Consider the following 57,671-nt stretch of genomic DNA (forward strand, 5'->3'; position numbering starts at 1 on the left):
GGCGCCCGCCGCCGCGCCGAGTAACACAGTCCGCCGTCCGATCAGTTGCTGGGGGGTTTCCACGTCAGCTCCTTCACGCTAAGTCGTGGTGAGGATCACACGTTCATCCCACGATGAATACCGCGTCAAGGTGCTAATGCGAATTACTTCAGGAAACATCGGGTCTTGACAGCAATGGGGGGCCTTGCCCAGGATGGGACCCCACCAAGCAGCTAATGCGCATTACCTGATCATGAAGGACACGGACGGTGACTACTCAAGGTCGGCGTCTCACGCAGCAGGACATCGCCAGGATGGCCGGCGTGAGCCAGACGACGGTCTCGCTGGTGCTCAACAAGCGCGGCGACGCCGACGTGCGGATCGCTCCCGAGACCCGCGAACGGGTCCTGCAGGTGATCAGGGAGACCGGCTACGTGGCCGATCCCGCCGCGCGGCGGCTCGCCTACGGGCGCAACCGCATCCTCGGCGTGTTCACCTACGAGGCGGTCTTCCCCGCCGAGAGCGCCGACTTCTACCACCCCTTCCTCGTCGGCATCGAGGAGTGCGCCCAGGAGATCGGCTGCGACCTGCTGCTGTTCACCAGCGCCAAGGCGGCCTCCGGCGCGCGGCGGCGGATATTCAACGAGGAGAGCCGGGTACGGCTGGCCGATGGCTGCGTGCTGTTAGGCCGAACGGTCGACCGTGAGGACCTGGCCCGGCTGCTGGCGGAAGGCATCCCGTTCGTCTCCGTCGGCCGCCGCGACGACGCGGGCGGGCCCGTGCCGTACGTGGGGGCCGACTACCCTCCGGCCGTCCTGGGGCTGGTCGAGCGGGCGGTGGCCCTCGGTCACCGGCGGCTGGGCTACGTCGGGGCGGGGACGGGCGGCGAGTCCATGGCCGACCGCCTGCGCGGATTCCATGAGGGTGTGGCCGCCACGGGCGCCGACGGCCGTCACTTCACTCCGGACGTGCCGCTGGGGGACGTGATCGCGTCCGGGGTGACGGCGGTCTTCGTCGAGGAGTACGCCGACTGCGTCGCGATCGCCGCGGCCGCAGCGGAGCGCGGCGTCGAGGTGCCCCACGACCTGTCCATCCTCACTTTGGGCGCATTCACCCGGCCCGTCCAGATCGACAGAGACTTCACCGGGTTCCGCATCCCCAGGCGAGAGATGGGCCGCAGAGCGGTCCAGCTGCTGGCCGAAGTTCTGGAGACCGGCGGAACCCCGCAAGAACTGCTGCCCTGCGAACTGGTCGACGGCACCACGCTGGCCCCGAACCGCAATCTGACAGGAGATTTCCCACGTGGTTGAGATATCGGCAGACGCGGCCGTCGTCGGCGGCGGACTGGGTGGCGTCGCCGCCGCGCTCGCCCTGTTGCGCGCCGGCCGTACGGTGGTGCTCACCGAGGAATTCGACTGGCTCGGCGGGCAGCTCACCAGCCAGGCCGTGCCACCCGACGAACACTCCTGGGTGGAGAGGTTCGGCGTCACGGCGAGTTATCGGGCCCTGCGCGAGGGCATCCGGCGCTACTACCGCGACCACTACCCGCTCACCGAGGGGGCGCGGGCGCAGCGGGAGCTGAACCCCGGCGCCGGGCACGTGAGCCGCCTGTGCCACGAGCCCAGGGTCGCGGTCGCGGTGATCGAGGCCATGCTCGCCCCCTACCGGGGCTCGGGGCGGTTGCGGGTGCTCCAGCCGTACCGGCCGGTGGGCGCGGAGGTGGACGGCGACCGCGTCACGTCCGTACGGCTGGCCCATCGCGACACCGATGAGCAGGTCGTGCTCCGCGCGCCGTACGTGCTGGACGCCACCGAGACCGGCGAGCTGCTGCCGCTGACGGGAACCGAGTACGTGACCGGGTTCGAGGCGCAGTCCGAGACGGGCGAGCCGAGCGCTCCGGCCGAGGCGCAGCCGCTGAACATGCAGGCCGTGTCCGTCTGCTTCGCGATCGATCACGTCGACGGCGACCACACGATCGACCGGCCCGCCTCCTACGACTTCTGGCGCGCCTACGAGCCGCCGTTCTGGGGGGACAAACTGCTGTCGTGGCGGTGCCCGAACCCGCGCACGCTCAAGATCATGGAGCGTTCCTTCACCCCCAACCCCGACGACCACCCCCAGCTCGTCGAGGCCGACCAGCGGGTCAACCCGGGCGATGCCAACCTGTGGACCTTCCGCAGGATCGCCGCCCGCCGCAACTTCACCGACGGCGCGTACGCCAGCGACATCACGCTCGTCAACTGGCCGATGATCGACTATCTGGAGGGACCGATCATCGACGTGCCGGACGCCGACCGGCACCTGGCGGCGGCTCGCGAGCTGTCGCGCTCGGTCTTCTACTGGCTGCAGACCGAGGCGCCGCGTGCCGACGGCGGCACCGGCTATCCTGGCCTGCGGCTGCGCGGCGACGTGACGGGCGGCGCCGACGGCCTGGCGCAGGCGGCCTACATCCGCGAGTCCCGCCGCATCCGGGCGTTGTGCACCGTCACCGAGCAGGACCTGTCGCTGGCCGTGCGCGGTGACAAGGGCGCGGTCTCCTACACCGACTCGGTCGGCATCGGCATGTACCGCATCGACCTGCACCCCTCGACCGGTGGCGACAACTACATCGACGTGGGCTGCTCACCGTTCGAGATCCCGCTGGGCGCGCTCATCCCGCGCCGCATGACCAACCTGCTGGCCGCGGGCAAGAACATCGGCACCACCCACATCACCAACGGCGCCTACCGGCTGCACCCGGTGGAGTGGAACGCGGGCGAAGCCGCGGGCGCGCTGGCCGCGTTCTGCCTGGACCGGGCCACCACCCCACACGCCGTCCGGGAGAAGGAAACCCTCCTGGCGGACTTCCAGCAGCGCCTGACCCGCGACGGCGTCGAGCTGCGCTGGCCCGACGTCACCGGCTACTGACACATGACCACTCGGGGGAAGCCATCCAAGGAGATCACCCCATGAAAACAACCGGGACACTTGCCGCCCTCGCCATGGCCGCCCTGCTCACCGTCACCGCGTGCGGCGGCGGCGGGCAGACACCTGCCGCGCAAGGCCCGCAGCCGCTGCGCATGACGATCTGGACGTCCAACGAGGCCCACCTGAAGCTCTTCAACGAGATCGCGGCCGAGTACAAGAAGACACATCCGGACGTCGGCACCATCACCTTCGACTCGATCCCCTTCGAGAGCTACACCACCACCCTCACCACGCAGATCGCCGGCGGCAAAGCCCCCGACCTGGCCTGGGTGCTGGAGAATTCCGCCCCGGACTTCGTCTCCTCGGGCGCGCTGGCGCCGTTGAAGGGGGCGCTCGGCAAGGAGCAGGGGTACGAACTGTCCGACCTGACGCCGGCCGCGACCAAGTTGTGGGAGCAGGACGGCGAGCTGTACGCCTACCCGTTCTCCACGTCCCCGTTCGGCATCTTCGTCAACGACGACCTGGTCAAGAAGGCCGGGCAGAAGACACCGCGCGAGCTTATCGAAGCCGGTGAGTGGACCTGGGACAACGCCGTCAAGATGGGCGCGGCCGTGGCGAAGGACGGCAAGGCGGGCCTGGTCGTCCGCGACTTCGACTACAAGAACTGGGACAACCTCGCCTCCGTCTGGGGAGGCTGGGGCGCCAGGGCATGGAGCGAGGACGGCAAGACGTGCGGCTTCAACAGCCCCGAGATGCTCCAGGCCATGACGTTCCTGCACAAGGCGATCTTCGTGGACAAGGCGCTGCCGGGCCCCGGCACCACCGTCGACTTCTTCGCCGGTGACGCGGCGATGACCATCACCCAGATCTCCCGCGCCTCCTTGCTGGCCGAGGCGAAGTTCGGGTGGGACCTGGTGCCGCTGCCCGCCGGGCCGACGGGCGACTACGCGGTCATCGGCCAGGCCGGTCTGGGCGCACTGAAGAAGTCCCCCAACGCCGCCCAGGCCATCGACTTCCTGGCCTTCTTCACCAACCCCGCCAACTCCGCCAAGCTCGCCGCCTACTTCCCGCCGCCGCGGGCCTCCCAGCTCACCACCGAGACGCTGGCCAAGTCCAACCCGCTGCTCAAGCCGGAACAGCTCAAGGAGGTCGTGATCGACGGCATCGCGAAGGCCGTCGTCAAGCCGAGCCACATCGGGCAGGCCGAACTGTCGCAGACCGTACGGGCGGAGCTCGACCCGCTGTGGAAGGCCGACGCGGACGTCAAGGCGGTGCTGGACGGAGTCTGCGCGAAGATCCAGCCGATGATCGGCGCGTGACGTGACCCTCACCCGGACCAGGGGGACGACGGCCGGACGCCGGGCCGTCGTCTCCCCGTACTGGACGATCCGCCGCCGGGACAACCTCGTCGGCTACCTGTTCATCGGCCCACAGCTCGTCGGCAGTGCGCTTTTCGTGCTGCTGCCGCTGGGGCTGGTGGTCTGGTACAGCCTGCACGAGTGGAACGTGCTGGCCGGGACCTTCGAGTTCACCGGCGGCGACAACTACGCCAAGCTGCTGGACGACCCGAGGCTGGGCGAGGTCCTCGGCGGCACCGCGATGTTCTCCGTCGGACTGGTCGTCCTCAACCTGAGCCTTGCCCTGGTGCTGGCCATCCTGCTCAACCAGCGCCTGCGCGGCACCACGTTCTTCAGAACCGTGTTCTTCTCCCCGGTCGTGGTCTCGCTGGTGGCGTGGACGATCGTGTGGCGGTTCCTGCTCCAGGCGGACGGCGGCGTCAACGGCCTGCTCGGCTCCGTCGGCATCGACGGACCCAACTGGCTGCGTGGCGAAACCGCGGCGATGGCGTCGGTGATCGTGGTCCAGGTGCTCAAGAACGTCGGCCTCAACATGGTGCTGTTCCTGGCGGCCCTGCAGGGCGTGCCGAGCCAGCTGCACGAGGCCGCCCGCGTCGACGGCGCGAAGGCGTGGACCCGGTTCACCCGCATCACCGTGCCGCTGATCAGCCCCACCATCCTGCTCACCTCGATCATCACGGTCGTCGGCTCGCTCCAGGTGTTCGCTCAGATCGCCGTCCTCACCCAGGGCGGGCCGGGCTTGTCCACGACCGTGCTCGTCTACTACCTGTACCAGCAGGCCTTCCAGTTCCACCACTTCGGTTACGGTGCGACCCTGTCGGTCCTGCTGTTCGCGATCGTGGCGGCGCTCACCCTCGTGCAGTGGCGCATGCGCAGGAAGTGGGTCTTCCATGAGTCATAGACTCAAGCTCACCCTGTACGGCCTGCTCTGCGTGCTGTGCGTGCCCTTCGTCTTCCCGACCTGGTGGATGGTCACCTCCTCGTTCAAGCCGATCGGTGAGATCTTCGCCTTCCCGCCCGCCCTGCTGCCCTCCTCCTGGGACACGTCGACCTACCGGCAGGTCTTCGAGCTGCAGCCCTTCACCACCCAGTACTTCAACAGCCTCTACATCGCCCTGCTGGTCACCGCCGGGACCATGGCGATCTCGGCGATGGCCGGATACGCCTTCGCGCGCATCCGTTTCCCCGGCCAGAACGTGCTCTTCGGCGTCGTGCTGATCGGGTTGCTGATCCCCAGCGAGGTGACGATCGTGCCGCTGTTCCAGATGTTCCACGGACTCGGCCTCACCGACACCCACTGGCCGCTGATCCTGGTGCCGACCCTCGGGGCGCCGAGCGTGATGGCGACCTTCATCATGCGCCAGTTCTTCATCAGCCTGCCGAAAGAGCTGGAGGAGGCCGCCCGCGTCGACGGGCTGGGCCGCTTCGGGACCTTCGCCAAGGTGGCGCTCCCCCTGGCCCGCCCCGCTCTCGGCGCGGTCGCCATCTTCACGTTCCTGCACTCGTGGAACCTCTACCTGGAACCGATCGTGTTCCTTTCCACGCCGGAGAAGTTCACCCTGCCCCAGGCCCTCACCCAGTTCGTCGACGCCTACGGCGGACCCATGTGGAACATCCAGCTCGCCGCGGCCTCGCTGACGGCCCTGCCGATCCTGGTCGTGTTCGTCCTGGCCCAGCGCCAGTTCATCGAAGGGCTGGCGCACACAGGCTTGAAGGGATGACGGTCCGCCCCCGCCGCTGACGGGGCAAGGGGGCATTCTCGAAGGTGCGAGGCCTACTCAGGCCCGCACCTTCTTGCTTTGTACAAGTGCTCCGACCTGCGCGGTTACCTGTCAGATGGCGCGTACGCCCGTACGGAGAAGCCTGTCGAACAGGCTGACAACACCGATCTTCTTGTGGACACGCGAGCGATCCGAAACGTTGGATTCGGCCGCACAGGAATCGGCCCTCAGCGCCTGAAACCAGGAGTAACGATGAAGCTGCCCTCATGCGCCGCTGCCCTCATAGCGGCCGTCCTGCTCGCTTCGCTGGCCGGAGCGTCCAGGACGTCGGCGGCACAGGCGGCCGACGTCAGGGCCCTTCCGAGCGTGAACATGGAAGCCACGGTCAAGGCGGCCCAGATCGACCCGAGGCGGCCTGACGACACGCTGACCCCGGGCGCCAAGGCCAGCGTGCTTCTCGTTGAGCGGGCGCTGCGCGACCGGCGCCTCCTCGACGCGAAGTGGGTGGACGGTTACTTCGGCACCACAACGGTCGCCGCCTACGCGAAGTACCAGAAGTCGCTCGGCCTCACCGGTCTGGACGCCAACGGCCTGCCGGGCAAGACGTCGCTCACCAGGCTCGGCGCCGACCGCTTCAAGGTCACCAACATCATCGACCCGGGCACCCGGGTGTCCACCGGCGGTTTCGTCATCAACACCCGCACGCGAAGCATGCTGGCCGAGGCGCAGCGGCTGCTCGGCCGCGACCTCGAGCTGGATCAGGGTTCGTACAACCCCGGCGGCGACCCCACGTCCGCGGGCACCCACGACGGCGGCGGCGTCGTCGACATCTCGGTGACGGGGATGAATTCCGCCACCCGCACCGCGGTCGTCCGCGCGTTGCGCCGGGCCGGCTTCGCGGCATGGGTGCGTAGCCCCAGGCAAGGCGACTGGCCCTGGCACATCCACGCCGCCGCCATCAGCGACACCAGCCTCTCCAGCCAGGCCCAGCACCAGATCGGTGACTACTACCTCGGTCTGAACGGGCTCACCGGCCGTGGCCCGGACGACGGCCCGAAGGTGACCATCCGCACCTGGGAGGAGTACCAGCGCCGCTGACTCATCCGATCCGCAGACCATCCGAAACGCAGGCTCCGCAGACAGAAGGAGAACAGCATGAGAACGCTCACCAGGATCCTCACCGCGACGACCGCCGCGATGACGCTCGGCGGGACGGTACTCGCCACCGCATCCCCCGCCTCGGCCGCCAACCGCGACGGCGTCTGCCAGGCCGGCGAATTCTGCTACTACTTCAACAGCAACAACCAAGGATCGGTCTCGGACTTCACCGGATCGGTCGCCGACTACGCCACCAAACAGCCCTCCTGTTACGACTTCAAGGGACCCGGCAACGGCAAGGGCAAATGCATCAAGAACGCCGCCGCCTCCGTCTGGAACCGCAGCAGCAAGACCGTACGCGTCTACTACAACAGCGGCCACACCGGCACATACCAGGACTTCGGCCCAGGCACCAAAGGCAACCTGAACTCCACCCTCAAGAACCAGAACGCCTCGCACAAGTTCAGCCCGTCATCATCATCGCGCAGCGCCATGTCGTTCTCGCTGTACACGGCCAGCGGCACGATCACCTGCGGCTTCGACGGTTACAGGTCCACCTCCGGCCGGCACGAAGGCATCGACATCGCCCGCGGCGTGGGCGCGAATGTTCACGCCCTGGTGGGAGGCCAGGTCATCAACCTTGTGCGCGGGACCACCGGCAGGGCGGGACTTTCCACGATCGCCATCTACAACGCCGCATTGAACAAGACGGTGATCTACCTGCACTCCGCTCCGCTGTCCTCCTTGCGCCTGGGCCAGCAGGTCAGCCGCGGCCAGATCATCGCCAAGGAGTCGTGGAACGGGGTGTCGCGCAAGTCAACCGCACACACCCACGTCGAGATGCGCCCCGGACGGCAGACGCGTGCGGCCAAGAGCGTCGGCGACCCGCACCTGCAGAACCCGAACCCGACCTCGTTCTGGATCTCCCAGGGCTACAGCATCCGATAACGCACCGCGGCCTCCAACGGAGAAGACAACAGTGCATCCACGAACTGTACGGCTGATCTCGCGGCTCACCGCGATAGCGCTCGGCGGGACGGTACTCGCCACCGCATCGCCCGCCTCGGCCGCCAACCGCGACGGCATCTGCCAGGCCGGCGAATTCTGCTACTACTTCAACAGCAACAACCAAGGATCGGTCTCGGACTTCACCGGATCGGTCGCCGACTACGCCACCAAACAGCCCTCCTGTTACGACTTCAAGGGACCCGGCAACGGCAAGGGCAAATGCATCAAGAACGCCGCCGCCTCCGTCTGGAACCGCAGCAGCAAGACCGTACGCGTCTACTACAACAGCGGCCACACCGGCACATACCAGGACTTCGGCCCAGGCACCAAAGGCAACCTGAACTCCACCCTCAAGAACCAGAACGCCTCGCACAAGCTCCTGAGTTCGGCACCGCCGACCGGGTGCAAGACCGACGGCACGGACACCAAGCTGCCCACGACGATCCTCGTGTACCGCAAGTCCCTCAATCGCGTGGAGCGGGTGGCGTTCAAGACGTACGTCAAGAACGTCCTGCCCAACGAGTGGGTGTCGAGCTGGCCGAGGGATTCCCTCAGGGCCGGGGCGATGGCCGTCAAGAACTTCGGCTGGTACTGGGCGCTGCACTCGAACCGCAAGACGGCGAGCGGCCAGTGCTTCGACGTCTACGACCACACGTCGAGCCAGGTGTACAAGCCCGGCTCCGCGAAGGCGGTGACGAGCGCCGCGGTGGACGCGACGTGGGGCACCCGGCTGACTCGCAACGGGAAGATCTTCCGGGCCCAGTACTGCGCGACGACGACGGCGTGCGGCAATTGGGTCAACGGGGACTGGATGTCGCAGAACGGCTCTCGCGATAAGGCCAGAGCGGGCTGGAGCTACTCCAGGATCCTCCAGCACTACTACACGGGGATCGCTCTCAGCTCGTGAACCCCTGAGACTCTGGTTCCCCGCCGTGTCATGGACGGCGGGGAACTAGAGTCCGTCGACGATGATCTGGAAGTTGACCGGCCGGCTTCCGGGGAACACGACCGTTCCCGAAGCGTCCACCATTTTGAATCGCACGTAGCACAAGCCCGGCTTCCTCGGCGTGGTGATCACGGTCCGGATGTCGACCATCTCGCCGGGTTGCGTGTCATTGATCGGCACGTCGGGAATGGTCTGGCATTGATCAGCTTGCTGCGTGAGGTCGAGGCGACGCAGCGAATATCCCTTCCACGGCACGGTCCCGGCGTTCTTGAGCCGCCATACCTTGGTCATGGTCTTGCCGGCGCCGACGCGCGTGCAATCGGGGAGCGTGACGTCATCGATGAACACGGCCGCATCGCCCTTGTGCACCGGCGGGGCCGGAGGCGGGTTGGTCGAACGCACCGGGCAATCGGCTGGCGACAGCGCGGCAATCGATGGGCTGCCGGACGGGTTCAGGCTGTGTCCGTCGGGCTCGGAGCCGCGATTGACGACGGCCACGATGAGGACCACTGCCCCCGTAGTGACGGCCGCTGTTACGAACGTGGCCGGGCGCCGGAATCGCCCGCTGTTCCCCGGCGCAGGGAGCAGAGGCCGGCCGTCGCCCGCAATCTCGTCGGGCGGCGGCGTAGGCACGGATGCCGAGGTCTCGCCAGCCGACCGGGGCGCTTGCGACCCGATGGCGAGGTGCACGGCAGGGGGTTCTGCGGCGCCTGTGTCAGAGTCTGCGAGATTGTCCGCGCGGATTGAAGGATCCCCGGCGCTCACAGTTCTGACCGCCAGATTCGCTCTCTCCCAGCGTTCGCGGTACGCGGCTGGGTCCGCGCCACACGCCTTGACGAACTCGACGGTGGTCTCCCAACTCGCGAGCCGGTTACCCTTCGTGGCTTCGTGCAACGTCGTGTGGGAAATCGCCCCCGACCGACCGGACATCTCCCGAAAAGGCGGGTTGCCGACCGAGTTGCGCAGTTCCCGCAGGATCGCCGCGAAGTCCTCGATCGCCTCCGTCCGTGCACGCCTGTCGTCCACCGTGCGAAGCTAACAGCACCCACGGTCTTCACTCAACTCGAACCGGTATCGACGCGAAGCCGGTCAAGATGAGCGTGCAGAAATTGCACGAGGTTCTGCCGGGGGCTAGTCGGCGACCCGCACGCTGGTGAAGTCGTAGTCACCGACCACCGGCACCTGCCAGCCGGTCACGCCCTTGCGGAACGCGGCCACGTAGGTCAGGTTGCAGATCGGGATCACCGGCGGGCCGTCCTTGATCACCGTGTTGAAGGCCTCCTGCATCGCGGCCCCGCGCTCCGTCTCGTCCGCGCTGGCCCGCGCCTTCGCCAGCAGCTCCTTGCCGCCGGGCAGCTCGTAGCCGCCGGAGTTGTACGGCCCGCCCGGCAGGTAGAAGTCGGCGATGAACTGACTCGGGTCGGGGCGCCCGGCCTGAATCCCGGAAACGACGGAGGTGAACTTGCCGGTCCGGCGCGCGTTGATCATCTGCTGGAACTCGAAGACCTGGACCGACGCGTTGATCCCGACCTGCTTCAACTGGGCCTGCAACACCTGCGCCATCGCCTGGAAGGAGGTGGTGGTGCCGGACGCGATCTCCATGTCGAAGCCGTTGGGATAGCCGGCCTCGGCCAGGAGCTGCTTGGCCTTGGCCACGTCGTAGTAGGGCTTGGCGTCCTTCAGGTCGGGCGTGGCCGCCCAGTGGCTCTGCGGGAACGGCTGCACCGTGGGGACGCAGGTGCCCGCCTCCAGGCCGTTGTTGATCGCCTCACGGTCGATCGCGTACAGCAGCGCTTCCCGGACCTTGGGGTTGGACAGGGCCTTGACCTTGGTGTTCAGCAGGAGGCCCATGAACCGGGTGTTCGGCCCGCTGACGATCGAGAGACCGGCCGCCTCGGCCTCCTTGATCTGCTTGCCGGAGATGCTGCTGCCGTCGACCTGCCCCGACTTCACCGCACGCAGCCGGGTCGGCTCGTCGTTGAAGACGATCATCTCCATACCGCCGATACCGACCGCCTGGACGTTCCAGTAGCCGTCGAACTTCTTGAAGCCGGCCTTGCCCTCCTGCAGGGCGGTGAGCGTGAACGGCCCGGTGCCGACCGGCTTGGTGCCGAGGTCGGGGGCGTCCAGCGCCTTCGGCGAGACGGCGATGCCCGCCTCGCCGGCCAGCACGTTGAGCATGTACCCGGCGGGCTCCTTGAAGGTCAGCTTCAGCTCCAGCGGCCCGGTCACCTCGACCTTGTCCAGGATCGCGAACTGCCCGACCAGGGTGCCGCCCTTCTTGAACGCCTCGATGGACGCCTTGGCCGCCTCGGCGTCGTACTTCTCACCGTCGTGGAACCTCACCCCATCGCGCAGGGTGAAGGTGAGCACCTTGTTGTCGTCGCTGAACTCCCACTCGGTGGCGAGGCCCGGGCCGAGCTCGCCGGCCGGGGTCCGGTTGATCAGGCTCTCGTAGACCGCGTCCAGGAAGATCGGGTCCAACGGCGCCGACATGCGGGGGTCGAAGGAGGTGGGCATGCCCGGCACCGCCCAGGTGAAGACGGCGTCGCTCTTGGGGGCGGCCGAGCTCTGCGTGGACGTGCCTCCGCCGCTGTTCCCGCCACCACCACAGCCGGCGAGGACGAGACCTGTGGCGAGAGCGAGGACCCGACGGATTTAACCAATGCTCGTTTCACGGCGTTCTCTCCATACTTCAGAAGCGAACTTGACTCGATTGGTCGATATGTCGCGGTGTTGTCCGACTCGGTCCCCGATGAATGTGCTCGAGCGGATGCGGAGCTCGGTCGGGATCGGCTCGCCCGCCTCGGCCGCGGCGACGGCCTCGACCGGCGACGGTATGGTCGCGGCCACGTCGGGCGGACCGAAAAGACGTCCTGAACTGGGCGGCGTGCTTCCCGTTGTCCGCCTGTTGTGCGCTGAGATCAAATCACCCGTTGTCCAATTATCGGACAAGACGTTTGATAGTTGTTACGCCATGGTGTACCGGGGATAACTTGGCGTCAAGGGGGCCACCCTTGCGTAAATCCCTGAAGTCGGGATTGTTACCAACCACGCCTGATACGTCATGGTGTTACCAATGCAGAGCTGCCGATCACCGGCTCCCCGCCGCAGGCGGCCGAGCGGTTCCGCGAGTACGCCGCAGCCGGCGCCGACCACCTCATCCTCGGCATCATCGATGTGCCTTCGCCGCTCAGCGGTGCTCAATAGACTCGATGATCTAGGTTTCTCGTGAAGAGGGGTGTTTCGTGCCTGGGACCGCTCGCGAAAGACTCGCCGAGTTACTCGGTGAACTGGCGGAACTTCCCGCGTCGAGTGTCTACCGCAAACTCTTCATGACCGACCTGTCGGTGGCGGTCGACGGACTCGGACCACTTCAGTTTCCTGTCTCCGAGGAGCAGGCCATCCGATTGCGTGGGCTCGGCCACCGTGCGCGGTTCGGGCGCGGTGAGCAGACCCTGACCGACCCGGAGGTCCGCGATACCTGGGAGATCCCCAAGGACCTGGTGCGCATCGAGTGGACGCACGCGTTCGAGGCCGTCCTCGAGGTGATGCGCGACGAGCTGGGACTGCCACCTCACTGCGAGCTCACGCCGGACTTCCATTCCATGCTCCTGTACGAGACCGGGCAGTTCTTCGTCACACATCAAGACTCCGAGAAGGACGACTCCATGGTCGGGACCTTGGTGGTGACGCTGCCGTCCGCGCACACCGGCGGTGAGCTCCTCATCGAACACCTCGGCCAGACCGCGGAGTACCGGGGGTCGAAGGTCGCGGTCTCCCTGGTCGCCTTCTACGCTGACTGCCACCACCAGGTCCTTCCGGTGAAGACGGGAAACCGGATCACCCTCACCTACAACCTGCTCTTGGCGGGAGACAATGGCGCCGCAGTCGAGGACACGCTGGCCGGCGAGCTCGCGGCCTGTCTCGACGAGCACTTCGCGACTCCGGTCACGCTCCCGTACGGCGGCGGCCGGGCCGATCCGCCAATGCGGTTGGCATACCTGCTCGATCATGAATACACCGCCCGAGGGCTGAGCTGGAACCGGCTGAAGGGTGCCGACGGTGACCGTGCCGCCCTGCTGAGGGCGGCAGCGGACAGGGCGGGTTGTGACGTGGTGCTGGCCCTCGCGGAAATCCAGGAAACCTGGGATGCCATCGATTCCGATGAGGAGGATCCGTACGACGACTACGAGGAATCCGACGATGCCGACGACGGGCAGTACGTTCTTCAGGACTTGATCGATTCCTCCATCACGCTCGCCCACTGGGTCGGTCCGGGGGGAGGCCGATCCGAGGAGATCTCGCTGACCCTCCGCGACGCGGAGGTGGCCGCGACGACCCCATCGGCTGGTCTTACGCCCTACGCCTCGGAGTACGAGGGCTATATGGGCAACTATGGCAACACCCTGGACCGCTGGTACCGGCGAGCGGCGCTGGTCATCTGGCCCCGGAACCAGGGCTTCGCCAACCGAGCCCAGGCGTCCGCAGTCTGGGCGCTGGACGAACTCGGCGAGATGATTCGCGCTGGAGACGTCAAGAACGCCCACGACGCGGCACAATCACTGCTGCCGTTCTGGGACGCCACTGTCCGTTCCGGTCCGCAGGGCGAACTTCTCGGAAGGGCACTCCGCACCGTCGAGGGACTGGATGACGCGGAGACGGCCGCGATGCTCCTCCACCCGTTCCAGCTTGAGCGACTGGTTCCTGACCACGCGTCAGCGCTCGCGGACCTGGCCGCGCGCTACGGCGAAACCTGGATGGCCGCTCTCCTGCGCGCCTGGTCCAAAAAGGCGCGAACATACAGCTATTCCCCGGAGTCGCTGGAATGGCTCTCGGGTCTCCCACGGCTGTGCACAGCGTTGCTGGCCACCGGGAGCGAGGGGACCACGACCGCCCGCCATGTCCTGGACCTGTCGTGGGAGTGGTTCGAGGGTGAGGTCCGTCCCTTGCTCACAGGGCCATCCACCAGCAGCCGAGACAAATGGCTGGCCGACCGTGGCCAACCGTTCGCCGGCATCCTCACGGCTGCGGCTCAGACCGGGTCGGCCGTCGTGCTGGAGGACGCCGCCAAGCTCGGACATGCGGACGGCGATCAGGCGATCGTGCTGGTGATGGCCGCGCTGCGGGCTGCCGGGGCCGTACCAGCAGGCAGCGGTTATGGCCACGGTTTCGACGAGCTGGCCGTCGGCTGCGCCGAACGAATCCGGACGTCGCTCGCCCAGCCGCGGCGCGCACCCGACGACTGGTCGATCGAGCCGCCCACCGGATGCACGTGTGATCTGTGCGCGACGCTTGGCGCGTTCCTCCAGGACCCGGAACGGCGTACCTTCGAGTGGCCGCTCGCACAGGCGAAGCGAGCGCATGTCCACGCTCGGATAGAGGGGGCCGAGTTGCCGGTCCGCCACGAGACCAGGCGGCAGGGCCGGCCGTTCACTCTCGTGCTGACCAAGACCGAGGCTCTCTTCGAACGAGAGCGTCTCGCCCGTGAGCGTAACGAGGCAGACCTCGCCTGGCTCACCAAGACCTGGAAGATTCCCGTCTGATCCGGCTCACGGTTTCTCGTGACGCGCGTCAAGCAGACCGAGATAGCCCTGGACCGCCTCCCACAGGTGATGTTCGGGGTAACGGCCCGAGCCGCGATGCTCCAGTCGCCACTCGCGATCCCAGTAGGCCCCATGTACGGCGCGCAACCGCTCCAGAGCAACCCGCAGCTCCTCGGCCAACTGTTCCCGTTCGTCGGCGGGCGATGGGACAACCCGGCGCAGCTCCTCGAATCGGCGTTCGGCCAGAGCCGCCAGCACGGCCTCGTCCGGCCCCTCCAGCGACCAGAACCGTACCGGCCCGCGGATCACGTGATTCCACACCGGGTCCAAATGCGAACGCCACCAGTAGGCGATCCCGCCCTTGTCCAGCCGCAGGACATCGACCAGCCACCCGGTGCCGTGTGGATGCGACTCCCAGGGCACGTCCGCAGGCGGCAGGTTCAGCACGAAGGCGACCTCGACGCAGTCGAGAGGATCAGCACCCGCAAGCACGTCGCCGAACACGTACGCCTCACGCAGAAACGGCTCCTCCGACGGCAGCCGCTTCGTGTGCTCACACGCCTCGGCCAGGATCTGCAACTTCTCCACCGCCCTGCGATAACGCATCGGTAGCCACCTCCGGCATGGCATCGTGGCGGGACTCTACTCGCTGCCCAACCCGACAGAGCTGGACAGCACCTTCTGCAGCGAGCACTTCGCCTTCCAGATCGTGGAAGACCTGATACGGCGCCTCCGCAACACGGACGTTCCTCTCACCCAGGGCCGAAGTCGCGGGCGTCGCGCCCGACTGGTTCGAGCCGGAATAGCGCAATGGCATCAGTCGCGGAGTGCCGCGGCTGATTCCACCAGTCCGGCGCGTTCGAGGGCGTCGAGGATGGCCGCGAAGGTCTTGGGCGGTCGAGTCCTGCTGTTGGCGATCTCGTGGACACAGTTGCGCACAGTACCTTCGTCGAGATCAAGCTGGTCGAGGACGAAGTCGTCAGGGCTCTTGGCTTCGATGCCGTAGACCGCGAGCACGTCGGCGGGGAAGTCCCTCAGGTTCGAGGTGACGATGACCTCCGCACCGCTCTTGATGGCGGCGGCGAGAACATGACGGTCGTCGGCGTCGGGAAGCTTGAGGCTCTCGATCAGCGCCTCGTAGTTTTCCACCAGCGCGCCGGGGAGCGCGGCATTCATCCGCTCACGCAGGATCGACACCTTGTCCGGCGAGATGTCCGGCCGGTTCTCGGCGAGGTTGCGAACCACTTCGTCGAGAATCTCGTGGGTCCAATGCGCCCGGACCGCACCGGAAAGGGCGATCCGGATGAGCAGGTCGCGGACCTCATTGCCGTACAGCACATTCGCGTCGTACACCACGGCGAACGCCATCAGTACAGGTCCAGTTCCTCGCTGAGGGCGATGAGGTCATCAGCGGCCTGGCGCCTGTCGGCATCGTTGTGGCGCTTGTAGGCCATGAGATCCTCGAACCGGACACGCCGGTGCCGCCCGACGAGCCGATGCGGAATCTCTCCCGTGTCGAGCAGCCCGATGAGGTAGGGCCTGGACACGTTCAGCAGGTCCGCCGCCTGCCGTGTGGTCAGCTCGGCATGGTTGGGCATCGCCGTCACGCCCCGCCCCTCGGCGAGCTGCGTGAGCATGTAGGCGAGCATCGTGACGACATCACGGGGCAGGACGAGGGCCTCATCACCGGCCAGCTCCCCGGTCACACGGATGTCTTCAGTGCCGGGGTGGGTGGTCAGGTAGTCCTTGATCCGCCGCATGGCGCGGGCCGCGTCCTGCGCGTCCACCCGGCCGGGCTCCAGGGACTTCGGGGTTCGCACGGTCATTGCCACCCTCCTCTCCATTACATTATGTGCAGCAAACGCAATAAGTGCAAGCACCCGAGAGTGTGATCCGGCATCCGACGGTCTCCGCGTCCCCGACGCCAGCGACCCCAACAAGCAGATCGGGAGAACGCAATGGCGATCGCTGCCCCAAGGCAGGGCCCCATCGGGAAAGCCGGATAGCTTGAGCCAGCGTCAGGCTGGGCAACAGCTCACCCCTGCCCCAGCAGGAACTTCCTGGTCTGATCGGTGAGCTCGCACCCGAGTGCGCCCCGCGTCGTCGTCGGCGGGGGTCAGCCGCAGCCTTCGAATTGGGGGACGGTGAAAGTGAGTGCTAGGCCGGACTTCGCGAACCACTTCTGCAGGAGCTTCTTGGCGGTTCCGTCCTGGTACATCTCGGTGATGGCCTTGTTGACCGCCTCGCAGCCGTCCAGGTCGCCGGCCTGGATGCCGACGCCGTAGCGCTCGTCGGTGAACGGGGCGTTGACGATCTTCAGGTCTTCGGTGGCGAAGCCGGCCAGGATGAGGTCGTCGGTGGAGACCGCGTCTACCTTGCCCGCCTTCAGGTCGGAGATGCACGCGCTGTAGGAGGGGACCTCGACCAGCTTCACGGCGATCTTGCGTTCCTCCTTCACCCGGCGCCAGGAGTTCGAACCGGTCACCTGGCACAGGTTGCGCCCCTTCAGGTCCCGCACGTTGGCGATCGCGCTCTCCCCGGCCCGTACGAGAGTGTCCTGGTGGGCGACGTAGTACGGCCCGCCGAAAGCCACCTTCGTCTTGCGTTCCGCAGTGATCGAATAAGTGGCGACGACCAGATCCACCGAGCCGTCCATGAGCACCTTCTCCCGCTCGGACGAAGGGGTCGCGACGAACCTGAAGCTCTTGCCCAGCTTGCCGGCGATGTAGGTGGCCACATCGACGTCGAAACCGGCGAATTCGCCGTCCGCGTTCTTCATCCCCAATCCGGGCTGGTCCGGCTTCACCCCGATGACCAGGACATCCTTGTCCAGGATCGTCGAGCCGGCGCCGCAGGCCGACAGCAGTGCCAAAAGCAGCACCAAGGCGATTGAACGGCCCCTCCCGGTCAGCGCGACCATGAGCATCTTCCCTTCACCGGTATTCGGCGAGCCGGGGCCGGACTCCGACCAGGATCAACAGGGCGGCGGCGAGCGCCGCCCCCGGCAGCAGCAGGTTCCAGCCGTCGAGGGCACGGTCGCCCGCCGCCACGGCGGCGTCGAACGCCTGGCGGTGCAGCGCGGTCAGCTCGACCAGAGCACCGTCGTAGGCCCCGAACGACGTGCCCGTGGCCGCCCGTACGGCGTCCCTGTCCTTGCCGGTTGTGGCGAACTGCCGCATCTGCCGGTCACCCTGCTGGAACTGCTGGTAATGCGTGAGCACCTTGGCCAGTGCCTCGCGCTGGCCGGGCAGGGTGACGCGGTCGGCCTCCGAGCCGTAGAAACCGAGGAAGTCCGCCTTGCCGGGGAAGGCGGCGACGCTGAGGTCCACCGCGGCGTAGTACTTGTCCAGGTTCCCGCCGGGGACGTAGAGCACCGACTGTGACTTGTCCAGGTATACCTGCTCGTAGGTGTCCGCCCGCTGCGGGTCGAGCAGATACCTGCTCTCGTCACCGTGCAGGCTGTTTCCGATCGCGCGTGCCCGGGACAGCACGAGAACCGAGTCGAAACCGTCCTCCTTGGCCGTACGCAGCTCGTCGGAGGCCCGCTGCAGGACGAGCACTCCCGCGACGGTCAGCACGCCGACGACGACGGTGGCCGCCAGCAGCGCCGGGTTGATCACCCGGCGGAACCTGCGGGCCAGGAAGACCTGCAACACGACCAGGACGGCCACCACGAGCGCCCCGCCGAGCGCCACCCAGAACCGGCCTGCCAGCACGGCGGACGACTCGTCCGCGTACGCGTGCCTGACGATGGTTCCGCTGTCGAGCGTGAGGTTGTACGCCTTGGGCAGCAGGTCCAACCGCATCAAGTCAGTGGCCTGGCGGTAGACGTCGAGAGCCGGCCGCGAGGGTGGTCCTGGGGCATGCCGGGCCTGCTCGTCCAGGAGCAGGGCGCGCGCCGCGAGCCGCTCGTAGCGGCCGAGCCCGTCGAGCACTGCCCGCACGGTCATCTGCCCCGTCGCGTCGCCGCGAGCCAGGTCGGCGGCCTGCAGCACGGCGCTGCCGGCCTGCGCGCGGCGCTGGTCGTAGCGATCCAGCGCGGCCTGGCGGCCGGTCCCGCTCTCGTCGCCGGCCAGCAGCACGGTGGCCACCTGGGTGTCCATGTCGCTCAACGCGAAGTACAGGTCGGCGGTGGCCACCACCTGCGGGCCGGCTGTGTGCCCGATCGACCGCAGCCCGTCCTCAGCGTGTCCCAGGCCCACGGCCATCAGCGCGGACAGCAGGCCGACGGCGAGGACGGCGACGCCGGCCCCGGCGCGGATCCGCCCGGGAACCGTTCGCAGCCGCGGCGTAGGAACGAGCGCGGAGCCGTCGGCGGTTGGGGTGACTACGGCCATCTCAGCCCTTCCGCACCGTGATGCTGGTCCACGCGCCGACGTGAATGCGGTCCCCGTCGCCGAGCGGGAGCAGCGCGTTGTGCTCCACCAGCTTGCCGTTGAGCAGGGTTCCGTTGGCGGATCCGGGGTCGACGAGCTCCCACGTCCCGTCGGGCTGGGCGAGCAGCACCGCGTGCAGGTGGGAGACGCCGGGATCCTCGGGCGGGCCGGCCAGGTCGATCTCGGGGGCCAGCGCCCGCGACTTGCTGCGCCGCCCGATCCTGACCTCGGGCCCGGCCAGGGGCACCCGCCGCTCCGGGCAGTACGGCGGGAACGCGACCCGCGCCGCGTCGGGGCCGCCCTGCGCGATCATCATCTCGTAGTGGCCACGGTCCGCCGCGATCACCGCGACCCACGCGGAGGCCGCCGTGGACGGGGTGGACGGGGTGGACGGGGCGGAGGTCCGGCTCCCGCCGCCGAGGACGAAGTCGTAACCGCAGCTCTCGCAGAATCGCCCGCCACGTGGCGCCCCGCAGTCGGGACAGTCGTCCAGCTGGTCGGCGTCGGGGCGGACGGCCGGAGCCGAAGGGGCGCCCGCGAGCAGCGCGCCGCAGACGTCGCAGTACTCCTCGTCCGCGGAGTCATGCCCTTCCGGACAGATCGCCATGCTCAGGCCTCCGGGTCCTTGCGCATCCGGACGGTGCGGACCGATCGGGTGTCGAGCGCGATCTCGTCCGCCTTGTCAACGTCCCGCCGGAGGCGCGCGGTTCCCGTCTCAGGGTCGACCTCGATCACCTTGTCGAGCAGCTTGGCGGTCTCCTCGTTGCCGGCCTTCTCGGCGATGCCGCGGGCCTTGCCGAGCCGGGCGGTCGCGGTGTCCAGGTCGCCGTCGTTGCGGGCCTGCAGGCCCTCCTGGATGAGCGAGGCGAGTTCCTGCTGGCCGGTGTAGTGGGCCACCCGGGGGTTGATGCGGGTCGACTGGACGGGGTCGTCGCTCCACTGCGCCAGGATGTTCCCCTTGGCCAGCACCTCCCCGGAGTCGGGCAGGACCAGCCGCACCAGGCCGGCGCGCATCTCCTGGCCGACGTTCCCGACGGGCACCCGCAGACTGATGTGGTACTCGCGGGATTCACCGCCCCAGGCTCCGGTGGGGTAGTCGCCGGTCAGCTCGTCCACCTCGGTGCGGCGGCCGGTCAGGTCCTCCAGCGCGGGCGAGACCTGCTTGACGAAGTTCAGCGTCGCCGCCCTCGGCCGCCACAGGCGCAGCGCCACGTCCGCGACCGTCTTGCCCATCGCCGCCTGGGTCATCGCCCGGAAGTCGGCCTCCAGGTCCTCGGGCCGCCGGATGTCCATCACGCTGCCGAGCAGGGTGGAGGCGATCTGGCGAAGCTCGGCGACCACCCAGTCGACGCCCACGCCACGGCAGTCGCAGACGAACTTCCCCGTGCAGTACGACAGGTTCGCGGCGAACTCAGGAGCGCGCTCGTATTCGTTCTTGCCGTCCGTCAGCAGGATGGCGTGCTTGATCGCGCCGGGGTAGGCCCGCTGGTACTCGCTGAACAGGTCGGCGGCGCACCGCAGCCACCGGCCCATCGCGGTCCCCCCGCCGGCCACCAGCCGGCCGACGGCCTCCTTGGCGGCGCGCCTGCTCTGCGGGGTCGCCGGCGCCAGCATCGCGCGGTCGGGAAAGACGATGTCGGCTTCGTGGGTGCCCGCGATGACCGCGAAGTGCACGCCGTCGCGGAGGGTGTCGATGGCGGCCTGCGCGGCCTTCCTCGCCTCGACGATCTTGTCGTACGACATCGAGCCGGAGGCGTCCACGATGATGATCTCGGCGGCCGCGACCGCGGGGGCACGCTCGATCGGGCCGCTCGCCTCGACCGTGACGATCGCGTGCACATCCTCGCTTCCCGCCGGAAGGTACTTGTTCTGATCCACGCGCAAGGTGAAGTCGGTCACTGCTGCTCCTTCGGGAAGACCACGGTGGTCTCGGCCTGCTCGCCCTGTCCGAAAGGGATCACCAGGACGGTTATGTTGTCGTGTCCCCCGGCCTCCAGCGCGAGCCGTACGAGCCGCTGGGCCGCCGCGCGGGGGGTGGCGTTCAGGGCGACGGCGGCGAGCGCCGCCGGCTCGGGGTAGTAGTTCCACAGGCCGTCGCTGCACAGCAGGACCACGCCAGGCCCGTCCGGGGTGAACGTGCGGATGTGCGGCACGACCTGGCCCGCGTCCGCGCCCAGCCAGGCGGTCAGCATGTGCGTCCCCGGGGTCGCGTCGTCACCGGTCAGCAGGTCGGACCCGGTTCCGAGCCAGTAGGCCCGGCTGTCGCCCACCCAGCCGATCGTGACCTGCCGCCTGCCGGCCGCCGCCGACACGTAGGTGCAGGCGGGCGCGTCCTCGCCCGGTTCGGCCAGGGCGGCGACGGCTTCGGCGGCGAGCCGGACCGCCTCCCGGGTCGCGGTCTCGGGGTCGGCTCCCTCCCCCAGCTGCTTGGCGAGGGCGGCCGCGGCGGTGTCGGCGGCGGTCTGGGACGCCTCCTCCGGGCGCGGCGAGGTGGACACCCCGTCACAGACCACTCCCACGGCCACCGTGTCCGCCGCCGTCAGGGCCATGGCGTCCTCGTTGCGGCTGTGGCGCAGGCCGCGGTCGCTCACCCCGGCCGCGACCGCCAGCTCGATCTCGACGTGGTCGCGGCCGGAGGGCTGGAGCATGCCGCAGTTCTCGCAGTAGCCGTCGGCCCCGACCGCCGCAGAACCGCACGCGGTACAGGCGGCGGCTCCCAGGGCGTGGCCGCACTGCTCGCAGAATGCCTCGCCCGCCAGGACGAGCGTCTCGCAGGCGGGGCAGGCGCCGCTCACCACAACGTCCTCGGGCGTACGGAGTTGGCCAGATCGACGAAGTCGCGCCGTTCCGCGGTGGATCGCGCCGATCTGGCCAGCGCCCGGTAGACGCGCTCCAGCTCGGCGCGCACGCCCTTCTCGTGCAGCGGGGTGCCCAGCAGCGTCGCCTGCCCGGATAAGGCGGCCTGGCCGAGGGCGCTCCGCAGCACCTCCGAGAGGAGTCCGTCGCGGTCCCTGCCGTCGAGCTTCAGGTTCCGCAGCCGCTCGCCCGCGGCGACGAGCTCGCCTTCGGCGGGGTCCTGTCCTCGTACGGCCGCCGCCACCGCGGCCGCCTGTGCCGCGGTGCGGTGGATGGAGGTCGCGGGCACCTCGTCCAGGCCGGTGGTCGCCCCGGCGCGGTCGCCCGCCGCCAGCCGGAGCCTGGCCAGGCCGAAGCCGGCGCTCACATAGGACCGGTCGGTCTGCCAGATGGCCGCGTAGTGGCGTTCAGCCTCCTGGCTCGCTCCGCCGGCTTCGAGGGCGAACGCGAGGGCCAGCCTGGGCGCGGCCTCGCCGGGGAGCCACGAGTAGAGCCCGTCGAAGATGCGCGCCGCCTCGTCCGGGTCCCCCGAGGCCAGCTGCCCGATCCCCCGATACCACCAGATCCGCCAGTCTCCCGGCAACTGCCCGGTGGCGTTCGCGAGCAGCTGGTCCGGGACCGGACGGCCGAGTTCGCTGAGCACCCTGATCAGCGCGAGCGTGGCCTCCGGGGTGGCAGGGGCGGATTCGAGCACCGCGACCAGCTCGTCGGGATTTCCCGACGTGAGGCCCCCGAGCAGGCCGGCGGCGGGGTCGAGCGGATCCACCAGGGGCACGGGCAGCGCGGACACGGCGTCGAGGCGGTCGAGCGGGCCAAAGACCTGCCCCGTGGCAGCCGGGGCGAGCTCGGTGCCGACGACCTGCCGCTCCGGGCCGAACATTCTGGACTGCGCGGGGTGCGGGGCGCCCTCCTCCGCGGCGCGCACTTCCCTGAGCACGCCGACGAGCTGGTCGGACATCTCCGCCGTGTTCTGGAACCGGCGGGCGGGCTCGGCGTCGGTTGCCCGTTCCAGGAACCGGCGGTAGGACTCGTACTTCTGGTCGATCGCCGGCAGCGGAGCGGCGGAACCGCCGCTGACGGGACTGAACGGGAAGCTCAGCACGGCGAGCGTGCGCCCCACCGTGTAAAGGTCGGAAGAGTCCGAAGGACCGTCGGCGGCGATCTCCGGCGCCTGGTATCCGACCGTCCCGTAGATCGAGCTGTCCGCGTCGTCGATCCGCCGCACGGCGCCGAGGTCGATGAGCTTGAGCTGCTCCTCCACCTGGATGACGTTGGCCGGCTTCAGATCGCAGTACAGCAGGCCTTGATCGTGCAGGTAGCCGAAGGCCTTGAGGATCTCCAGCCCGTAGGCGATGACCTGGGCGATCGGGAGAGCCTCGCGGTTGTCGCTCTCCCGCAGCCGCGCGCGCAGCATCTCCTGGAGCGACGCGCCGCCGATGTACTCCATCACGATGTAGCCCACCATCGTCCCGGTGCCGGGATCGGGGTGGGTGACGAAGTTGAAGATCTTCACGATGTTCGGATGGTCCATCGCGGTGAGGAAACGCCGCTCGGCCTCCGCCGCGGCCAGCGCCTCCACGTCCCCGGTGTCGAGCAGCCCCTTCAGGACCACCCACCGGCCCTCCAGGTTCCGGTCGGCCGCCAGGTAGATCCAGCCGAGACCACCGTGCGCCAGGCAGCCCTTGACCTCGTACTGCCCGCCGACGAGGTCGCCCTCGGCGAGCTTGGGCGTGAACGAGAACCGCCAGCCGCAGTGCGGGCAGAACCCCTCCGTCCGCCCCGGCTGGTCACCTCTGCGGCGGCCCACCGGCTGGCCGCAGTCGGGATTGCCGCAGAAACGCCGGTCCTCCGGCACCTGGGCGTCGGCCAGCACCACCCCGGCCGGGTCCCGGTACGGCACGGCCGGCACCTCGACCAGGCCCATCCCGAGATGGCCTCGGCTCGACCTGCGGCTCGACCGGCTGCTTCCGGTGCTGGCCGTACCCGACATGTCGAGCCGGACGGATGGCCTGGTCAGCGGTGCCGAGGGCGGCGCCGGGTCTGCCTGTGGGGCCAGGCCGCAGAGGTCGCAGTACCCGTCCTCCACCGTGCCGCCGCAGCCCGGCTGGGCGCATTTGATCACCCTGCCACTCCGATCCGGCTGATCGCCCGCTGGTAGGCGGCGATGGCGACGGTCGCCTGCCGCAGGTCGCACGGTGCCGTCCAGAGCAGGGCTCGGGCCTCGCCGTACAGCGCGCCGAGCGCGGCGTCCTCGGCGTGCCCGAGCCGGACCACCTTGGCGTGGTAGGCCTGCAGCCGGCCGCGCAGCTCGTCGCGACGGCCGATGAGGCCCGCCATCGATTCGGTCGCGGTCCGCGCCAGCTCCAGCGCGTCGTCCACGGCCCGCTCCAGCTCGGTCAGCCGTTCGGCCAGCTCCAGCCAGCGGTCGCGGGTCGTATCCAGCGCGCCCAGCCGATCCAGCAACACGGCGGCCTGGGCCGGCAGCGCCGGCAGCGCGGGTGAGGCGATCTTGGCGAGCACCGTGTCCCGGATCGAGCGAGCCTCGTGCTCGGCCTCGGCGACCTGCGCGACGCGGTCGCCGAGGTGGCGGACCCGGTCGCCGTACTCCGTTCGGATCCGGGCGGCCTGCTCCAGCAGCCCGCGACGGGCGGTGAGGTCGGCAAGCAATCCATCGAGCTCGCCGACGGAGGCAGCCGAGCCGAGCGGGTCGGCGTTGACCGCCGCGCGAATCCGGTCGATCCCGGCGCCGATGCGGTCCAGATCCGGGTCGCCGCCGTCCAGGTCGCGCAGCAGGTCCTGAGCGGAGCTGCGGGCGGCATCAGCCTCGTCGAGCCTCGGGAGCAGCGCGCTCCAGGCGTCGTCCGCGGCCGCGACCGTCTCGGCGACGTCGCGGTAGGCGGCGTCCATCCGCGCCACCACCGTGTCCAGCGTGATCCACTCGCCCGCGGCCCGCAGCAGCGACCGCTTCTCGACGGGCACGTTCTCCGGCTTCAGCTCCACCGACGGGCCGGTGAGCAGGCCGGTCAGCGCGGCCAGGTCAGGCTTACCGGCGGCCCTGAGCTCCTGCGCGCGATCGAGCGCTCCCCGGTAGGCGTCGAACAACCACCACAGGGTCACCGCTCTGGCCTGTGCCTCGTCCCAGCGGCGCCGGGTCTCCCCGGTCAGCCGCGCCCCGTTGAGCAGCTGGTAACCCGGGTGCGAGTCGAGGTCGAGCAGGTCGCCCGAGATCCTGTCCCGTTCCTCGGCACGGCGACGCAGCGCGAAGTCGACTTCTTCGATGCGCATCGGCGGGCCCCCGGCCCTCGGCATGGCCAACGTTGCTGCGCCCCCAGCGTGGAATGGACAAGATTGTTATCACCCATTCTTTACACAATTTCGGGATTCGCGCGCTACACCCCCCGCCGGTCGGTGGTCTAGATGAACAGCTGGGTCTCTGGTGTGTACTCGCCGCGCAGGACCAGGCCGAGGTAGCGGCCGCAGTTGCGCAGGAACTGGTCGGAGCCGGCGACGGCGCGGTCCAGGGCGGGCAGCGCGGGCAGCGCCGCGGCGCCCAGGTAGGTCAGGGCGTTGACCGCCTGCAGCCGGACACGGATGTTCTGGTGGTTGTCCAGGGTGTCGGTGAGCCAGGTGACGGCCGGGCGGTCGGAGCCGAGCTTGCTGAGCAGCTCGCTGAGCACCACCTTGACGTGCGGGGACTGCTCGGTGTCCCAGCACTGCTCGATCTGCTGGCGGTACGTGCCGCATCCCGCGCCGAGCATCAGGAGACCCTGGGCCGCCCAGAATCGCATGATCTCGTTGTCGCCGGCGAGCTCGCGGACGAAGTGGCGGGCGTTCCCCGGGTCCCGGGTGATCGCCCTGTCGGCGAGGTTCTTGACGCGGCGCAGCGGATAGGCGCCGGGGACCCTGGAGTTCTCGTACCCTTCCGCGGGCGAGCCCTCCGGGATGAACCCGTTGTCGTTGACCTCGATCATGTGGTCGTCGAGGGCCCGCCTGAGCCGGTTCAGGTGACCCCGGTGACGTGGGTCGTCGACGAGATTGCGCAGCCCGTCCCGGTCGGTGTGGGTGTCGTAGAGCTCTTCGGCGGGCCGTTCCCGCCAGAACCGTTCCTGGACCTCGTCGAGCGTGCCGGCCAGGTGGGCCCGGTGCCAGTCCTGATAGCTCTTGAGCTGCCAGGCGTAGGCGTTCACCTGGCCGTACGGCCGTTGGGGCACGTAATTACGGATGTAGCGGAACCGGCCGTCGGAGACCGTACGCACCAGGTCATACCGCTCGTCCATCCTGGCCCGCCCGCCGAACGCGTACGTCCGCGGACGGCCGCGCCGGGAACCGGCGAGCACCTGCCCGTCGACGTGGTCCGGGACGGAGAGCCCGGTCAGGGCGAGGACCGTCGGGCCGAGGTCCATCAGCGTGACCGGTGCGTCGAGGACCGAACCCGGCCTGGCCGGTGCCAGATGGGCCCATTTGCGAGGGAACCTGATGATAAGCGGGACCCGGAGGCCGTCGTCGCGGGCGTGGCGTTTGCTCCACGGCAGCACGCCGCCGTTGTCGCCGTAGTAGAAGACGATCGTGTCCTCGGTGAGGCCGTCGGCGTCGAGTTCGGCGAGCCTGGCGGCGAGTTGCGCGTCCATGGCGGCCATGCGGTCGTACTGGTGGGCGCGGTCGCGGCGGATGCCAGGGGTGTCCGGTAGGTATGCCGGCACCCGGACGGCGTCCGGGTCGGTCGGGCCGTCGGTGGCGGCGAAGAGTTGCGACTCGTGCGTGGTCATGTAGTTGAAGACGGCGAAGAACGGCGCGCCGGAGGGCCGGTTGCGCCAGTGCGCGGAGCCGCTGCTCTGGTCCCAGGTGGCCGCCATGTCGATGGTCGTGTTGTAGTCGGTCTTGCTGTTGTTGGCGCAGTAGTAGCCCGCCTGGCGCAGGTACTCGGGGAAGCCGCGCATGAAGCCGGGCAGCGTGCTGCTCGCCCGCATGTTCTCCGCGGGGCTGATCCGCTCCGGGCAGACTCCGGTGATGATGGCGAACCGGGACGGCGCGCAGACCGGCGTGGTGGAGAACGCGTTGCGGTAGCGCACCCCGTCGCGGGCGAGGGCGTCGATCGTCGGCGTCTGGGCGAGGCTGTCGCCGTACGCCCCGATGTAGGGGTTGTTGTCCTCGCTGACCAGCCAGAGGATGTTGGGGCGGCCGGGAGAGCTCCCCTCGGCCCGGGCCAGTCCCGGCATCGCGGCCGCCGTGACGGCCGCACCGGTGGTCGCCAGCAGGCTTCGGCGGGAGAGGCGTTGTGGTTCCAAGGGACGTCTCCGATCGCGGAACGAGAGCAACCTAGGGGTTGTAGAAGAGGCGATCGAGGGCGACGGCCGCGCTGCCGATCACGCCGGCGTTGATGCCGAGCGTCGAGCGGTCGACCCTGACCACCTCGCGCAGAATGGGGAAGGCCTTGTCGTGCAGAGCGGCTCTGACCTTGTCCAGCACGCTCGCGGGCGCGTCGTCGAAGATTCCGCCGAGCAGGATCAGCTCGGGGTTGAGCAGGTTGACGGCACTCGCGAGCGCGGTGGTGAGATGGTCGACCAGGTCCTCCAGGATGGCCAGCGCGCGTTCGTCGCCGCCGTCGGCGAGGGCGGCGAGATCCCGCATCGGCCGCGACGACGCCTGCCCGGCGATCGTCGACAGCTGCTCGACCAGGTACGGCTCCGACACCACGGTCTCCAGGCAGCCGATCGCGCCGCACGCGCACCGGCGGCCCTTCTCGACCACCCGGAGATGGCCGAGCTCGGTGACCCCGTAGGTGCCCGACCGGAACGGCTTGCCGCCGATGACGACACCCGCGCCGACACCGGTGCGCACATAGACGTACAGCAGGGGGTCCACGCCGCGGGCGTTCCCGTAGCGGGCCTCGGCCAGTGACATCGACCGCACGTTGTGGTCGACGACCGTGGGGGCGTCGAGCTCCCGCTCCAGGATGTCGCTGAACGGCACGTCCCGCCAGCCGAGGTTGACCGACAGCACGTTCCGGCGGTGGGCCGGATCGACCGGGCCCGGCGCGGCCACCCCGATGCCGAGCAGCTGGTCGCGCGGCACTCCCGCGCGGGCCAGCAGGTCGGTCGCGGCGTCCGCGATCCGGGCCACCACCCGTTCCGGCTGGTCCGACATGCCGAACGTGAACGCGGCGGTATGCCCCACCTGTGCCGTCAACCCGCAGAGTCCCAGCTGGACGAACCCCGCGCCGACCTGGACTCCGATCACGCGCCGGGCGTCCGGCTGGATCCGGATGTGCACGGACGGCCGCCCGACCCGCAGCCCGGCTCCCTCGTGGTCGCCCTCCGCGACCACGCCTTCGTCGAGGAGCTGCCCGACGACCTTGGTCATCGTGGTCGCGGAAAGACCGAGCCGCCGCGCCAGCTCGGCGCGCGGCTGCGGTCCCTCGTCACGCAGGCTCTGGAGGACCAGACCGCGGTGCAACCGCCGGACGTCCTGAACGGGGGTACGTCGCCCAGCCATCGCCGTCCTCCAATTACTAACTAGTGATTACGAAGTAATAGCCAGCAACGCCGCCGCGTCAACCCGTCGTAACATAATCGTGATTTAGTCGTGAAAATCGCCTACTCCCGTGCCCCAGACCCAAGGACTCGCCTAAGTTTGTCACGGTTGTGTTACGGCCATTGACCACCATCTCGCCGAAATTTAAATATCTAACCCTGAGTTATCAACAGACCCAGGCACCATTCCGTCCGTCGGTCCAGGCGGTTCTGCGCCGCCGGAGAGGCTTCACCGAGCAGTGGATGCGCCGGACCGGGGACCCGCAGCTCGCGACCTACCGGCAACTGATCGACGCCGCCTGAACTTCGGAGATGCCCATGGCACACCAGACGCCCACATGCTGCGGACCGGCGGCGCGTCGGGCCGCGCCGGCCGCCACCCGGGGCGCGGTCGACGCCGACCCGGAGGCCGGCCTGCGACTCCGCCGCCGGTTCGTCCGGCTGCCTGGTGGCTCGTACGCCATGGGCAGCGAAGACCCGGACGCCCACCAGGAGGACCGGGAAGGACCGGTGCGCGACGTCACCGTGGCGCCCTTCGCGATATCCCCGACCGCGGTGAGCACCGCCCAGTTCGCGACGTTCGCCAAACGGACCGGCTACCGCACGACAGCGGAGGTGATCGGCTGGAGCTACGTCTTCCACGCCTTCCTCACCCCGGGGCGGGCGCAGCGGGGCGTCGCAGACGGCACACCGTGGTGGATCGCGATCGACGGGGCCTCGTGGCGGCATCCGGAGGGCCCCGGGTCGCATGTGACCGACCGGCAGAACCATCCGGTCGTGCACGTCTCCCACCACGACGCCCTGGCGTTCTGCGCGTGGTCGGGAACCCGCCTGCCGACCGAGGCGGAGTGGGAGTACGCCGCCAGAGGCGGCCTCGACCGGGCGCGCTACCCGTGGGGCGACGTCCTGTCGCCGGGCGGACGGCACCTGTGCAACATCTGGCAGGGCACCTTCCCGTCCCACGACACCGCGGCAGACGGGTACGCCGGCACCTGCCCGGTGACGGCGTACCCGCCGAACCGCTACGGCCTGTTCAACATGGTCGGCAACGTCTGGGAATGGTCGGCCGATCCTTGGGAGCCGTCGACGGAGGCGGGCGAATGGGCGATGCGCGGCGGTTCCTACCTGTGCCACGACTCCTACTGCAACCGCTACCGGGTCGCCGCCCGCACCCGCAACACGGCCGACGCCAGCACCGGCAACCTCGGCTTCCGATGTGCGGCATCGATCTGACTACGGCCACGGCGAGACCATCAGGAACAGAGCCGACAGCCCCAGCAGGATGGTGGCCGCCGCCGTGACGGTCACGGTCGTCCCGCCGAGCCCCAGCGCGGGCTCCGCGCCGGTGAGGGACCGGTGCGCCCGGCGGTACCTGTACGTCGCGGTCAGCCAGGCGACGGCCGACAGCGCCAGCGCGACCAGGCCGGCCATCGCGGCGGGCAGATCGAGGCCGCCGACCGTCACCCGCACCGCGACCGCGCTGCCCACGGCGAGCGACAGCGAGGTGCGCCGCCAGGCCAGCAGCGTTCGCTCGGTCTGCAGCCCGGCGTCGAACGGCTCGTGCCCGCTCACAACAGCAAGCCCAGGCCGACGAGCCCGGCGGCGATGACGACCCCCACGGTGACCACGGCACCGAGTGAAGGACCCGGCAACGCCCGGTTCTCCCGGAGCGCCCGCTCGGCGCGCACCCAGCCAAGCCACCCCTGACCGGCAGCCAGCAGGCCCAGCGCCACCAGCAACACCGTGGACACCACCTGAAAGCCGGATGCCAGCGGCACCCGCACCGCCTTCAGCGCGACACCGGCGGCGACCAGGGCCAGCGACGTGCGGATCCAAGCCAGGAAGGTGCGCTCGTTGGCCAGGCTGAACCGCGGATCCGGTTCGGCGCCCCGCCCGTACACCCAGCGCGGAAACCTCACCTCACACCTCTCATGTGTAGAAATAACGGTCGAGCGCGATCGTCGCGCCGCCGACGATGCCGCTGTCGCCGCCCAGGACCGACCGGCCGACCCGGACGGCCTCCCGCAACACCGGAAACGCCTTGCGGTGCACGGCGGCCTCGATCCGGTCGATGATCGGATCGGGGGCGTCGTCGAACATCCCGCCCAGCACGATGAGCCGCGGGTTGAGCAGGTTCACCGCGAACGCGAGCCCGATCGCGAGGTGCTCCACGATGTCGTCGACAGCCGCGATCGCGCGGGGGTCGCCGTGCGCGACCAGGCGCGCGAGCGGCGCGTCCGCAGGGCTGCCGAGGCAGGCGAGCCGCTCAGCGATCCGGGGTTCCGACACGATGGTCTCCAGGCACCCGTCGGCCCCGCACGCGCAGGCGCGGCCGTTGTCGCTGACGCGCATGTGGCCCAGCTCGGAAACGCCGTGGGCACCCGAGCGGAACGGCGCGCCGTCGATGACGATGCCCGCGCCGACGCCGGTGCGCGCGTAGACGTACAGGAGCGGGTCGGCGTCCCCGTGGCCGCCGTGGCGTGCCTCGCCCAAAGCCATCGCGCGGACGTTGTGGTCGACAATGGTCGGGATGCCCAGCGTGGCCTCCAGATGGTCGCTGAACCCAACGTCGCGCCAGCCGAGGTTGAGCGCCAACAGGTTCCGCCGCTGATGGCGATCCACCGCTCCGGGCACGGCCACGCCCACCCCGAGCACGCCATCGGCCGTGACGCCCACCTCGCGCATGAGCGCGTCGAGGTGGGCGACCAGCCGTCCCAGGACCACGGTCGCCTCGGTGCCCGCCGCGTCGAAGTCGAACCGGGCCCGATGGCGGGGCCGCCCGAGCAGATCGCACAACCCGATGTGCACGGTGCCGACGCCCACCTGGACGCCGACGACGTGGGCCGCCGTCGGCACCAGGGCGACGTGCATCGACGGACGGCCGACCCGCAGACCGGGCCCCTCGACACCGGATTCGGTCACCACACCCTCGTCGAGGAGCCGCGAGACCACCTTGGTCACCGTGGTCGGCGAGACATTGAGGCGGCGGGCCAGCTCGATGCGCGGCTGCGGTCCGCGGTCACGCAACGCTCGCAGGACTGAGCGTCGTGGCATCGATCCCCCGTCCTGACTCATGACCGGCGCATCATGCGGGCAGGGTGACCGCTTCCCACCCGCGGCTGGCCATCGAGCGGTAACCGGCGTCGATGACGGCGTTGTCGATGACGCCGTCGCGCAACGTCTGCCGGGGCTCGACCCCGCGCCGGAAACAGTCGACGAAGTGCGCGAGTTCGGCGTGGTACCCGTAGGTCCACGGTTCATCGGGCACCGGGATGATCCAGCCCTGGTCGGAGCCGGCCTTCTCGACGACGTATCCGGCCGGTCGGCCGGTGAAGCCGACCACCCCGGTGCTGCCCGTCTCGTCGGTGCCGATCCACCCGTGCGATCCGTGGATCTCGTTGCGTACGTCGAGCCCGGCCACGTGGGTCCAGCCGACCTCGACCTGCAGCATCCTGCCGTCGTCGAAGCGCACCAGCATGACCGCGCTGTCCTCGGCGGTCACGTCGTCCCGGACGAGGCGATCGCCCCACGCCATGACCTCGGCCGGCTGGGCGCCGTCGAGGAACCAGCGGCCGATGGCGACGCAGTGGCAGCCCAGCCCCCGCAGCGGCCCGCCTCCCATGCGCCGCTCATCGCGCGCGTGCGGGTGCGGGTTGCCGTGGGCCTCCCGGGCGCGAACCCAGGTGACCCGCCCGATCGCGCCGGCGTCGACGAGCTGTCTGGCCTTGACGATTCCGGGGGCGAACACCTCGGTCTCGGCGTAGCCGTGCCAGACGCCCGCGCGCTGGACCGCCGCCAGGCAGGCCTGCGCCTCGCGGGCGTCGCGGCCCAGCGGCTTCGTGCAGACCACCGCCTTACCGGCCTCGGCCGCCGCGGTAACGGCCTCGACGTGCAGGTCATGCGGTACGGCGACGAGGACGAGGTCCACGTCCTCGCGCCGGACCAGATCCCGCACACCGGTGACGGCGGCGGGCACGCCGAACCGGTCGGCCAGCGCCTTGGCGCGATCGGGCCCGTTGCCGGAGACGACGGTCACCTCGTGCCCGCGGACGTGTTCGAGCGCCCGCAGGTAGAGGTCGGCCACGAATCCGGCGCCGAGAATGCCGATCCGGACCGGGGGCCCGGACGCGGGACCTGCGCTCACTTCAGGCTCGCCTTGGCCGCGGCGAACATGTCGACGTTGACCCACTGCTCCACGGGGGCCTCCGAGGTAAGCCGGCCCAATTGCAGGAACAGCTTCTGCAGCGCCGCGTACCGCTCCCGGGTCTTGCCCGAGCCGTTGTCGGCGAGCATCTCGTCCGAGGTGTACCACTGCAGGTTGTCGACCTGGCCCTGCAGCTGGTTGGCCGGGGCGCCGGACGCGGCGGCGGCCAGTTCGACGGCCTTGGCGGGGTTCGCCTTGCGGTAGTCGTTGGCCTGGATGTAGACCTCCAGGAAGCGCCGCACCTCCTCCTGCTTGCCGGTCGCCGCGCCGGGCGATGCGACCCAGGCCCCGAGGAACGTGGTCTCGGGGAAGTCGCGGTTGTTGGCGAGCACGACGGCGCCGGGCACCTTCTCGCGGATCTGGTCGCTCAGCGGCGAGAAGATCGCGGCCACGTCGATCTGCCCGCTCACGAACGAGGACACCACCGCCGGTGGGTCGAGCGGCACCCGCGTGATGTCATCCACGGTCAGGCCGGCCTTGGTGAGCGCGAGGTTGAGGATCATCTCGCCGGAGCCGCCGTCCGGCACGCCGACCCGCTTGCCCTTCAGGTCCTGCACCGTCTTCGCCCCGGAGTCGGGCGAGGCCAGCAGGAAGTCGCCGAAGGTCGCCTCGCTCGGGGCGATGATGACGGCCTGCCCCGAGGCCGGCATCCAGGTGGCGCCGCCGCCGATATAGCCGACGTCGAGCGATCCGGCGGCCATCGCCTGGATCTGGGTCGGCCCGTTGGTGAAGGGGGTGAGCGTGACGTCGATGCCGGCCTTGTCCCAGAGCTTGAGATCGTTCGCCACGGAGATCAGGCCGACACCGTTGATGCTGGTATCGATATAGCCGACGTTGAGTTTCACACGTTCGCGGCCGCCGTCAGTGCCGCTGGTGGTGCCGGGCGTGTCACCCCCGCCGCAACCGCTTACCGCCAGAACCAGACCGACGGCGGCCACCAGGGCCGCGGTGGCGTTTCTGAATTTCATTTGAGGGCTCCTTCACTTACAGGAGTAGCTACTGCAGGGGGGTGGTGCACACCGCGCCACACCCGGCCGCGGATCTCCGCGAACTCGGGGGAGAGGCGCATCTCTTCGGTGCGGGGATAGGCGAGTGGAACGTCGATGACGTCGCTGATCCGGCCCGGGCCCGGGCTCATGACGATCACCCGTCCGGCCAGATAGACCGCCTCATCGACATCGTGGGTGATGAACAACACGGTGCGCCGCTCCTGCTGCCAGGTGGCGAGCAGGTCGTCCTGCATCTGCACCCGGGTCAGCGCGTCCAGCGCGCCGAACGGCTCGTCCATGAGCAGCAGCGACGGATGCACGGCATAGGCGCGCGCGATCGCGCACCGCTGCTTCATGCCGCCGGAGAGTTCCTTCGGCAGCGAGGACCCGAAGGCGCCAAGACCGACCAACTCCAGATAGCGCTGGGCACGTTCGCGGCGTTCCTTCTTCTTCAGCCCTTGCAGGCGCAGCCCGAACTCGACGTTCTGGAGCGCGGTGAGCCAGGGGAAGAGCGCGTACTGCTGGAAGATCACGCCGCGGTCCGGTCCCGGGCCTTCGACCGGCTCGCCGTTGACGAGCACCTCACCGGTGGTCGGCCGCAGCAGTCCCGCGACCAGGTTCAGCAGGGTGCTCTTGCCGCACCCGCTCGGGCCGACGAGCGTCACGAACTCGCCCTGGGCCACGTCCAGGTCGACCTGGGACAGGCTGGTCACCGGCCCGCGCGAGGATTCGTAGGTCTTGCTGACCGACCTGATCGAGATCACCGTGTCCATCAGCGGACCTCCTGCCAGCTGGTGAGCCTGCGCTCGACGATGAGCAGCAACCGGTCCATGGCGAAGCCCAGCGTGCCGATCATCACGACGCCGACGACGATGCGGTCGGTCTGCAGGAACTGCTGGGCGCTCTGCATCATGCGCCCGAGCCCGGTGGGAGCCGCCAGCAGCTCAGCCGCGACCAGGGTCGCCCACGACGAACCCAGCGCGACCCGCATGCCGACGAAGATGTATGGCGTGGACGCCGGAATGACCACCCGGGCGAAGATCGTCCCGTCCTTGGCCCCCAGCACCCGTGCCGCGTTGATGTAGGTCAGATCGACGTTGCGTACGCCCTGGAAAGTGGCGATGACGCAGGACAGGAACGCGGCCAGGAAGATGACGAACACCTTCGCCGACTCGCCGATCCCGAGGAAGACGATCACCAGGGGGATGAGCGCGAGGGGCGGCACCGTCCGGAAGAACTGCACCCACGGTTCAAGCATCCCGCGGGCGACGCGATACCACCCCATGAGGAAACCGGCCGGAATGGCCAGCAGCACACCGAGCACGAAGCCCGCGGCGACCCGGCCGAGGCTGGCGATCGTGTGGTCGATCAGCCAGCCCTCGCGCAGGCCGTCCCCGAGCGCGATCACGACGTCCGGCGGCTTCGGGGCCAGCGCGTTGTCGGTGACCTCGGCCACGATCCACCACAGGGCGATGCCCAGCACGAAGGTCGCCACGTACATCCAGGCGACGGAATCCGCGCGCCCGCCTCGCGCGCGCCTGGGCCGGGCCGCCGGGGTGGACGCCGCCGGGGGCTCCGGCGTGGCCGGTCGCGCTTTCTGCAGGACCGGCTTACCCGGACTCGGGGACATGGATCTGCTCCTTCTGGTGCTCAGACGCTCACGGCGCGCCGGGCCAGCCGCAGTTCGTGCGCGCCGTCGGGCCTGGTCGTCTCGAAGTAGATCCACCATTCGCCGTCGATGACGTGGGCGTCGACGTAGCGCACCGATCCGGTGGCGTGGGGGGCGACGGTCCACGGGCCGTCCGGCGTCAGGCGGTGCCAGGTGAACAGGTCGGGCGACACGGCGAGGCCGGTCCGCTCCTCGTAGTTCTCCTGGTGGCTGGCGGAGCCGTCGTAGAAGCCAAGGTAGCCGCCCCCGTCGAGCGCCACCACGGAGTTGATCCGCGCCTGGTATCGATCCCAGCCGTCGCCGACGCCCAGGACCTCGCCGTGCCAGCTGAACTCGCGGCCGTCCACGCTGGTGGCCAGGCCGGTCGGGTGGGTGGTCACCCCCACGTTGTAGATGTCGGCGGTGGCGTGGGCGGCGGTGGCGCCGTCCGCGGTCGGCAGACCGGCCGCGTAACTGGCGATCAGGTACGTCACCGGGCCGCGCCGCACGACATAGGGATCCTTGACGCCCTCCGTCCCGGTGGAGGCGGCGGTCAGGACCTCCCGGCGCGAGGCGATGTCGAAACCGTCCACGTCCTGGGCTTCCAGCAGGTCGATGCGCCAGCGGTTGTCGGCCGGGTCGACGTAGCTGATGTAAAGCTGGTAGCCGCCGTCGACGGCGATGACGCTGAACCGCTCCATCGACGGCGAGCCGAGCTCGCGCTTGTTCACCGACCACACGTCGGTGAAGGTGACCCCGTCCTCGCTGACCGCGACGGCACAGCGGTAACCGCGGTCGCCGCCCGCGTGCCCGCGGGGACGGCGCTGGCGGTAGGTCAGCACGAACCGGTTGCGCAGTGGCTCGTGCAGCACGGACGCGCAGCCGATCCAGTAGCCCGGCTCGTCGGCCTCCGGGGTCAAGACCACCGTGGAATCCAGGGGATTCAGGTGGCGCAGAGGCAGATCAATACGCGCCGTCGCAATGGACATCAACAACTCCTCATCCCGTTGGTCTGATCCAGCGTGGAGCCGCATTTTTTGCTCACGTGGAAAAACTCCTACAGCCGACGGTTCGTTGTCAACGGGTTGCCGCGAGATTTCCGCAGCGTGAACCTGGTCTCGCAGGCCAGGCGCGATGACGCTAGGTGATGCTTTGAGGTCGTGCCGTGAGAAACGAGGTGGGGGATCGCCCGGGTTGCCACGGTCTGACCGGCCACGAGAGCACGCGAACCGGGCCACGACATCCGCCTTCATCTGGCCGTAACAAAGCGGCAACCTCTTGACCGTGGTCGAATTGCCTGCTTACTTTCTCCCGGTGAAGGAGTAACTCGTCTTGCCTGCCGTCACACCCCTCTCAGACGGCCGGTCTGGCGCCCACGGTCCGTTCGCGGACGAGCCGGCGCCGATCTCGACTCCGACACGCCCTTATGACCAGGAGGATCCATGTCCCGTACACCATCCGTCCGGCGTCGCCGCCGCGCGGGGCTCGCCGCCGGCGCCGCCCTGGCTCTGGCCGCCACCTGCGTGCTGGCCGCGCCCGCTGCCGCCGCGTCCCCCGGCGGTGACCGCAAGGACTGCGGGCACCGGGCCGTACCCGCTTCGAAGATCTCTTTCCAGCTGTACACCTACCGCAACTGGATCGCCCAGATCGGCCAGGACGCGGTGTTCGCCGAACTTGCCGATATCGGGTACAAGCAGGTCCAGCCATACGTGGCCACCTACAACACCCCGGCGGAAGAGCTGAAGGCCCTGCTCAAGAAGCACCACCTCAAGGCGACGAGCGGGCAGGGCAACGTCAACGAGGCGACCTTCGACCCCACGATCGAGTACGCCAAGACCATCAAGCAGCGCTACATGGGCTCCGGCGGCTTCGCCGCGCCCGGAATCGGCAGCTACGAGGACACGCTCGCGACCGCGGCGACGCTCAACCGGCTCGGCGAGCGGTCGGTGAAGGCGGGCGTGGGCAAGATCTTCGGGCACAACCACACCCAGGAGTTCACCACCAAGTACCCCGACCCGGTCACGGGCGAGCTGAAGAGCGCCTGGCAGATCATGATGGAGAACACCGACCCCCGGTACGTGGTGTTCGAGGTCGACATCTTCTGGGCCGAGGACGCCGGTGTGGACACCGCCGCCCTGCTCAGGAAGTACGGCAAGCGCATCGAACTGCTCCACATCAAGGACGGTTTCCTCAACGGCGACGAGCGTGGCGTGCCGTCCGACGTCGGCGAGGGCGAGCTCAACTGGGGCCCGATCCTGGAGGCCGCGCGGCCGCACGTGCAGCAGTACATCGTCGAGCGGGACAACGCTCCCGCCAGCCGGGAGACCGCCGAGGACAGCTTCCGCTTCCTGACCTGCGGCAAGTAGCGAACGCGTCGCCCGCCGTCGCAGCGGGTGTGCCATACCCCGCGGTGGGCTGGTGCGGCGTGCGCCGAACATGCCGCACCGCCGGTGCGCCGCGGTGAACCGAGCGGTGCGACGTGCGCCGACACGTCGCACCGCTCGAATCGCCAGCACGCGGACCCCCATAGGTCCGAGCGAGAGGAACAGCATGAAACCCCCCCAAATAGTTGTCGCGTTCCTGGTTGGGGCGCTGGCCGCCGCCACGGTCTCCTTACCGGCGGCGGCGCATCCCGGCCATGAGGTCCTGGAGCCGCCACCCGCGGCCAACTTCCAGAAGGTCCCGCTCAACACCGACGTGACCCAGCCGATGTCGCTCGCCGTCGCCCGCGACGGGCGCGTCTTCTTCGTCGAGCGCACCGGCGGCATCCGCGTCTGGAAGCCGGACACCGGCGCTACCCTCACCGCCGGGGCGATCAATGTCGACACCCGGGGCGAAAGCGGCCTGCAAGGCATCGCCCTCGACCCGGACTTCGCCGCCAACGGCTGGCTCTACGTCTACTACTCCGCCATCGAGGCGCCCGAGAAGCGGCTGTCCCGTTTCCACATCGACGGCGACACCGTCGACCCCGCCAGCGAGGTCGTGCTGCTCACGGCCCCCACCACGTTCCCGCCGCGGCCGTCGCACGTCGGTGGCTCCATCGAGTTCGACCTCGACGGCAACCTCATCCTGTCCACGGGGGACGACACCCAGCCGTACGAGTCCTCGGGCTACACCCCGATCGACGAGCGCCCGGGCCGCGAGGAATTCGACGCCCAGCGCTCGTCGGCCAACAGCAACGACCTGCGCGGCAAGCTCCTCCGCATCACCCCCACGGACACGGCCGCCGGTGGATACACGATCCCCGAAGGGAACATGTTCGCCCCCGGCACGGCGAAGACGCGCCCGGAGATCTTCGCGATGGGCTTCCGTAACCCCTTCCGCATCGCGGTCAACCCGAACAACGGCGACATCCTCGTCGCCGACTACGGGCCCGACGCGAACGCGGCCAACGCCAACCGGGGCCCGGCGGGCCACGTCGAGTGGCAGACCGTCTCCGAGCCGGGCTTCTACGGCTGGCCGTACTGCCACGGGCCGAACCTCGCCTACAACGACTACGACTTCGCCACCAGCCAGTCGGGGCCCCTCTTCGACTGCGCCAACCCCGTGAACGAGTCGCCGAACAACACCGGCATCCGCGAGCTACCGGCGGTGACCGCACCGGAGATCGCGTACTCCGCGAGCACCCCGGACCCCGACTTCCCCGAGCTGGGCACCGGTGGCGCGCCGATGGCCGGACCGGTCTACCAGTACGACCCCGACCTCGACTCCGACCGCAAGTTCCCCGAGTACTACGACGGCAAGGCCATCTTCTACGAGTGGGGCAAGCACTTCCTGGCGACGCTGGACCTCGACGAGAACGGCAGCCCGGTGCACGCCACCCGGTTCCTGCCCGACATGGTCTTCAACGCCCCGATGGACATGACCTTCGGCCCGGACGGCGCGATGTACCTCGCCGAGTGGGGCCGCGGCTTCGGCCGTAACAACCCGGACGACGGCATCTACCGGATCGAGTACGCCCCGCCGGGCGAGCGCGCCCCGCTGGCCGTGGCCACTGCGGCACCGGCCAGCGGTAACGCGCCCCTGCAGGTGGCGTTCTCCAGCGCCGGTTCCGCCGATCCCGACGAAGGGCAGACGATCACCTACAGCTGGGACTTCGGCGACGGCGCCCACTCCACCGAGCAGAACCCCAGCCACACCTACGCCCAGAACGGCAACTACCAGGCCGTCCTGACCGTCACCGACCCGACCGGCCGCACCGGCTCGGCCAGCGTGACCGTCACGGTCGGCAACACGGCCCCGCAGGTCGAGTTCGTCACTCCGCCGGACGGCGGCTTCATCGGTGAGGGCGACACGGTTCGTTACCAGGTGGCGGTCACCGACGCCGAGGATCAGGAGATCGACTGCTCCCGGGTGGTCGTACAACCGGCCATCGGGCACGACGCCCACGCTCACCCTCTTGAGGAACTGCACGGCTGCGAGGGCACGTTCACCACCTCCGCCTCCGGCCATGGGGCGGACGCCAACATGTTCTACGTCGCCACCGCGACATACCAGGACAACGGAGCTCCGGGCAGCGCGGCCCTGATCGGGACCACCGACATCATGCTGCAGCCCAAGCACCGCCAGGCCGAGCACTACAGTGCGCAGTCCGGCACCTCGGAATCGCGTGACGACGCGTCCGCCGAGGGCGCCTACCGGGTGGCGAGCATCTCGACCGGCGACTGGATCGCGTTCGACCGCATGAACCTGAGTGGCATCGACGCGATCGGCTACCGGGTCGCGGGCACCGGCGGCGGCCAGATCGAGCTGCGCGCGGGCGCGCCGAACGGCGAACTGCTCGCCACCACGCCGATCGCCGGCACCGGCGGCGCCGCCACGTACGTGAACACGCCCCCGGCGTCTGTCATCCAGCTGAGCGGCACCCACACGCTGTACCTGGTCTTCACCGCCGCGCAGGCCAACGCGTACAACATCGACGCCATCGACTTCATCGGAAAGGGCGTCGCGGCCGACGTCACGGCCCCTGAGGTCGCGGTGACCGGTGTCGAGGACGGCGCCGTCTACAGCGACGCCGAGACCCGGACCATCTCGTGGACGGCCATCGACGACGAGACCGAGGTCGTGACCACGTCCGCGACGCTCGACGGCGACGCCGTCCAGAGTGGCACGAGCCTCGAGCTGTGGACGCTGCCGCTCGGGGAGCACGAGCTGGTGGTCCGGGCCGAGGACGAGGCCGGAAACGTCACCACCAGCACCACCCGCTTCGAGACCCGGGCGAGCCTCGACGGTCTGCGGCAGCTGATCACGCGGTTCGCGCAGGACGGCGCCATCGACAACAAGGCCAAGAAGAGCCTGCTCAAGAGGGTCGACAAGATCGCGGGCCACCTTGACGACCCGCCCAGGGCCCGCCGCGACATCGACCGCTTCGTCCGCGACGTCCAGCGCGACGTCCACGACGCCGAAGTCCGGACGGTCCTCATCAGGGACGCCCAGGCGTTGCGGCCGTAACCTGATCGGGTGGTGGCGCAACACCGCGCCACCACCCGATCAGCTGTAAAACAGCTGGTCCAGCGCGATGGCGGCGCCTCCGTTCACGCCGGCGTCGAGGCCGAGGCACGATCGCTGGAGGTGGACGGAGTCCCTGATGACCGGGAAGACGGCTTCCCGGGTCGCCTCGGTCAGCCGTTCCAGGAACGTGTCCGGCGCCGCGCCCAGGAAGCCGCCCAGCAGGATCAGCTCCGGGTTCAACATGTTGACCAGGAATGACAGTCCGGTCGCGAGATGCTTGGTGATGAGCTCGGTCTGGGCGGCCGCGGCGGGATCCGCCGCGGCGATCTCCAGCAGGGACTCCAGCGGGTTGCGCGGATCGGTGGGACGGCCGAGCGCGGCCAGCGCATGGCGCAGGGCGCGCTCGGACAGGACCGTCTCCAGGCAGCCCACACCCCCGCAGATGCACTTCTCGCCGCCTTCGACCACGCGGGAGTGGCCGAGTTCGATCGCCCCGTGCATGCCGCCCTGGAACGCCTGACCTTGCACGACGAGCCCCGCGCCCACCCCCATGCGCACGTAGATGAAGGCGACGCTGTTGACACCCTGACCGGCTCCGAACCGCGCCTCGGCCAGGGCCATCGACCGGACGTTGTGTTCGACGATCACGGGCACCCGGAGCACCGACTCCAGCCGGTCGGCGATCGGCACGTCCCGCCACGCCAGGTTGATCGGCAGCAGGAGCTTACGATGATCTCCGTCGACCGGACCCGGGACGGCCACGCCGACCCCCAGCAGGCGCGCACGATCGAGGTCGGCGCCCGCGAGCAGCGCCGGCACCGCACCGGCGATCATGTTGAGCACGGCGTCGGCGTCCAGGTCCGGATCGAACTCGAAGCCGACCGACTTGCGGATCGTCCCCACCAGGTCCACCACCCCGAGCCGGACCGTGCCCACGCCGACGTGAACCCCGATGACGTAGTACGCCATGGGCTCGATGGCGAGTTCGGTCCCGGGCCGTCCGGTGCCGATACGCGAGACCTTGCGGGTCTCGGTGACGCACCCTTCCTCAAGAAGCTGGCCCACGACCCTGGTCATGGTGGTGGCGGAGAGCCCGAGGCGGCGCGCCACTTCGGTCCTGGTCAGCCCGGGATCCTCCTGGAGCAGCCGCAGAACCTGCCCTTTACGCCCAGAGTCCTCGTAAAGCGGATTTTTCGGCACATGCCCGCGTTGCATCTGTGCAGTACGCCTCAGGTCCCCTGTCCACGCGGGTTCTTTTCTCACAACTAGAAAATAGCGCACTACGGCACGAGTGAGGCGTGGACGGAGCCGAGCAGGCGCAGCGCGCGGGCCTGCCAGAGCGTGGCGCCGATGTCGCCGAACACGCCGGCGGACAGGGTGAGCTGGCTGATCGCCTCGTGTGGCACCTGCGCGTGCAGCGGCAGCTGAGGTCCCCCTACGGCTGGTACGACACGCACACGTACTACGCGATCCAGTCGATCAGCTGCAACGGCGGGGTCGGATACACCTACATGGTGCCCAACTCCGGGGGCGAGGACGACCGCTTCCGCGCCTGCGTCTCGGTTCTCCCCACGACGTCGCCCGCCACGATCCCCGAGTCGGGGTGGACCTGCCACAGCTGGCACGTCTTCTAAACCCGCTCAGACGCAATAGCCCGTGACCTGCAGAACAGGTCACGGGCTATTACCTCAATATCGTCAGGCCCCGAACGTCTCGCATCGGTCGCTGACGTTGGCGTTGGTGCCACGACCCGGCCGCGCCACGTCCACGCCCGTACCACAGTCGATGGTGTCGTCGTTGTTCCCGGTCGTGATGGTGTCATCGCCGGCGCCGGCGTCCACCAGGTTGTCGCCGTTGCCCGCGTCGATCCAGTCGTCGCCGCCGGTCGTGATGATCTCGTCGTCGCCACCTTGCGTCGCGACGCAGTCGCTGCCGCCGTTACCGGTGACGTGGTCGTTGTCGTACCGCCCGATGATCAGGTCGTTGCCACCGGTGCCGGAGAGCGGGAGGTTAGCGCTCGTGGCGACGATGACGTTCTGGATCTCGATCCCGGCGCACGCGGTGGCGGGCAGGCCGTTCGCCCGGATGCCGACGCTCCCCGTCCGCTGGATACCGGTCAGCCCGGCGACCGTGCCGATGCCCGGCACCTCGGTGTAGGTGAGGGATCCGCCCGCGCCGACGGTCATGGTGATCGGCGTGCCGTTCACCGTGACGGTGACGACCGCCGGCTCGCCGATGACCGTCCTGATCGTGCTGGTCTTGCCGGAGGCGGTGAGCTGGTAGGAGCCCTGTCCCAGCTCGATCGTCCCGAAGTTTTCGGCCAGCTGGAACCGCGCCGGGAGGGCGCCCGGGCCGGAGCCCACCAGGACCCCGGCGGGGTTGTGGGCGTCGGAGACCGTGAGCGTACGGCCGTTGCGGTTGAGGATCTTCCCGGACGTGGTGCCGCCGAGCAGCCTGTCGGAGAACGTCTGGTTGCCCGGGTTGTTCGCCTGCGAGGCGCCCGGCGGGAACGTCACGTCCACGTTGTCGTTGATGCCGTCGTCGTCCGCGTCGAGGTCGGCCACCGTGCAGGTAAGGGTGCCGCCGCGCAGCGCGTGGCCGCCGGTGTTGCTGTCGTCGGACCAGAAGACGGGCTTGTGGCCGTCCACGCACTCCGACTGCGGCGTGATCGTGAAGCCCTCGTTGTTGATGTTGGGCATCGAACCCGGACGCTCGTAGCGGGTGCTGACGGCGAACTTGCCGGTGGCGTCGATGTCCAGGATCGCGGTGCGGCCGTTGCAGGTGTCGTCGCACACCACCCAGAAGCGCTTCGACTCGGGCTCGAACTCCAGGTCCATCACGCCGGGGAACCCGCTCACGATCGTGGCGATCCGGGTGAATCCGCCTCCGATCTGGTCGAGTGCGTACGCGTAGACGCTGCCGTTGCCCTCCAGGCCGACGAAGAACAGGCCGTCGCCGTGGCCCGGGTAGCCGGCCGGGTCATAGGCCGCGCCGGTGTGCTCGTCGAGGAAGCCGCGCGAGGTCAGGAACGAGTCGGGGATCCAGGAGATCGCCTCCAGCCCGGCGTTCGCGCCCACCGCCGGCAGGTCCGCGGTGAGGTTCCATTCCTTCGTGGCGGTGAGGGTGCTGCCCGTACCGGACGGGTCGAAGCGGACAATGGTGGGGCGGCTGACGCCGCTGTTGCCGTTGTCGCGTTCGGTCGAGACGAACACGCCGCCGGCGAGACCGGCTCCGGTCAGGGTCACGCCCTCGGCGTCGGGGTCGCCGGTGCCGCTCGGGTAGCGCAGCGTCTTGCCCGCGTTCCAGCCGTCGGTCGTGGCGGGCGCCCACGTGGCGCCGTCCCACTCCAGCCGGTACATCATGCCGGGGCCGTTCTTGACCGCCCAGAGCACGCCGGGGGTGCCGTCACCCGACGGCTCATAGGCCAGGCCGCTCATGTTGCCGCCGAAGACGTTGGCGGCGTCGGCGGTGGCGACAGCCGCGCCACCCGGCCACGGCGAGGCGGGAACCTGCCCGGCGCACGTGTTCGCCGCGCCCTTGCTCGGCGTCGTCGTCTCGGCGAACTCGCCGGTCCCGTCGGGGCAGCGGCCGTAGGTGGTCGTGGCGTGCGTGGTCCAGGTGTAGGAATCCATGAGGGTCAGGCCGTCCGACAGGAACAGCCGGGCGGAGTCCGCACTGCCGAGCCCGTAGGACGTCTCCACGTCCAGCGCCAGGAACGCGCCGGGGGCGATCGTGGTACCGGGGGCGATCGCGAAGATGTGGGTGTCGTCGTTGTCCTTGACGAGCCAGCCGGACAGGTCGACGGGAGCCGAACCGGTGTTGACCACTTCGACCCAGTCACCCGGCGTGCCGCCGCTGGACTCGACCTCGTTGACCTTCACGACGGACGCCGGCGTGCCGCAGTTGTTCGCCGCGCCCTTGGTCGCCTGAGCGGAGTCCGCGAACGCGCCGACACCGTTCGGGCAGCGACCGTAGGTCGTCGCGGCGTGCGAGGTCCAGCTGTACGAATCGACGAGAGTGAGACCATCCGCCAGGAACAGGCGAGCGGAGTCCGCACCGCCCAGACCGTAGGCCGTCTCGACGTCCAGCGCCAGGAAGGTCCCGGGAGCGATCGTGGTACCGGACGGAATCGTGAAGACGTGCGTGTCGTCGTTGTCCTTCACGAGCCAACCCGACACGTTCACCGGAATCGGACCGATGTTGACCAGTTCCACCCAGTCGCCCGGCGCGCCGCCGCTGGACTCGACCTCGTTGAGCTTCACGAAAGCCGAAGGCGTGCCGCAGTCGTTCGCCGCGCCCTTGGTCGATGCCACGGTGGGGGCGAACTCGCCGGTCCCGTCGGGGCAACGGCCATAGGTGATCGGGGCGTGCGTGGGCCAGGTGTAGGAATCCACGAGGGTCACGCCGTCCGGCAGGAACACCCTCACGGAGTCTCCGCCGCCCAGACCGTAGGACGTCTCCACGTCCAGCGCCAGGAACGCGCCGGGGGCGATCGTGGTACCGGGGGCGATCGTGAAGATGTGGGTGTCGTCGTTGTCCTTGACGAGCCAGCCGGAGAGGTCGACGGGAGTCGTCCCGGTGTTGACCAGTTCGGCCCAGTCGCCCGGGGTACCGCCGTTGGACTCGACCTCGTTGACCTTTATGGACGGAACCGGTTCCGCCGCCGAGGCGGGTGACACGAGAAGCGGAATAGCGGTCAGGAACGCGATTACTAAGGTGGCTGTCCCACGCCAGTACTTACGCAATTTTGGGCCCTCTTCACAGGTCGCCGCAGCAGACCACTAGCAGTAACGTGCTAGCAGCCTTGTGGATCTCGGCGACCGGCAGGCAAATGTCGAGCGAACAGCGAGTGAGTGCGCGATGGCCTGGAACGGGCCAATCCTGGGCCACCGGCATTCTCACCCGAGATTCTTTGTTTAGGAATTCATCCTGACGCCGCTATTAGAGAGCGGCGGCCGACCGGGTTGGAGCCGGTCGCCGGGTGCGATCCGGGAGCCGTGCCCGACACCGCCAAACGGCTGGCAGAGCACACGCGTCCTAGATCCAGAATCTCGCCGTGTCGGACGTTACCCCCGCCCATACTTGGGTAAAGTGGCCTTCCCCACTGTTCTTGGAAGGGCTGAATGATGGCCGACGAACCCGCCATGGAGGACAAGCTCAAGTCGCACGTGCCGCACACGGCACGGATCTGGAATTACTGGCTGGGCGGCAAAGATCATTTCCCCGTGGACCGGGAGGTCGGGGACCGGGTTCGGGAGATCTTCCCCGTGGTGATCGAGCTGGCGAGGGCCGACCGGCTGTTCCTGGGGCGGGCGGTACAGTACCTGGCCGCCGAAGTGGGGATCCGGCAGTTCCTCGACATCGGCACCGGACTGCCCACCCAAGACAACACCCACGAGGTCGCGCAGCGGGTGGCCCCAGAGTCGCGAATCGTGTATGTCGACAACGATCCGCTGGTGCTGGTGCACGCGCGAGCCCTGCTGACCAGCTCCGCGGAGGGCGCCACCGACTACATCGACGCCGACTTACGCAACCCGGACACCATCCTGCGGGACGCGGCCAAGACGCTGGACTTCTCCCAGCCGATGGCGATCATGCTGCTGGGCGTCATGCATTTCATCGGCGATGACGATGAGCTGCAGCAGATCATCGACCGGCTGCTGGCCGCGGTGCCGTCCGGGAGCTACGTGGCGGTGGCCAACACCACCACGGCGATCAACGGCGACACCACCGCCGAGGCGGTGCGGGTGTGGAACATCGACGCCCAGCCAAAACTGAAGCTGCGGACCCCCGAGCGGATCGCCGAGTTCTTCGACGGCCTTGAGCTGGTGGAGCCGGGGTGGGTCTCGTGCTCGCGGTGGCGTCCCGAGGTGGAGTGGGACGGCAGCCTGCCGGTCGAGGTCGACCAGTGGTGCGGGGTCGTACGCAAGCCGTAAGGTCCGCCGCGCCGCTGAAGCCCTCGCGCGCTCAGCCGCGCTCGTACGGGATCTTCTCGCCGGCCTCGATCGCGACCGGCAACCGGTTCTCGGCCGGCGGCAGCGGGCAGGTGGCGAAGTCGGTGTAGGCACAGGGCAGGTTCGTGGCCCGGTTGAAGTCGAGCACCACGCGACCGTCGGGGTCAGGTGCGTCCAGTGCCAGGGCGCGGTTGGCGGCGTAGGTGGTCACGCCGGACGTCACGTCGGTGAACAAGACGCTCAGGCTGCCCGGTGTGCGGCCCTCGAACGCCGTCAGGCTCAGCGCCTGCCCGTCGATCTCGAACTCGATGCGCCCGGGCGCGTGATACACGTGCTGCAGCCCTTCCACCGCGGCCCCGACAGTGGTCGGCCGGGGGTGGTCGAACGGCACATAGCGGCCGGCGACCGCCCACCGCGGATGCGGCGGAAACGTCGGCGTGCCGGCGTACTCGGCCCGCAGCGGATGGTCCGGATGCCGCGGCCGGACGATGTCATGCCCGCCCCGCTTGGCCACCTCGATCACCGCGTCGCCCCAGGCGGCGTTGATCCCGCCGCGCTCGGGGATAACGCCGAACACGTACCGCCCCCGCACCACCGCCCCGTCCACGACCAGTTCCTCATCCGCGTCGAGGGTCACCTCGACCCCCTCCGCACCGGTCGACCACTCCCCCGGCGCGCCGGGCAGGCGTTGTGGCTCGGACGTCAGCCAGTGCAGGCCGGTGACGGCGAGAAACCCATGCGGATCGGCCAGCACCGCCGTATGCCGCCGATGCCACTCGTGCCAGTCCCGGATGAACACCTCTGCCACGCTGCCGTCGACGACGGGAAGGGTTCCGGTGGTATCGACTGCCATGTCTGCTCCTCCAGATCGTGGTTGGTGATTCAAAGCTAGGTATCCCGATGAGATAAGTCAATAATTCCTACCTGATTTACATAGATTATCGCGCGGCTCCGGTCAGTGTTCCGCCCGGGCGGCCTTGCCCAGGTGCGGGCCGAGGCCGAAGTAGTGGCGGAAGTTGTAGATCAGCGGGCTCCACACGGTCGGGTCGACATGGGAGGTGCCGTCGATGACGATGCCGGTGTCCGCGTGCACACGGACCGCCGTGGCTTCGACGATGATGAATTGCCCGGATGCGTCGGACCGTAGATTGGTGACGGTGGCCTCGATCTGTGCCGGGCACTCGGTGATGCGGGGCGGGCGTACCAGCTCCGATGGTGTCGGGTGCCATCCGGCCGCGCCGAACTTGTCCGCGGCGAAGCGGCACTCGGCCGGTTTGCCGGCCGGGACCGGGTCGGCGCCGGTGAGCAGGGCGAGGCGCTCGACCTGCTGCCACTGGTCGGGCGAAGGGAAGTTGATCACGAGTTCGGGTCTGGCCCGGAGGTTGTGGACGGTGTGGCCGTTCGCGCCGAGGCCGAGGAGGAAGACGTTGCCCAGCGCCCACGCGGAGGAGATCGGCGCGAGATTCGCGGTGCCGTCCGCGTTCTCGGACGACAGGACCACGACGGGCGTGCCGAAATACAGGATGCTGGGCGTGATCACGCGGTGCGTGCCCCGGTCTGTCAAGGTCATGGGCCCATCGTGCGGGCGGGTCTGTTCGGTGCCGCCCGAAACGATGGGCGGATATTAAGGACGCATGAGTGTTCGTGTGGACGCGGCTTCGGGGATAGCGGAACTGGCGGCGATCTTCGCCGATCGCTCGCGGGCGTCGATGTGCGTGGCCCTGCTCGACGGACGCGCCTGGACCGCGGGCGAGCTGGCCCGATACGCCGACATCGCCCGCTCGACGGCCACCGAGCATCTGAACCTGCTAGTCGCCGCCGACGTGCTCGCCGAGGAACGCCAGGGCAGGCATCGCTACCTGCGGCTGGCCAGTACCGAGATCGCCGAGCTGATCGAGACTCTGGCCGCGCACACCCCGCCCAGCCGCGAACACCCGCGTACGCTCCGCACCGTGACGACGCAGGCGGCTCTGGCCCGCGCCAGGACGTGCTACGACCACATCGCCGGCTGGCTGGGCGTCGCCGTCACCGACGCGATGACCGACCGGGACATGCTCACCCGCCATGACGGCTGGACGCTCACCGCCAGCGGTCTGGCCTGGCTCCGGGAGTTGGGCGCGGACACCGAAGCCCTGCGTCAGGCCCGCCGTCCGATGGTTCGCAGCTGCCTGGATTGGACCGAACGCCGCCCCCACCTGGCCGGAGCCGCCGGAGCGGCCGTCTGCACCCGCTTCTTCGAGATCGGCTGGACCGAACGGATCGGCTCCGACCGCGCGATCCGGCTCACCACGACGGGCGAGGCCGCACTGCTGGACCAGCTCAACCTACGCTGGAGCGACCTTTAAGGCGCACCGGGGCCACAATCTAGTCATCTGGTGCGTTTCATCCTGAGTGCCTTAACGTCATCCCCGTGATGGGGCTCTTCGGGCGGGACGACGAGCGGAGACGGCTCGACCGGCTGCTCGGCAACGCGCGCAACGGTCACGGCGGCTCGCTCCTGATCACCGGCGAGCCGGGCATCGGCAAGACGGCGCTGCTGGAGGCCGCCACGACGGGCGCGGCCGGGGTGACGATGTTCCGCCTCGACGGCTTCGAATCGGAGATGGAGCTGCCGTTCGCGGCCATCCAGCGCCTGACGATCCCGCTCAGCGACCACTTCCCGGCCCTGTCCGAACGGCAGCGCGAGGCGATCAGGGTCGCGTCGGGCATCGCCGAAGGTCCGCCGCCCGACCGGTTCCTGGTCGGCTTGGGCGTGCTGGGCCTGTTCGCGGCGGCGGCCGCCACGACGCCCGTGGTCTGCGCGGTGGACGACGCCCATCTGCTCGACCAGGAGAGCCTCGACGTGATGGCGTTCGTGGCCCGCCGCATCGCGGTCGAACCCGTCGCCCTGCTGTTCGCCGCCAGGGATGAGAAGGACATCACCACCCGCCTGGCGGGGGTGCCGGAGCTGCTGGTCGAAGGGCTCAACCAGGAGTCGGCCACCGCGCTCCTGCGCCGGTCGCCGGCCACCCCGATCGACCCGGCGACGGCGGCGGCGATCGCCCGTGCCACCGGCGGCAACCCGCTCGCACTCATCGACCTCGCCGAGGAGCTGTCGGCGCGGGACCGGACCGGACTCGGCTTCGGCGCCGATCCGATCCCGGTCGGCCGCCGGCTGGAGGCCCACTACGCCCGGCGGCTGGGCCAGACCGACGCGCAGGTCCGGCGGTGGGTGCTGCTGGCCGCCGCCGACACCACCGACAACGTCGACCTGATCACCTCCGCCGCCGGCGAGCTGGGCCTCGACGACGACATCTTCGACCGGGCCGAGGCCGCGGGCCTGGTGGAACTCGACGACACGATCCGGTTCCGGCACCCGCTGGTCCGCTCGGCCGTCTACAACGCCGCCTCGGCGGCCGACCGCAGAACGGCCCACCGGGCGCTGGCCAAGGCCGCGGGCGACCTCGGCATGGTGGAGCTGGAGGCCTGGCACGCCGCCAAGGCCGCCGTCGGCACCGACGCGCAGGTCGCCGACCGCCTCGAACACACCGCCGACCTGGCCGCCCGCCGTGGTGGTTTCGCCTCCAGGGCCAGCATTCTCACCCGCGCCGCGGAGCTGACCCCGCCTGGCCCGGTCAAGGACTCCCGCCTGGTCGGCGCGGCCGAGGCCGCACTCGCGGTGGGCGCCGTGCAGGTCGCGGGCGAGTTGCTGGGCCGCATCGACGAGGCCACCGCCGACCCGGTCGAGCGCGGCCGGGTGATCGTCGTCAGGCACGCCCTCGGCCTGTTCTCCGGAGATCCGGAGGTGCTGCTGCCCTCGGCGGCCGAGCTGGTCAGGGCGGCCGACGCGTTCCACGGGCACGACCTCGAACGAGAACGCCGCACCCTGCTGAAGGCCTACGAAGCCTGCAGCATCACCGACCGGTTGATGACCGGCATCACCCAGCGGGAGCTGGGCCGGCGCATCGAGGCCGGGGCGGTCGGCGGCGGCCCCGACGCGGAGATCCTGGCCGGCATCGCCGCGCTCATCCTGCGCCCCTACGCGGAGGCGGTGCCGCGCGTCAGAGCGGCGTTCGACGCGATCATGGCGCTGCCCGACCACGAGATGATGCAGATGGGCTCGGCCATAGCCGCGCTGGGCGCCTTCCTCTGGGACGACGCCGCCCGCCGCGCCGGTCTCACGCGGGCCGCCGCGGCGGCCCGGGAGGTGGGCGCGCTCCAGGCCCTCGACACGGCGCTGTGGGTCACCTCCCTCGCCGAGCTGATGGGCGGCGCGGTCCGGCTCGCGGAGGAGGCGATGGCGCAGGTCCGCGAGGTCCGGCTGGCGATGGGCTACGACGCGGAGAACGTGATCAACGCCGCGCTGATGGCCTGGACCGGCTCGCCCCGGCACGTCGTGCTCGCCATCGCCGACGGGGCCGACGCCGTCGGCTTCGGCGGCGTCGGCGCCACCGCCGTCGCGGCCGTCGGCCTGCGCGACGTCGCCGAGGGCGCCTACCGGGACGCCTACGACCGGCTCAAGCCACTGATCCAGGACCCGTTCCTGCAGGTGACGCCCCTCGAATACGCGGAGTTCGTGGAAGCTGCCGTACGCAGCGGGCACACCGCCGAAGCCCGGCCCATCGTCGACCGCCTCGTGGCGATGGCCGAGGTGAACGGCTCGTCGTGGTGCCGTGGCGTGGCCGTCCGGTCCAAGGCGCTGGTCAGCGACGACACGGAGGCGGAAGGCTGTTACCTGGCCGCCATCGAGGCCCTCGGGCGGACCTGCGCCGAGACCGACCTGGCCAGGGCCCATCTCCTCTATGGCGAATGGTTGCGCCGCATGCGCCGCCGCCGGGAGGCGGGAGAGCAGCTCCAACTCGCGGCCAGGCAGTTCGAGCAGAGCGGCGCGCACGTGTTCGTGCCGAGAACCAGGGCGGAGTTGGAGGCGGCCGGGCTGAAGGCGGCGGCCGTCCCGGCCGATCCCGGCCCTCCTGGCCTGACCCCGCAGGAGCTGACCATCTCCCGCCTGGCGGCGCGCGGGCGGACCAACGCGGAGATCGCCGCGAATCTGTTCATCAGCGTCAACACCGTCGACTACCACCTGCGCAAGGTGTTCCAGAAACTCGGCGTCTCCTCCCGCCGCCAGCTCTCGGAGAAGCTCGCACCTGCCTGAACGACCAGGCGAACGGATCCGGTCGGTCGTGCCGATCGGATCCGTTCGCCGGTCAGGGGGTCAGGGGCTGGTGCAGGTGGCGGTTGGGGTGGCCGCAGTGCCGTTGGCGGTGAAGCCGAAGGTGGTGGAGGAGTTCGCGGCGATGGAGCCGTTGTAGGGGGCGTTGCGGACTGTCACGGAGGAACCGGACACGGTCTGCACGCCGTTCCACAGGTTGATGAAGGTCTGGCCGCTGGGCCAGGTCCAGCGGACGGTCCATCCGTTGACCGGCGTGGTGCCCGCTCGTACCGTCACGGTCGACTGGAAGCCGCCCGGCCAGCTGTTGACCGTGGCGAACGTCGCCGAGCACGCCCCAGGAACCGGGGACGGTGAAGGCGAAGGTGTCGGAGTAGGCGAAGGCGTCGGAGTGGGTGTCGGGGTGGGAGTAGGACTGGGGCTGGGGTTGGGGGTGACGGCGTTGAGGGCGTTCAGGACGGCGGTGTAGGCGGGTTTCTTGGTACCGCCGCTGAACAGCAGCGGGGTGTCGCCCGAGCGCCAGGAGTCCTGGTCGCGGACGCCCCACACGGTGATGCCGTTGCAGCGCGGCACGGCCAGGCAGTCGTTCACGACGTTGGCGTAAGTGGTCGCCGAGGCGCCCTGGATGTCCAGCTCGGTGATCTGCACGTCGACGCCGAGGGCGGCGAAGCTGGAGATCGTGGTGCGGAAATTGCTGTTGTACGGGCTGCCGCTGTTGAAATGGGCCTGGAGGCCGACACAGTCGATCGGCACCCCGCGCTGCTTGAAGTCGCGCACCATGGTGTAGACGGCCTGGGTCTTGGCCCAGGTCCAGTTGTCGATGTTGTAGTCGTTGTAGCAGAGCTTGGCGGCCGGGTCCGCGGTCCGGGCCGTGCGGAAGGCGACCTCGATCCAGTCGTTGCCGGTCCGCTGGAGGTTGGAGTCACGCCGGCCGCCGCCGTTGCCGTCGGCGAAGGCCTCGTTGACGACGTCCCAGGCGTAGATCCTGCCCCGGTAGTGGGCCATCACGCCGTTGATGTGGTCGATCATCGCCTGGCGCAGCGTGGTACCGGACAGGGACTGCATCCAGCCCGGCTGCTGGGAGTGCCAGGCCAGGGTGTGGCCGCGTACTCGCTTGCCGTTCTGCACGGCCCAGTTGAAGACGCGGTCGGCGTTGGTGAAGTTGAACTGGCCCCGGTTCGGCTCGGTGGCGTCGATCTTCATCTCGTTCTCGGCCGTCACCATGTTGAACTCGGCGTTGGCGATCGAGGTGTACTGCGAGTCGCTGAGCTTGCCCGCGTTGATCGCGGTACCGAAGTACCGGCCGCTCTGCTGTGCTGCCGCGCCGAGCGTGCTCTCCGCGGCATCGGCGGAGATCGGCGCTATCAGCGCCATGCCGAGCACCCCGACGGCGCCGGCGATCAGGGCCTGGCGCAGACCGTTGAAGCGTCGCGGGGGTGATAAGGCGTTCGTGCCCATGCCTGAGCCTCCATAACTGAAACACGGAAGAGGAGAAAACGCGGGAGCATCCCGCAGGATCGACGCCGCGCCCTATCACCGGAACGCACACCACCAGGGCGTCGCGGACGGCGACCCGCTGCCGTGCACCACCGACCTGGCAGGGGAGACCGCTCGGAAACTCAGGGTGGAGAACCACCCGAAATTTGTCAATATCTCCCTGAAAGTTTCGGCCACAGGTCCGGCGATACGCGCTTTGCAGGCGCGCCAACGGCCGACCTTGCCCATGAAATTTTCGGCGAGCTCGTCATCCGGAGCGGGACATCGTCGATGGAATTTTCATTGCGACGTCCTCGCCGATCGAGGCGGGCACTCGGAGAGCACCAGATGAGCCGCGCCTGGCCCGCACATATCGCGGAACACCAGGGGCCGACCCTTGACGGCAGGTCCCCACCTCGTATTTGCTCCGCCCACCACCACTTCCAACCTCCCGACAGAGAAAGGAACACGATTGGCAGAGGGGTGTTAACGCCAACGGCTCTCCCCAACGGCACCGCATTGAACGATCACGCTGCATGTCATTTCTGGAGGCGGAATCTGAGATGTGTGATCATCGGAGAATCGATCACTGAGACCTTTTCCAGGCTGGATCGTCCGGCGGCGATTGGATCGAACAGGCGGATCCCCTCACCGATCAGCACCGGTGCCAGAGCGATCCGCATCTCGTCGATCAGGCCGGCCGCCAGGCACTGGCCGGCGACGTCCGCGCCGCCCGCCACGACGATGTCCCGGTCGCCCGCCACCGATTTCGCCATCCGGACAGCGGCGTAGATGCCGTCGGAGACGAAGGTGAACGACGTCTCCCCCTTCGCGGGCTTTTCGGGGCGATCGTGGGAGAGCACGAAGTGTTCCACGTCGAAGGGGTTGTCGAGGAAGCCGTCCTGCTCCGCTCCGAGGTCGTAGGTGCGCCGACCCATGATCACGGCTCCCGTGTTCCTGATGAGGTCGGTGATGACCTGACGGTCGCCCTCGGCAGGGGAGAACCACCAGTGGTGGAGGCCGCGATCCTCGCCGTTCGGCCCAGCGATGAATCCGTCCAGCGACATCGTCATATCCAGCAAGATCATGCCCATGATGACTCCGGTGAGATGAGGGTTCGGATAGGTTCAGGCGGCGTCGGTGTCCCCGCCAGGCCGTACCTGGCGCAGGCCCACCGCGGCCAGGACGGCCAGCGCGAGGAACAGGCCCGCGCCCACGACGGCCGAGACGTTCAGCCCGGCGGTGAACGCCCGCCGCGCGGCATCCAGCAGTTCGGGGCCAAGACCGCCGGTCAGCCGGGCGGCCGCGGCCGTGGCGGCGGTGATGCTCTCACTCGCGGTCTCGGCCACGCCGGAGGGAACGCCCGCGGGGACGGCCAGTCGCGCGGAGTACACCGCGGCGCCGATGCTGCCCATGACGGCGATGCCCAGCGCGATGCCGAGATGGTTGCCCGTTTCGGAGATCGACGCCGCCGAGCCCGCCCGGCGCGGTGGCGCGGAACCCACGACCAGGCCGGTGCCGAGTGCCCCCATGGGACCGGCGCCGAAGAAGGCCAGCACGAAGCCGCCCACCAGCAAGGGCATCCCGCCGGGCCGTACCTGGCTGAGCAGCAGGTATCCCAACGCGGTCACCGTCAGGCCGGCGGCGATGACGTACGCGGGACGAAAACGCTGCGCGAGACCGGGAGCCAGCATGGAACCGATGACGATCGCCACGGCCGAGGGCACCAGCCACAGGCCCGCGCGCAGCGGCGAGAGCCCCTCGACCGCCTGCAGGTAGAGGCTGACCAGCAGGTAGATCCCGCCCGTGGTCACCGAACCGAGCAACAAGATGAGCATCGCGGCGCCAAAGGTACGGCTGGCGAACAGCCGGAGGTCCAGGAGCGGGCTGGCCAGCTTCCGCTGCCTGCGTACGAAAACGACCCCGAACACCACTCCGGCCAGGACGGCCAGCAGGGCAGCCGGGCCGTCTTTGGACAGTTCCTTGATGCCGTACACGACCGGCAGGATCGTGGCCAGGGACAGCACGACGCTGGGCACATCCAGTCGGCCGAGTGTCGTGTCCCGGGACTCGGGCAGTAGCACCGGGCCCAGGACCAGGAGCAGGGCCATCACGGGGACGCCCATGAGGAAGACCGAGCCCCACCAGAAGTTCTCCAGGAGCGCCCCGCCGACGACCGGCCCGAGCGCACCGCCGACCATCAGGCAGCCGAACCACGCCGCGATCGCCATGCCCCGCTGCCTGGGTTCGGCGAACATGTCAGTGATCAGCGCCAGGGTCGACGGCATCAGTGTCGCCCCGGCGACGCCCATCAGCGCCCGGGTCACGATCAGGAGCTCCGCGCTGGCGGAGTAGGCGGCGACCACGCTGGCGACGCCGAACGCGGCGGCCCCGATCAGCAGCAGTCTCCGGCGTCCGATCCGGTCGCCCAGGGTCCCCATCGTGACCAGGAAACCCGCGAGCATGAACCCGTAGATATCGATGATCCACAAGGTCTGGGTGCTGCCCGCCGCGAGATCCGCGCTCAAGTGCGGCAGCGCGAGGTACAGCACACTCTGGTCCAGGGACAGCAGCATGGTCGGCAGAGCCAGTACGGCCAGCCCGCCCCACTCCCGCCGTCCGGCGATGGGCCCAGCGCCCGTCAGCGTCGCGTCACGCATATAAAGATCCTTTGAGCTTGCCCGTTTTCCTGGGATACAGACCACGGGCAATGGCGAAAGTCGCCGCTCAAGCGATGAGATTTTTCCTCGCATAAGGTCGGTACGAGAAGAACGTGCCGGAGGGGTTGCGGTGGAGACACGAGTCGAGGAGGACTTCGACGTCCTGGCCACGCGTTTCCGGCCCGAGCTCCTGGCGCACTGCTACCGCATGCTCGGCTCCGTCCACGACGCCGAGGACGTCGTTCAGGAGACCTTCCTGCGCGCGCTGCGCTTCCACGAGGCGTTCGAGGGCCGGGCGTCCATGCGTACCTGGCTGTACCGGATCGCCACCAATGCCTGCCTGACCGCGCTCAACAGCCGCGGGCGGCAACCGCTGCCGGTCGGCCTGGGCGGCCCCGGCGAGCACCACGTGGTCACGTGGCTGGAGCCACTTCCTGACGCCATGATCAGCCCAGGCGACCCCGCCACGATCGTCATCGACCGGGCGAGCATCCGGCTGGCTTTCATCGCCGCCCTGCAACACCTCCCGGCACAGCAGCGCGCGGTCCTGATCCTCCGGGACGTCCTGCGCTGGCGAGCCGCCGAAGTCGCCGAGACCCTCGGCACCACGACCACCGCCGTCAACAGCGCCCTGCGCCGCGCCCGCGCGCGCCTCGACGAGGTGGCCCCGGACCAGGACAAGATCACCGAACCCACCGCCGCGGCACAGCGCGAACTGCTCGCCCGCTACGCCACCGCGTTCGAACGCAAGGACATGACCGCGATCGCCGAGCTGCTGTCCGGCGACGCCATCTGGGAGATGCCCCCGACCACGCTCTGGTTCCAAGGTCCGTACGACATCGTCCGCCACCTCGCCGGATCCTGCCCCGCCGGCCCCGGAGACCTGCGCCTGGTGGCCACCCACGCCAACGGCCAGCCCGCGTTCGCGACCTACCTCCCCAGCGGCGGCCACCACGTGCTCGCCACCCTGCAGGTTCTCACCCTCACCACCGCCGGGATCAGCCACATCGTCGCCTTCTCCGCCCCGGAGATCCTCACCACGTTCGCGGCACCTGTAGGCGTCACTTTTCCGTGAGGAGGGGGAGTCGCACGTCGAAGCGGCCGCCGCCGTGGGGGGATTCCCCGACGAGAATGGTTCCCGAGTGGGCGTGCACCACGTCGTTGACGATCGCCAGGCCCAGGCCCGTGCCCCCGCGGTCGCGGCTGCGGGCCGTATCCAGCCGGGTGAACCGTTCGAAGATCCGCTCGCGATCGGCCACCGCGATTCCGGGACCGTCATCGCTGACCGTCACCAGCGCGCTGTCGCTGTCCCGGTGCACCTCGATGTCGACCAGGTGCCGGGCGTGCCGCTGCGCGTTGTCCAGCAGGTTGGTCAGCATCCGGCTGAGCTGGCTGGGCACGCCCTCCACGGTGACGCCGTCCTCCAGGCTCGATCGGATGGGCGGGGTGCGGGCGCGTTGTTTCAGTTCCGCACGCGTCAGGGCCGCCAGGTCGACCCGCTGACGTTTGGCCGCCGCGCCGGATTCGAGACCGGCCAGCATGAGCAGGTCGGACAGGATCGCCTGCACGCGGTCGACATCGTCCAGCGTGTGCTCCAGCAGCCCGTTCAGGTCGATGTCCCGCGGGTGCATCTGGGCTTCCTCGAGTTTGACCCGCAACCCCGCCACCGGGGTGCGCAGCTCGTGCGAGGCATCGGCGACGAACCGCCGCTGCTGGTGCGTGGCAGTCTCCAGCCGCTGCAAGGTCTGGTTGAGGGCATGGATCAATCTGGAGATCTCATCGTCTCCTGCCGGTTCGGCGATGCGATGGCTCAGG

At 69.2% G+C, this 57,671-nt stretch carries 49 protein-coding genes (1 of these 49 running past the window's edge); 18 read left to right on the plus strand and 31 right to left on the minus strand.

What is annotated here, in order from left to right; all coding sequences use genetic code 11:
* The first annotated feature begins 248 nt into the window (after window positions 1-248).
* From Aple_RS12800 to Aple_RS51960, 8 genes are all read left to right on the plus strand, one after another.
* Window positions 249-1,289, plus strand: coding sequence for a LacI family DNA-binding transcriptional regulator (locus tag Aple_RS12800; protein WP_218038296.1), 1,041 nt, complete (start codon window positions 249-251; stop codon window positions 1,287-1,289).
* On the plus strand, window positions 1,282-2,886 hold the full coding sequence (locus tag Aple_RS12805; protein ID WP_218038297.1) for an FAD-dependent oxidoreductase: 1,605 nt from the start codon (window positions 1,282-1,284) through the stop codon (window positions 2,884-2,886). Before Aple_RS12800 ends, Aple_RS12805 begins: the two co-directional genes overlap by 8 nt.
* Before the next feature lie 41 nt (window positions 2,887-2,927).
* Window positions 2,928-4,205 carry an ABC transporter substrate-binding protein gene (locus tag Aple_RS12810; RefSeq protein ID WP_218038298.1) on the plus strand — a complete coding sequence of 426 codons (1,278 nt, stop codon included), beginning with the start codon at window positions 2,928-2,930 and terminating at the stop codon, window positions 4,203-4,205.
* Window position 4,206: 1 nt separating this feature from the next.
* Window positions 4,207-5,145, plus strand: a complete 939-nt coding sequence (locus Aple_RS12815; RefSeq protein WP_155344771.1) for a carbohydrate ABC transporter permease — start codon at window positions 4,207-4,209, stop codon at window positions 5,143-5,145.
* A complete protein-coding gene (locus Aple_RS12820; RefSeq protein WP_155344772.1) occupies window positions 5,135-5,965 on the plus strand; it encodes a carbohydrate ABC transporter permease in 831 nt (276 codons plus the stop codon). Before Aple_RS12815 ends, Aple_RS12820 begins: the two co-directional genes overlap by 11 nt.
* Before the next feature lie 252 nt (window positions 5,966-6,217).
* Entirely contained in the window at window positions 6,218-7,063 is an 846-nt protein-coding gene (locus tag Aple_RS12825; RefSeq protein WP_155344773.1) for a peptidoglycan-binding domain-containing protein, read from the plus strand.
* 57 nt (window positions 7,064-7,120) lie between these two features.
* Window positions 7,121-8,011: a peptidase inhibitor family I36 protein gene (locus Aple_RS12830; protein ID WP_155344774.1), complete on the plus strand. Its 891-nt coding sequence runs from the start codon at window positions 7,121-7,123 to the stop codon at window positions 8,009-8,011.
* 31 nt (window positions 8,012-8,042) lie between these two features.
* Window positions 8,043-8,978, plus strand: coding sequence for a peptidase inhibitor family I36 protein (locus Aple_RS51960; RefSeq protein ID WP_170321439.1), 936 nt, complete (start codon window positions 8,043-8,045; stop codon window positions 8,976-8,978).
* Window positions 8,979-9,023: 45 nt separating this feature from the next.
* On the opposite strand, the gene Aple_RS12840 is transcribed toward Aple_RS51960, so the two are convergent.
* Both Aple_RS12840 and Aple_RS12845 read right to left on the minus strand, forming a co-directional pair.
* Window positions 9,024-10,043: an NBR1-Ig-like domain-containing protein gene (locus tag Aple_RS12840; RefSeq protein ID WP_155344775.1), complete on the minus strand. Its 1,020-nt coding sequence runs from the start codon at window positions 10,041-10,043 to the stop codon at window positions 9,024-9,026.
* Window positions 10,044-10,148: 105 nt separating this feature from the next.
* Window positions 10,149-11,537: an ABC transporter substrate-binding protein gene (locus Aple_RS12845; RefSeq protein WP_155344776.1), complete on the minus strand. Its 1,389-nt coding sequence runs from the start codon at window positions 11,535-11,537 to the stop codon at window positions 10,149-10,151.
* A 728-nt stretch (window positions 11,538-12,265) separates the two neighbouring features.
* Between Aple_RS12845 and Aple_RS12850 the strand changes: the two genes are divergently transcribed.
* A complete protein-coding gene (locus Aple_RS12850; protein WP_155344777.1) occupies window positions 12,266-14,563 on the plus strand; it encodes a 2OG-Fe(II) oxygenase in 2,298 nt (765 codons plus the stop codon).
* Window positions 14,564-14,569: 6 nt separating this feature from the next.
* On the opposite strand, the gene Aple_RS12855 is transcribed toward Aple_RS12850, so the two are convergent.
* The 12 genes from Aple_RS12855 to Aple_RS12910 form a co-directional block, all read right to left on the minus strand.
* Complete coding sequence (locus Aple_RS12855; protein WP_155344778.1) at window positions 14,570-15,169, minus strand: DUF7711 family protein; 600 nt, start codon at window positions 15,167-15,169, stop codon at window positions 14,570-14,572.
* A 210-nt stretch (window positions 15,170-15,379) separates the two neighbouring features.
* Window positions 15,380-15,931, minus strand: a complete 552-nt coding sequence (locus Aple_RS12860) for a PIN domain-containing protein (RefSeq protein WP_155344779.1) — start codon at window positions 15,929-15,931, stop codon at window positions 15,380-15,382.
* Complete coding sequence (locus tag Aple_RS12865) at window positions 15,931-16,389, minus strand: excisionase family DNA-binding protein (RefSeq protein WP_155344780.1); 459 nt, start codon at window positions 16,387-16,389, stop codon at window positions 15,931-15,933. Before Aple_RS12865 ends, Aple_RS12860 begins: the two co-directional genes overlap by 1 nt.
* 290 nt (window positions 16,390-16,679) lie before the next feature.
* On the minus strand, window positions 16,680-17,483 hold the full coding sequence (locus Aple_RS12870; RefSeq protein WP_155344781.1) for a glutamate ABC transporter substrate-binding protein: 804 nt from the start codon (window positions 17,481-17,483) through the stop codon (window positions 16,680-16,682).
* Window positions 17,484-17,496: 13 nt separating this feature from the next.
* Window positions 17,497-18,900, minus strand: a complete 1,404-nt coding sequence (locus Aple_RS12875; protein ID WP_155344782.1) for a GlnX family signal transduction membrane protein — start codon at window positions 18,898-18,900, stop codon at window positions 17,497-17,499.
* 1 nt (window position 18,901) lies between these two features.
* Window positions 18,902-19,546, minus strand: coding sequence for an FHA domain-containing protein (locus tag Aple_RS12880; RefSeq protein ID WP_155344783.1), 645 nt, complete (start codon window positions 19,544-19,546; stop codon window positions 18,902-18,904).
* 2 nt (window positions 19,547-19,548) lie between these two features.
* Window positions 19,549-20,838, minus strand: coding sequence for a VWA domain-containing protein (locus Aple_RS12885; protein WP_155344784.1), 1,290 nt, complete (start codon window positions 20,836-20,838; stop codon window positions 19,549-19,551).
* On the minus strand, window positions 20,835-21,734 hold the full coding sequence (locus Aple_RS12890; RefSeq protein ID WP_246264418.1) for a PP2C family protein-serine/threonine phosphatase: 900 nt from the start codon (window positions 21,732-21,734) through the stop codon (window positions 20,835-20,837). The genes Aple_RS12885 and Aple_RS12890 overlap by 4 nt, the downstream gene beginning before the upstream one ends.
* On the minus strand, window positions 21,731-23,917 hold the full coding sequence (locus Aple_RS12895) for a serine/threonine-protein kinase (protein ID WP_155344785.1): 2,187 nt from the start codon (window positions 23,915-23,917) through the stop codon (window positions 21,731-21,733). Before Aple_RS12895 ends, Aple_RS12890 begins: the two co-directional genes overlap by 4 nt.
* Window positions 23,914-25,080 (minus strand): hypothetical protein, encoded by a 1,167-nt coding sequence (locus Aple_RS12900; RefSeq protein ID WP_155344786.1) that lies wholly within the window; start codon window positions 25,078-25,080, stop codon window positions 23,914-23,916. The genes Aple_RS12895 and Aple_RS12900 overlap by 4 nt, the downstream gene beginning before the upstream one ends.
* 128 nt (window positions 25,081-25,208) lie before the next feature.
* Window positions 25,209-27,080: a sulfatase family protein gene (locus Aple_RS12905; RefSeq protein WP_246264419.1), complete on the minus strand. Its 1,872-nt coding sequence runs from the start codon at window positions 27,078-27,080 to the stop codon at window positions 25,209-25,211.
* Window positions 27,081-27,111: 31 nt separating this feature from the next.
* Window positions 27,112-28,287, minus strand: coding sequence for an ROK family transcriptional regulator (locus tag Aple_RS12910; protein ID WP_155344787.1), 1,176 nt, complete (start codon window positions 28,285-28,287; stop codon window positions 27,112-27,114).
* A gap of 161 nt (window positions 28,288-28,448) precedes the next feature.
* Between Aple_RS12910 and Aple_RS12915 the strand changes: the two genes are divergently transcribed.
* Window positions 28,449-28,628, plus strand: a complete 180-nt coding sequence (locus Aple_RS12915; RefSeq protein ID WP_155344788.1) for a hypothetical protein — start codon at window positions 28,449-28,451, stop codon at window positions 28,626-28,628.
* Window positions 28,629-28,643: 15 nt separating this feature from the next.
* A complete protein-coding gene (locus tag Aple_RS12920) occupies window positions 28,644-29,558 on the plus strand; it encodes a formylglycine-generating enzyme family protein (protein ID WP_155344789.1) in 915 nt (304 codons plus the stop codon).
* On the opposite strand, the gene Aple_RS12925 is transcribed toward Aple_RS12920, so the two are convergent.
* Genes Aple_RS12925 through Aple_RS12960 form a run of 8 tightly spaced genes read right to left on the minus strand, consistent with a single transcriptional unit; the run spans window position 29,559 to window position 36,155 of the window.
* Window positions 29,559-29,897 carry a DUF202 domain-containing protein gene (locus Aple_RS12925; RefSeq protein WP_170321440.1) on the minus strand — a complete coding sequence of 113 codons (339 nt, stop codon included), beginning with the start codon at window positions 29,895-29,897 and terminating at the stop codon, window positions 29,559-29,561. It lies immediately after the preceding gene.
* Entirely contained in the window at window positions 29,894-30,244 is a 351-nt protein-coding gene (locus Aple_RS12930; protein WP_246264421.1) for a YidH family protein, read from the minus strand. The genes Aple_RS12925 and Aple_RS12930 overlap by 4 nt, the downstream gene beginning before the upstream one ends.
* A 10-nt stretch (window positions 30,245-30,254) precedes the next feature.
* Window positions 30,255-31,379: an ROK family transcriptional regulator gene (locus Aple_RS12935; protein WP_170321441.1), complete on the minus strand. Its 1,125-nt coding sequence runs from the start codon at window positions 31,377-31,379 to the stop codon at window positions 30,255-30,257.
* Window positions 31,380-31,410: 31 nt separating this feature from the next.
* A complete protein-coding gene (locus Aple_RS12940) occupies window positions 31,411-32,469 on the minus strand; it encodes a Gfo/Idh/MocA family protein (RefSeq protein WP_170321442.1) in 1,059 nt (352 codons plus the stop codon).
* Window positions 32,466-33,497 (minus strand): aliphatic sulfonate ABC transporter substrate-binding protein, encoded by a 1,032-nt coding sequence (locus Aple_RS12945; RefSeq protein WP_155344793.1) that lies wholly within the window; start codon window positions 33,495-33,497, stop codon window positions 32,466-32,468. The genes Aple_RS12940 and Aple_RS12945 overlap by 4 nt, the downstream gene beginning before the upstream one ends.
* Entirely contained in the window at window positions 33,494-34,291 is a 798-nt protein-coding gene (locus tag Aple_RS12950) for an ABC transporter ATP-binding protein (protein ID WP_155344794.1), read from the minus strand. Before Aple_RS12950 ends, Aple_RS12945 begins: the two co-directional genes overlap by 4 nt.
* Window positions 34,291-35,148 (minus strand): ABC transporter permease, encoded by an 858-nt coding sequence (locus Aple_RS12955; protein WP_218038299.1) that lies wholly within the window; start codon window positions 35,146-35,148, stop codon window positions 34,291-34,293. Before Aple_RS12955 ends, Aple_RS12950 begins: the two co-directional genes overlap by 1 nt.
* 20 nt (window positions 35,149-35,168) lie before the next feature.
* Window positions 35,169-36,155, minus strand: a complete 987-nt coding sequence (locus Aple_RS12960; RefSeq protein ID WP_155344795.1) for a glycoside hydrolase family protein — start codon at window positions 36,153-36,155, stop codon at window positions 35,169-35,171.
* 453 nt (window positions 36,156-36,608) lie between these two features.
* On the opposite strand from Aple_RS12960, the gene Aple_RS12965 reads away from it, so the two are divergent.
* Together Aple_RS12965 and Aple_RS12970 are read left to right on the plus strand one after the other, a co-directional pair.
* Window positions 36,609-37,532: a sugar phosphate isomerase/epimerase family protein gene (locus Aple_RS12965; protein ID WP_155344796.1), complete on the plus strand. Its 924-nt coding sequence runs from the start codon at window positions 36,609-36,611 to the stop codon at window positions 37,530-37,532.
* Between the two features lie 184 nt (window positions 37,533-37,716).
* Window positions 37,717-40,617 (plus strand): PQQ-dependent sugar dehydrogenase, encoded by a 2,901-nt coding sequence (locus tag Aple_RS12970; protein ID WP_170321443.1) that lies wholly within the window; start codon window positions 37,717-37,719, stop codon window positions 40,615-40,617.
* 39 nt (window positions 40,618-40,656) lie between these two features.
* Here the strand turns inward: Aple_RS12970 and Aple_RS12975 are convergent, their stop codons facing one another.
* Together Aple_RS12975 and Aple_RS55520 are read right to left on the minus strand one after the other, a co-directional pair.
* Window positions 40,657-41,832 carry an ROK family transcriptional regulator gene (locus Aple_RS12975; RefSeq protein WP_155344798.1) on the minus strand — a complete coding sequence of 392 codons (1,176 nt, stop codon included), beginning with the start codon at window positions 41,830-41,832 and terminating at the stop codon, window positions 40,657-40,659.
* A gap of 65 nt (window positions 41,833-41,897) precedes the next feature.
* Window positions 41,898-42,023 carry a hypothetical protein gene (locus tag Aple_RS55520; protein ID WP_281361549.1) on the minus strand — a complete coding sequence of 42 codons (126 nt, stop codon included), beginning with the start codon at window positions 42,021-42,023 and terminating at the stop codon, window positions 41,898-41,900.
* Here Aple_RS55520 and Aple_RS12980 point away from each other — a divergent pair.
* On the plus strand, window positions 42,015-42,251 hold the full coding sequence (locus Aple_RS12980) for a hypothetical protein (RefSeq protein ID WP_155344799.1): 237 nt from the start codon (window positions 42,015-42,017) through the stop codon (window positions 42,249-42,251). The two genes, Aple_RS55520 and Aple_RS12980, sit on opposite strands and share 9 nt — an antisense overlap.
* A gap of 63 nt (window positions 42,252-42,314) precedes the next feature.
* On the opposite strand, the gene Aple_RS53210 is transcribed toward Aple_RS12980, so the two are convergent.
* The gene (locus Aple_RS53210; protein WP_155344800.1) at window positions 42,315-45,296 is read right to left on the minus strand and encodes a lamin tail domain-containing protein; all 2,982 of its coding nucleotides are present in this window, start codon (window positions 45,294-45,296) and stop codon (window positions 42,315-42,317) included.
* 447 nt (window positions 45,297-45,743) lie between these two features.
* Here Aple_RS53210 and Aple_RS12990 point away from each other — a divergent pair, with 447 nt between their 5' ends.
* Window positions 45,744-46,553 (plus strand): SAM-dependent methyltransferase, encoded by an 810-nt coding sequence (locus Aple_RS12990; protein WP_155344994.1) that lies wholly within the window; start codon window positions 45,744-45,746, stop codon window positions 46,551-46,553.
* Between the two features lie 31 nt (window positions 46,554-46,584).
* Here the strand turns inward: Aple_RS12990 and Aple_RS12995 are convergent, their stop codons facing one another.
* On the minus strand, window positions 46,585-47,424 hold the full coding sequence (locus Aple_RS12995) for a DUF1684 domain-containing protein (protein WP_155344801.1): 840 nt from the start codon (window positions 47,422-47,424) through the stop codon (window positions 46,585-46,587).
* A gap of 102 nt (window positions 47,425-47,526) precedes the next feature.
* Entirely contained in the window at window positions 47,527-48,141 is a 615-nt protein-coding gene (locus Aple_RS13000) for a flavin reductase family protein (RefSeq protein ID WP_155344802.1), read from the minus strand.
* Window positions 48,142-48,205: 64 nt separating this feature from the next.
* On the opposite strand from Aple_RS13000, the gene Aple_RS13005 reads away from it, so the two are divergent.
* Window positions 48,206-48,916, plus strand: coding sequence for an ArsR/SmtB family transcription factor (locus Aple_RS13005; protein ID WP_155344803.1), 711 nt, complete (start codon window positions 48,206-48,208; stop codon window positions 48,914-48,916).
* A 68-nt stretch (window positions 48,917-48,984) separates the two neighbouring features.
* Window positions 48,985-51,705 carry a helix-turn-helix transcriptional regulator gene (locus tag Aple_RS13010; RefSeq protein ID WP_155344995.1) on the plus strand — a complete coding sequence of 907 codons (2,721 nt, stop codon included), beginning with the start codon at window positions 48,985-48,987 and terminating at the stop codon, window positions 51,703-51,705.
* Window positions 51,706-51,765: 60 nt separating this feature from the next.
* On the opposite strand, the gene Aple_RS13015 is transcribed toward Aple_RS13010, so the two are convergent.
* The 3 genes from Aple_RS13015 to Aple_RS13025 form a co-directional block, all read right to left on the minus strand.
* On the minus strand, window positions 51,766-53,178 hold the full coding sequence (locus tag Aple_RS13015; protein WP_155344804.1) for a glycoside hydrolase family 10 protein: 1,413 nt from the start codon (window positions 53,176-53,178) through the stop codon (window positions 51,766-51,768).
* 557 nt (window positions 53,179-53,735) lie between these two features.
* A complete protein-coding gene (locus Aple_RS13020; RefSeq protein ID WP_218038301.1) occupies window positions 53,736-54,284 on the minus strand; it encodes a dihydrofolate reductase family protein in 549 nt (182 codons plus the stop codon).
* 39 nt (window positions 54,285-54,323) lie between these two features.
* The gene (locus Aple_RS13025; RefSeq protein ID WP_155344805.1) at window positions 54,324-55,856 is read right to left on the minus strand and encodes an MFS transporter; all 1,533 of its coding nucleotides are present in this window, start codon (window positions 55,854-55,856) and stop codon (window positions 54,324-54,326) included.
* A gap of 130 nt (window positions 55,857-55,986) precedes the next feature.
* On the opposite strand from Aple_RS13025, the gene Aple_RS13030 reads away from it, so the two are divergent.
* The gene (locus tag Aple_RS13030) at window positions 55,987-56,931 is read left to right on the plus strand and encodes a sigma-70 family RNA polymerase sigma factor (protein ID WP_155344806.1); all 945 of its coding nucleotides are present in this window, start codon (window positions 55,987-55,989) and stop codon (window positions 56,929-56,931) included.
* Here Aple_RS13030 and Aple_RS13035 read toward each other — a convergent pair.
* On the minus strand, window positions 56,918-57,671 hold the 3' portion of the coding sequence (locus Aple_RS13035) for a sensor histidine kinase (protein WP_155344807.1). 518 nt of this gene lie beyond the right edge of the window; 754 of the gene's 1,272 nt are visible here — the last part of the coding sequence; its start codon lies off the right edge, out of view; the stop codon is at window positions 56,918-56,920. The genes Aple_RS13030 and Aple_RS13035 overlap by 14 nt on opposite strands.

Origin of the sequence: Acrocarpospora pleiomorpha (genome assembly GCF_009687885.1) — a bacterium.
Lineage (GTDB): Bacteria > Actinomycetota > Actinomycetes > Streptosporangiales > Streptosporangiaceae > Acrocarpospora > Acrocarpospora pleiomorpha.

Excerpts from the sequence above, each read along its gene's own strand:
- Aple_RS12810 (WP_218038298.1), top strand. The coding sequence starts at position 2,928 with ATGAAAACAACCGGGACACTTGCCGCCCTCGCCATGGCCGCCCTGCTC.
- Aple_RS12820 (WP_155344772.1), top strand. The coding sequence starts at position 5,135 with ATGAGTCATAGACTCAAGCTCACCCTGTACGGCCTGCTCTGCGTGCTG.
- Aple_RS12825 (WP_155344773.1), top strand. The coding sequence starts at position 6,218 with ATGAAGCTGCCCTCATGCGCCGCTGCCCTCATAGCGGCCGTCCTGCTC.
- Aple_RS12830 (WP_155344774.1), top strand. The coding sequence starts at position 7,121 with ATGAGAACGCTCACCAGGATCCTCACCGCGACGACCGCCGCGATGACG.
- Aple_RS12845 (WP_155344776.1), bottom strand. The coding sequence starts at position 11,537 with ATGCCCACCTCCTTCGACCCCCGCATGTCGGCGCCGTTGGACCCGATC.
- Aple_RS12855 (WP_155344778.1), bottom strand. The coding sequence starts at position 15,169 with ATGCGTTATCGCAGGGCGGTGGAGAAGTTGCAGATCCTGGCCGAGGCG.
- Aple_RS12860 (WP_155344779.1), bottom strand. The coding sequence starts at position 15,931 with ATGGCGTTCGCCGTGGTGTACGACGCGAATGTGCTGTACGGCAATGAG.
- Aple_RS12865 (WP_155344780.1), bottom strand. The coding sequence starts at position 16,389 with ATGACCGTGCGAACCCCGAAGTCCCTGGAGCCCGGCCGGGTGGACGCG.
- Aple_RS12870 (WP_155344781.1), bottom strand. The coding sequence starts at position 17,483 with ATGGTCGCGCTGACCGGGAGGGGCCGTTCAATCGCCTTGGTGCTGCTT.
- Aple_RS12875 (WP_155344782.1), bottom strand. The coding sequence starts at position 18,900 with ATGGCCGTAGTCACCCCAACCGCCGACGGCTCCGCGCTCGTTCCTACG.
- Aple_RS12880 (WP_155344783.1), bottom strand. The coding sequence starts at position 19,546 with ATGGCGATCTGTCCGGAAGGGCATGACTCCGCGGACGAGGAGTACTGC.
- Aple_RS12900 (WP_155344786.1), bottom strand. The coding sequence starts at position 25,080 with ATGCGCATCGAAGAAGTCGACTTCGCGCTGCGTCGCCGTGCCGAGGAA.
- Aple_RS12910 (WP_155344787.1), bottom strand. The coding sequence starts at position 28,287 with ATGGCTGGGCGACGTACCCCCGTTCAGGACGTCCGGCGGTTGCACCGC.
- Aple_RS12920 (WP_155344789.1), top strand. The coding sequence starts at position 28,644 with ATGGCACACCAGACGCCCACATGCTGCGGACCGGCGGCGCGTCGGGCC.
- Aple_RS12935 (WP_170321441.1), bottom strand. The coding sequence starts at position 31,379 with ATGCCACGACGCTCAGTCCTGCGAGCGTTGCGTGACCGCGGACCGCAG.
- Aple_RS12945 (WP_155344793.1), bottom strand. The coding sequence starts at position 33,497 with ATGAAATTCAGAAACGCCACCGCGGCCCTGGTGGCCGCCGTCGGTCTG.
- Aple_RS12950 (WP_155344794.1), bottom strand. The coding sequence starts at position 34,291 with ATGGACACGGTGATCTCGATCAGGTCGGTCAGCAAGACCTACGAATCC.
- Aple_RS12955 (WP_218038299.1), bottom strand. The coding sequence starts at position 35,148 with ATGTCCCCGAGTCCGGGTAAGCCGGTCCTGCAGAAAGCGCGACCGGCC.
- Aple_RS12960 (WP_155344795.1), bottom strand. The coding sequence starts at position 36,155 with ATGTCCATTGCGACGGCGCGTATTGATCTGCCTCTGCGCCACCTGAAT.
- Aple_RS12965 (WP_155344796.1), top strand. The coding sequence starts at position 36,609 with ATGTCCCGTACACCATCCGTCCGGCGTCGCCGCCGCGCGGGGCTCGCC.
- Aple_RS12970 (WP_170321443.1), top strand. The coding sequence starts at position 37,717 with ATGAAACCCCCCCAAATAGTTGTCGCGTTCCTGGTTGGGGCGCTGGCC.
- Aple_RS12975 (WP_155344798.1), bottom strand. The coding sequence starts at position 41,832 with ATGCAACGCGGGCATGTGCCGAAAAATCCGCTTTACGAGGACTCTGGG.
- Aple_RS12990 (WP_155344994.1), top strand. The coding sequence starts at position 45,744 with ATGGCCGACGAACCCGCCATGGAGGACAAGCTCAAGTCGCACGTGCCG.
- Aple_RS12995 (WP_155344801.1), bottom strand. The coding sequence starts at position 47,424 with ATGGCAGTCGATACCACCGGAACCCTTCCCGTCGTCGACGGCAGCGTG.
- Aple_RS13000 (WP_155344802.1), bottom strand. The coding sequence starts at position 48,141 with ATGACCTTGACAGACCGGGGCACGCACCGCGTGATCACGCCCAGCATC.
- Aple_RS13005 (WP_155344803.1), top strand. The coding sequence starts at position 48,206 with ATGAGTGTTCGTGTGGACGCGGCTTCGGGGATAGCGGAACTGGCGGCG.
- Aple_RS13010 (WP_155344995.1), top strand. The coding sequence starts at position 48,985 with ATGGGGCTCTTCGGGCGGGACGACGAGCGGAGACGGCTCGACCGGCTG.
- Aple_RS13015 (WP_155344804.1), bottom strand. The coding sequence starts at position 53,178 with ATGGGCACGAACGCCTTATCACCCCCGCGACGCTTCAACGGTCTGCGC.
- Aple_RS13020 (WP_218038301.1), bottom strand. The coding sequence starts at position 54,284 with ATGATCTTGCTGGATATGACGATGTCGCTGGACGGATTCATCGCTGGG.
- Aple_RS13025 (WP_155344805.1), bottom strand. The coding sequence starts at position 55,856 with ATGCGTGACGCGACGCTGACGGGCGCTGGGCCCATCGCCGGACGGCGG.